Source organism: Nocardiopsis sp. CNR-923 (assembly GCF_001942255.1).
Taxonomy (GTDB): domain Bacteria; phylum Actinomycetota; class Actinomycetes; order Streptosporangiales; family Streptosporangiaceae; genus Nocardiopsis.
In genome coordinates this window covers 1-57,671 of record NZ_MKKC01000072.1, presented here as the reverse complement: position 1 = coordinate 57,671, position 57,671 = coordinate 1, and the positions used below count along the sequence as shown (strand labels likewise).

Genomic DNA, 57,671 nt, shown 5'->3' with positions numbered 1-57,671 from the left:
GTGACGAACTCACGCGCCGCGTCGTCGTCCAATCCGCGCACCGCCGGAGCCAGCCCGACACACACCCGCCTCAGGATCTGTTCGGCGACCGTGCGCAGGCGGCCGTTGTCGGTGCCGCGCACGTCCCCGTACCGGGCCGACCGCGCCAGCGGTGGCAGCGCGTCCATCAGGTGGGTGACGTCGCGGTCGGTGGCCGCCCGGTCCATGAGCAGGGACAGCAGCCTGGGCAGGGCGTCGCCCAGCTCCGCGAACAGGCACTGCTCGGTGAGCGCGGTCAGCGTGGGCAGCGACGCCTCGCGGGCCTGGTGCGCCACCCGGGCCGTCGCCGCCGACGCCACGGTGGTCCCCCACTGGCTGGCCTCGATCAGCGCGACGTCCATGTCCGGCTCCCACCGGATCCGCCATGACTCCCGGAAGGTGCCCTTCTGGCCGCCCTCGGGGGTTCGGGGCACGCCCCAGGTGACCCCGAGCAGGCGCAGCCGGTGCAGCAGCACCCCGCGTTGGCGCTGGCTGTCCTTGCGCAGGTCGAGGTCGAGGTCGCGGTCGAACGGCTCGGGCGTGAGCCGCAGCCGCCTCTGCGCCGCCATGACGTCGCGCTGCAACGGGACCATGGGGGTGGACGGCGGCACCGACCCCATGCGCTCGCCGACCGACATGCGTCCGTGGACGAGCGCCGCGCGGATCGGTTCGCCCTCGCACAGCACGGCGGTGAGCGCCTCGGACACCTCGTCGAGCCCGGCGAGCGGGCGGCCCCGCAGGACCGCGAGGCTCTCGGCCAGCCGCACCCCCTCGATGACGTGCGACGACGACACGTGCTGCCCCTCCTCGCGGAGCATTCGCGCGGCGTCGGTCAGCCACCGCTGCACCGGCCGGTCGGGGGCGGTGAACAGGTGGTGGTACCAGCCGGGCGCCGTCACGCCGGCCCCGTAGCCGCTGGCCGTGGCGAGGCGGCCGTGCGTCCAGGGCACCCAGGTGGCGGTCACCTTGGCCTTCGGCAGGCCCCTGAGCAGGGCGGTGTCGTCCTTGACCGGGTAGTCCGCGATGTCGCGCAGGGCCGGGGCGTGCCAGGCGCCGCACACGACGGCCACCCGGTCGTGGCCCTGTTTCAGGGCGGCGCGCAGGGTCTGGCGCATGTACGCCTCGCGGCGCGCGTCCCGACCGCTCTCCGGCCCGGCCTCGGCCCGGACCGCGGCCATGGCGTCCGCGATGGCGGGGAACGGTGAGGGCTCCCCGTCGCCCCGCTGCTCGACGACGTCGTCCCACCAGCGTTCGGCGTCGTCGTACCCGGCGGCCTCGGCGAGGACCCCGAGCGGGTCGGCACGGACCCGCTCGTCACGCTCCGCCGTCGACGGGCCGTCGGACGGCGACCCGTCGTCCCCGTTCGGCTGGTTCCTCGCGGTCGGCACATCGCCCGTCTCCGGTCGACCCTCCGCGTTCGGCCGGCCGTCCCCCTCGGGACCGCCCTCCGGCGCCGGTTCGCCGTCCGCCTTGGGCGGGTCGGCGGACGCCGGCTCGGCGGGGGTGACGCGCCCGGCGAGCGTGTGCGCCGCCGGCAGGTCGCAGAAACGCACCGGTACGTCACGGGAGACCGCGTAGCGCAGCGCCGCCCACTCCGGTGAGAAGCTCGCGAACGGCCAGAACGCCCACCCGTCGCGCGCCCGGCGTGCGGCGGCGTCCGCCGTCGCACGGCCGCCCTTGGGCGCGTCGTTCACGTAGGCCAGCAGAGCCACCGGGGGCTCCAGCTCCCCCACCAGGTGTGTGAGCGCGTCCGCCTCGGGCGGCCCCTCGATCATCACGACGTCGGGTTCGATCTCCTCCAGGGCCGCCCGGACGGCCCGGGCCGAACCGGGGCCGTGGTGCCGCACGCCCAGGACGTGCAGCCCGCTCGTGTCCAGTCGGGCTCGGGCCATCAGGCGCCCACCTCGCGGCACGCCCGGTAGAACTCGCCCCACCCGTCGCGGGCTCGCGCGACGGTCTCCAGGTACTCCCGCCAGACCACGCCGTCGGACACCCGGTCCTGGACGACCGCGCCCTGGATCCCGGCGGCCACGTCGGCGGGCCGCAGCTGACCGTCGCCGAAGTGCGCGGCCAGCGCGATGCCGTTGGTGATCACCGAGATCGCCTCGGCGGTGCTCAGCGTCCCGCTGGGCGACTTCAGCTTGGTGCCGTTGTCCTCGGTCACCCCCGCGCGCAGTTCGCGGAAGACCGTGACCACGCGCTGGATCTCGGTGAGGCTGGTCGGCACCTCCGGCAGGTCCAGCGCCCGGCCGAGCTGCTCCACCCGCTGGGTGACGATGCGGATCTCGTCCTCCACGCTGTCCGGGACCGGCAGCACGACCGTGTTGAACCGGCGACGCAGCGCGCTGGACAGGTCGTTGACGCCGCGATCGCGGTCGTTGGCGGTCGCGATGATGTTGAACCCGCGCTGCGCCTGCACCTCGATGCCCAGCTCGGCGACGGGCAGCGCCTTCTCCGACAGCACGGTGATCAGGCCGTCCTGCACGTCCGAGGGCATGCGGGTGAGCTCCTCGATCCGTCCGATCGACCCGCGTGCCATCGCGGTCATCACCGGGCTGGGCACCAGCGCCGCCTCGGACGGCCCCTCGGCGAGCAGCCTGGCGTAGTTCCAGCCGTACCGGACGGCCTCCTCCGAGGTTCCGGCGGTGCCCTGCACGAGGAGGGTGGAGTCACCGGCGATCGCCGCCGCGAGGTGCTCCGACAGCCAGGTCTTGGCCGTGCCCGGGACACCGATCAGCAGCAGCGCGCGGTCGGTGGCCAGGGTCGCCACGGCGACCTCCACGACCCGGCGCGAGCCGATGTACTTGGGCGTGATCTCCGTTCCGTCTTCCAGCGCGGCGCCCAGCAGGTACTGGGTGACGGCCCAGGGGGAGAGCTTCCAGCCGGGCGGACGCTGGCGGTCGTCCGTCGTGGCCAGCGCCTCCAGCTCGGCGGCGTAGGTCTGTTCGGCGTGGGGGCGCAGAGCACGGGAGGAACTGGGCCGAAGGCCTCCGTCGAGGGTGGTGGAGGGCGAGGGTCGGGACGCGTCGGTCCTGACGGAGGGGGTGGTGCTGGTCAACTAGAGCTCCTTGTGCATGTCGAGACGGAAGCGGAGGGTTTCCCTCAGACACAGGAAGGCCTCGGCCTCGGACCCGCGTCGCGGCGGATCATGCGGCAGGTCGGCGAGGCGTTCGGGGGGCAGGTGCTCGGCCGCAAGCTCGCAGAGGGCGCGGTAGGCGGACGGAGTGCGGCCGTGCTCGGGGGCCGGACCGCCCAGGCGGTCCAGGAACAGTTCGCACAGTTCCCGGTCCCAGGCCGCGCCGACCGCGCGGGCGAGGTGGGCGAGGTCTGTGTCGCGGGTCTTGGCGCGGTTCCGGTCGCGCGCGGCGGCCAGGACCACGGCGCGGCGCTCCTCCTCGGGGAGCACACCCAGCAGGGCCTCCACGTGGGCGGACTCGCGGCCCCGGGCGGCGTCGGCGAGCCGCCCCACCAGTCCCTCTGCTTCTCCCAGGAGGCGCAGGACGGCACGGGCCCACACCTGATCGCGCTGGAGTCCGATGGCGTTGGCGAACGCGTCCCTCAGACGGGTCTCGCGCGCGGAGCCGGCCGCCGCGAAGACCTCGTCGGGGGTGGCGCCGAACAGGTCGGTCCACACGTCCAGGGGCGCGTGCGTGATCAGGGCCCAGGTCCGTTCGAAGTCGTCGCCGGAACGGGCGGTCGCGGGGGCCACCAGAGCCAGGTCGCGGAGGATGTCGGCACGGGTCGCGGGGATGTCGTCGACCACGAGCTCCCGGCGTTCGCCGAGCCGGGCGTGCTCGCGGACGTAGCCGCGAAGGCGGTGGGCGTGGGCGCTCGCGGGGAGCCTGGTGAGCAGCGACAGCGCCAGTCCGCGCACGTTGGCGGCCTGGTCGTCGAGGACGCCGTCCAGGAACGCCGCGTCACCGGGGACAGGGCGGTCGGAGAGCGTGTCGAGCAGACCGCGGCGCGTCTCGGCCCTGCCCAGGGAGGGCCACTCCGACGCCAGGAGCGCGCGGGCGGCGTCCGGGTCACCGGCGCGCAGGGCGGTGAGGGCACGACGGCGTTCGAGCGGGGTGCCGTCCGTCCACTCCTTCTCGGAGAAGGCGTCGCCGGGCAGGCGCTCGGCGGTCACGTACGCCCACCGCTCGTTGAGTCCGGCCAGCCAGCGCCCCCGGGCTCCGACCGCGGCGGCGATGGCGGGCCGGAGCCGGGTGCCGTGCACGCCGTGTTCGAGCAGGGCCGGGATGTTGGCGTGGTCCACCTCGCGTCCGCCGGCCGCGACCAGGGCCAGCCACTCTGGAAGGACCTCTGAGCGCTGTGCCACGATCAGCGCCAGCCGGTCCGCGGCCGTGCCCGTGATCCGGAGCGGCACGGCCCCGGGGTCCGGGGCGACGGGCTCGGCGGTGCCGGGCGTGTACCCGGCGTTGCGCCGCACGGTGGCGAGGGCGGCGCGGTCGAGCAGGGCCTCGGCCCCCTCCGCGGCGGGGGTGTCGGGCAGGTCGGGGGTGTCGGGGACGGCGCGGCGGGCGGTGCCCATCAGGGCGGTGGAGACCAGCAGGTCCCAGGAGTCGGTCGGGGTGTGCGGGGCGACGGCGTCCGGGGACCGGGGGGCGGGTGTCACAGTGCGATGGCCTTTCCGTCCGCGTCCCACACGGTGAGGGGGACCAGTCCGTTGCGGGGTGACCACTCGGCGGCCACGGTGGCGGGGTGGCCGCCGGTGACGGCGAGCAGCCGCCAGGGATCCCCGGCTTCCAGGGGTAGGGAGGCGCCGACACGGTCGACCAGGTGCCACGCTCCGTCGCGGGCGGGGGCGGCCCCGTCGAGGACGACCGGCCAGGACTCCCGCCAGGGGTCGAGCGCGAGCGCGGCGGCGAAGGCGTCGAGCGCCTCGGCCACGGTCGTGCCTCGGGCGGAAGCGCCGCACGGGTGTCGCCGTCACCCGCGGGAACGACGCGCTGGCCGTCGGGGTAGAAGGCGAGCTCGGTGGTCACCTCGGTCCCGACGCGGAAGACGGCGGCGGGAGCCTGTCCCGGTCGCGCGAAGCTGAGGAAGAGCGCGAGACGCCCGGTGTCCGCTCCGCGCAGCCACACGCGGCGGGCGGTCATGTCGCCCTCGGAAGCGGGTATGTCCCGTCGGCCCAGGACCCGCCAGGTGTCGTGGACGCGCTGGCCGTTCGCCAGGACCTCGTCCGCCTTGGTGGTGATGCCGATCCTGGCCCGGACCACCCCGCGAAGGCGTTCGTCCAGGGCGTCCCCGGCGCGGTGCGCGCTGACCAGCAGGTGGATCATGCTCAACCGCTCCAGGAGGACCTCGGGCCAACTCGGGGCGCGGACGGCCGGGCGGAGTTCGGCGACGGTGGAGGCGGCCCCGCCCGCCTTCGCGTCCACGAGCCGCTTGGCCATCCGGTCCCAGTGGCCGTAGCGGTGCTTGGGCGCCTCGGCCAGACCCGTGTCGATCTGGTCCTTGAGCCAGAGGCACAGCTCGTCCATGCCGTTCGCGACGGCTTTCTCCCTCTCTTTGAGGGTGACCTCGGCCCGTGCTGGGTCGGCGGCCCTCCCCTGTGCCTTCTCCCGTGCCTTGGCCTGGCGTGCGGCGCGTCCGGTCAGCCACGCGGCGACCCACTCGGGGTGTTCGTCGCGCACGTCCACGCCGTCCTGAGCCCACAGGACGAGCAGGGCGAGCACGTGCTTGCAGGGGATCTTGCGGCTGGGGCAGCCGCACTTGTAGGCGGGTCCGCCGGCGCGTCCAGGTGGGCGGCGGCGAGGTAGGGTCTGGCGCCGCTCCCCTCGCACTCGCCCCAGACGGCTGAGGTGGTGCCGGAGGTCCCGGTGATCGCTCCCCGCTGGGGCCAGGAACCCGTCTTGGCGACCTTGAGCGCCGCCTTGCGGGACGAGGGGTCCGGAGCCAGAGCCCAGACGTCGTCGGTACTCCATCGATCGCTCACGAGGACAACGCTAGGGAGCGGCACCGACAGTCCCGGCCCGCGAACGGGGCCGCGGCCACGGCGCGAACACTGACATCACGCGAATGATCGGGCCAACCCCTCAATCGAAGGGCCGTCGATAATACGACAGAAAGGAAACGGACGACCGTAGCACCCGAATTCACTCGCCGTTCCTCCGCGCCCTCCCAGCGCTACCGCACAGCATTTCCGCGGGCTGTTGAGGAATGTCCCGCAACCGCTCTAGAATTTCACGACCAGGGCGGTCATCCCGATTCTCCAACGTGCCGGGACACCCCGCACGGCCGCGTCCCCCGCGCGGACCACGCCCTCCGAACCACGGGACCGCCCGCTCCTCCCCTCCCGTCACCGCAACGACGTGTCTTCTCCTCGAAGGGAGGGAGGCGGCCCCGAGGCCGCGCACCCGATGACGACCACCCGAACCGACGGCGGCGACCCGCCGACCGGCCAGTGCCCGCACCAGCCCGCCCGCCTGCACGGACCCCAGCCGGACGCCGGACTCGACGCGCTCTGGGAGGGGCTGCGGGAGCGCCACGGCGCGGTCGCGCCCGTGGAACTGGAGGACGGCGTCCGCGCGTGGGTCCTACTGGGGTACCACGAGAACCTCACCGTCCTGCGGAACCAGCGCCTGTTCACGCGGGACACACGCCGCTGGCGCGAGGTGGTCGAGGGCCGCGTCGACCTGGCCACGTCCCGACCGACGCTGTCCTGGCGGCCCAACGCCCTGTACTCGGACGGCCCCCAGCACACCCGGCTGCGCACGCCCATCGTGGACGCCCTGGCCAGAGTGGACCTGACCGCCACCGAACGGGTGGTCCGGCGAATCGCCGACGACCTGGTGGACGCCTTCGTCTCCAGGGGGAGCGCCGACCTCGTCTCGGAGTTCGCCGGTCCGCTGCCGGTCCTGGTGGTCAACCGCCTGTACGGCCTGTCCGACAGTTACGGCCACATGCTCGGCGACCTGACGTCGATCGTCTTCGAGGAGGACACCAAACGCGGCTCGGACGCGGTGTCGCGGCTCCAGCAGTACTTCGCGGGACTGGTGGTGCGCAAGAGAGAGCGGCCCGGCGCGGACCTCGTCTCGTGGATGCTGGAGCACCCCGTGGGCCTCAGCGACCACGAGGTCGCCCACCAGGCCGCGCTGATCAACAATGCCAGCCACCAGCCCACCACACACCTCATCGGCAACACCGTCCGCACACTCCTGACCGACCCCGAGATCCGGCAGGCCCAGGCCGACGCACGCGTGTCGATCCAGGACCTCCTCGACCACGTGATGTGGACGGACATGCCGTTCCAGCTGCTCGCCGCCCGGTTCGCCCTCCAGGACGTCCGCATCGGCGGCGCCGACGTGCGCGCGGGGGACGCGCTGCTGATCGGATTCGCGCCCGGACACCGCGACCCCGCGGTGCGGCCCGATCCCGAGCCCGGCGACTCCGGGGTGGCCATCGGCAACCGCGCGCACCTCATGTTCGGCGCGGGACCGCACGCGTGTCCGGCACGGGAGTTGGCCCGGATGATCGCCGCCGTCGCGGTCCGCACGCTCACCGAACGCCTCACCGGACTCCGGTTGGCCGTGCCGACGGAGGACCTGCGCATGGTGCCGTCGGTGTTCGTGCGCGGTCTGCGGGAGCTCCCGGTCGTGTTCGTGCCGGGCGAGCCCCTTCGGCAGGCGGGGCCCGACCCGACTCCGCGCGGGTCCCGCTCCCCGGCGCCGAGCCCGGCGGCGGAGGACCACCGCGAACCGGATCTGCTGGACCGCCTCCTGTCCTGGTGGCGGGGACGGCGCCAGAAGGACTGACGGGCCGCGGAGCCGCTCCCGGGGCCCGCCCCCGGGTACTGCGGCATGCCCGGGACCGGCGCGCGCGCCGCAACTTAACCGGCCGGTAAAGATCACTGGTGATTTCCCGGATTCGCGTCGACGAGAACGACCCCATAGTGGCACCGGGCCGACGCACCGGTCCAGCGGGTTCGCCTTCCGTTGGAAGAACGACCGCACCGTACGCGCCTCCGAAGACGCCATCGGCGGAGGGCGGACCCGCTCCTCGACGACGGACGCCCCACACAAACGCGACCCGACGTGCCCCGCTGACCGACGAAGGACGACGACGTGCGAACGAAGAATCCCCCATCCCCCGCCGTACCGCGAACCTCCTCCGGCCCCCGCTCCCGGGCCTTCCGCCCGTGGTCGAGGCTGGCTCTGGCCCTGACCGTGGCGGTGGGCATCGCCACCGGCACCGCCCCCGCCCACGCCGCCGACAACCCCAACGAACGAGGCCCCGACCCCACGGAGGAGAGCGTGACCGCCGTCCGTGGTCCGTTCGCCACCGACACGGTCAACGTCTCGTCAGCGGTCCCGGGCTTCGGCGGCGGCACGGTCTACTACCCGACCGACACCAGCGAGGGGACCTTCGGCGGCGTGGTGATCGCGCCCGGGTACACGGCGAGCCAGTGGACGATGTCCTGGTACGGGCACCGGATCGCCTCGCAGGGCTTCGTGGTGTTCACCATCGACACCAACACCCGCTACGACTATCCCGAGAGCCGCGGCCGCCAGATCGACGCAGCCCTGGACTACCTGGTGGACGACAGCGACGTCGCCGACCTGGTGGACGGCGACCGCCTCGCCGTGATGGGGCACTCCATGGGCGGCGGAGGAGCGCTGGCCATCGCCGAGGACCGTCCGGAACTGCGGGCGGCCATCCCGCTCACGCCCTGGCACCTCCAGGACGACTGGTCGGACGTGGAGGTGCGACGCTGGTGATCGGCGCGCAACTGGACACCATCGCGCCGGTGGCGCTTCACTCCATCCCCTTCTACAAGAGCCTGGAGCCGGATCTGGACTCGGCCTATCTGGAGTTGCGCGCCGCGAGCCACTTCGCGCCCAACTTCTCCGACGCGACGATCGCCAGGTTCAGCATCTCCTGGTTGAAGCGGTTCGTCGACGACGACCTGCGGTACGAGCAGTTCCTGTGCCCGCCGCCGAGGACCGGTTCCGGCACGGAGTTCTCCGACTACCGGGACTCCTGCCCCCACGGTTCCTGATCCGGACGCCGCCGACACACGACGGCCCGGGATCTTGCGCCCAGCAATTCCGGCGATGATCGCGTGGGTGACGTGAGGATTGATTCGCTCACGAGAAGGCCCGCCACGGGAGAGGGTTCCGTGGCGGGCCTTCTCCATGGGGGCGAACGGGCGAAGGGCTATCCAGCGGCGTAGCCCTTCACTTCCCCGAGGAAGGAACTCCACGCCGAGGGCGTGAAGCTCAGGTGACCGAGGCCCCGGTTCTCGGTGTCGCGCACGAGGACGGCGGGCGCCATCTCCTTGACCTCAACGCAGCTATGCGCCCTCTGGCTACTCTACGTGGATTTGTGCCACTCGTTCACAGCGCGTCCTTCCGATCTTTTGTCTTCTCTAGCGAATCGTCAGGGGACAGAGCCCATGCCTGGAGTTTATTGCACACCGACTCAAGATATCGGACATGGGTGACCTCGTCCGTGACATGTTCGTCGACGGAATGATCGGAACAGATTATGGGACTTCGGTCCTCAAAGTATGCGCAGGCGTTCCCGCCAGGCTTTGCGCGTCTGGACGGCGCGCAGCACGGAGTCGCGGCCGCCCGCCGGGACCGAGTGGGTCGCGATCACCCGGGTGCGGCTCTCGACCTGGAAGAAACCCGGAACCACGAACGGATGGAAGAAGCGGATCTCCGTCGCCTTCTTCTCGTGCTCGTCCGACTGCTCGTACCAGCCGGGGTCGGTCTCGGCCCGCCCCGCGTCAGTTGAGCAGTCGTGCCAGGTCCACGCGGGACCTGATGTTGAGCTTGCGGAAGATGCCGCGCAGATGGTGTTCGACCGTGCGCGGGCTGATGAACATGTGCGCGGCGACCTCACGGTTGGTCGCGCCGTCGGCCACCAGTCGGGCGATCTGCTGCTGTTGGGCGGTCAGGTCGCCGGTGGCGGGCGGGTCGGGGTCGCGTTCCGAGGTCCCGATCGCCCTCAACTCGGCCCGCGCCTGGCGGATCCAGAGCCGTGCTCCGAAGCGCTCGAAGGACTCCAGCGCGTCGTACAGGTGCTCGCGCGCCCGACCGGGCAGGCGGGCGCGGCGCAGGAAGGCCCCGAAGAGCAGGTGGGTACGGGCCTGCTCGACGTCGTCGTCACCGCAGTCCCGGTGCAGGGCCAGCGCGTTCCCGAAGTGGTCGGCGGCCTCGTCGCCCGTCGCCAGCAGGCCGCGGCCGCGTGCCGCGAGGGCCCGTGCGGACGGGCTCCCGACCGCCTCCGCCCAACGTTCGTATCCGGCCAGCGACGTGTGCGCCCACTCGGTCTCGCCCATCCTGATCGCCGCCTCCACGAAGTGCGGCGCGGTGAGCAGGCGCATCGTGGGGTGTCCGTGCCCGGGACCGGCGTGCACCAGGGCGCGCAGCCGGAAGAACGCCTCCGCCGCGTTGCCCCGGGACAGCTCCAGGACGGCCAGCGCCCAGGCCGCCAGGGCGGCGGGCAGCCCCAGGCTCCGCTCACCCGCCTGCGAGGTGACCGCGCGTGCCCGGATCCGGCAGGTCTCCACGTCGCCCTGGATGGCGGCGATCATCGCCAGCGAGGCCAGGTGATGGGTCGCCCAGACCGGCTGGCCGTACTCGCGCGCCGCCTTGAGCCCGCTGAGCGCGTGCCCCGCGGCGGAGGGGAAGCGACCGCTCCAGAACTCGGAGAAGACCTGGAGGGCCAGCGCCGCTGGCAGGGTCGCGTACTCGCCCTGCGCGGTGCCGGCCTCCACGGCGCGCGAGGTGACCGCGCGCACGAACGGGGCGTCGCCCAGACGGAGCCCGCCGACGCTCGCCCAGATCAGCTCGGAGGGCTTGTCCAGGCCCTCGGACAGCCGCACGGCCTCGCGCAGGAGCGGGGTCGAGGTCGTGTACTCGCCGCGAAAGGACAGGGAGCACCCTTCGAGGAAGGCGGCGACCAGCCGCATCGACGCCGAGTCCCCCGCGCGCACCAGCGGAACGGCCAGGTCGGCGGCCCTCCTGTACCGGACGGGGTCGCCCGCCAGGGACGCGGAGTCGGCGGAGCGCACCAGGGCGCGCAGGGCCAGGGCGCGGTCGTGCGCGACGAGTTCCCTGCCGACGGCGTACAGGCGCTCGGCGACCTCGATGACGTTGCCGCCGCGCATGGACGACTGCGCCTCGACGAGGTCGATGATCGCGCGGCGGCGGTCGGAGACGGCGAGCGGGCGGGCCCGGTCGAGCAGGCGCGCCGCCCGTTCGGTGCCGCCGTACACGTAGGCCTGGTAGGCGGCGGAGGCCAGGCGGCAGGCGCGGACGTCGGAGTCCGGGGAGAGGTCGGCGGCGTGCTCATGGGCGAGGGAGGCGGCACGCGGCCCTCCAGCCGGCGAACCCGGCGCGCCGCGGCCTCGACGGCGTCGGCCAGGGCGGCGTCGGGGGCGCTGGCGCCGGCGGCGGTGTGGCGGGCGAACTCAGCCGGGGCGTACTCGGGGTCGACGGCCCCGGCGAGGTCCGCGTGGACCGCGCGCAGGCGCCGACGGGGGCGTCCTGGGCGATCGCCTCGCGCAGCAGGGGGTCGGGGAAGACGACGGTGCCGCCGTCCACGCGGACCAGTCCGAGTTCCTCGGCGGGTTCGAGATCCCCCACGGTCAGGGAGTGGCTGCCGCTGGCCCTGGTCAGCAGGGTCGCGCAGGGGTCGGTGGCGAGCGCGGCGATGAGCAGGAGGTGGCGGACGGGTGCGGGAAGCGCGTGGTAGGCGGTGAGCAGGGCCGAGCGCAGTCGCTCGGGCAGCCGCAGGGGGTCGGGCAGGGGCGCCTCGCCGCGGAGCTGGTCCTGGGAGAGGGAGTGGAGGTGGCTGAGGACCACCGCGGGATTGCCGTGCGCGGACCGGACGAGGACGGCGCGCACGGCGGACGCGGGGACGACGGGGGCGCGGTCGGTGAGGATGTCGTGGATCGCGCGCTCGGTCAGGGGCGGCAGGACGAGTTCGGTGACGCCCGGGACGAGGGGGTCTCCCTCGGGGGTCTGCCTCACCTTGCGTGGTCGTCGCGGGCGACGAACACGGCCGCGATCGGCAGGTCGGACAGTCGGCGGGCGGCGAAGGCCAGCGCCTCCAGGGAGGGCGGGTCGAGGTGGTCGGCGTCGTCGACGCAGAGTACGACCGCCGCCGCTCGGAGGCCAGGCGCAGGAGGTCGAGGACGGCCGTGTAGAAGGCGAAGCGGTCGGCGTCGGCGAGGACGCCGCGGGTGAGGACGGCGCGGAGGAGGGCCCGTCGGCGGTCGGGCAGGCGCTCGGTCTCGGACTCGACGGGGCGCAGGAGCCGGTGGAGTCCGGCGAGGGGGATGTCGGTCTCGGAGGGGACCCCGGCCGCGTGCAGGACGGTGAGATCGGCGGCGCTCGCGCGGACGCCGTCGAGGAGCGCGGTCCTGCCTCCGCCCGGCCCTCCGGTGAGGAGGACGGCGGCGCCGGCGCCGGACCGCGCGCCGTCGAGTGCGTCCGCGAGGATCCGTCGCTCTGCGTCCCGGCCCCGGAGACGCCGTTCCTGGGGGCCCGTGTTCCTGCCAGCCACACGCTGACCTTCGCACACGCGATCCCCGTCACGGCAGGTGCGGGCGGGGATACTGGTCGATCCACCGATGGCTGGGCGGAGTCGCGCGCGACGGAGTCCGGACACGTCCGCACGACCGGGAGAGGGACGTGCGCGCGGGGTCCTCGTGCGTGGAAGGAGGACGGCCACCTGGGATCCAGCACACGTCGAGCGTGGCGTGCGTCACTCGTTCGCGTGCAGGCGACCGCATCGCGACCGCCCCCGCGGTCATCGTGTGGTGATCAGGCCGCGATTCTCCCGCGATCCTGATACGCGATACCGACAATGAGTGCGGAACAGCCCTCGGATACCTCTTTGTCCTCCCAAGGACACTGTCGCGGGCGACCTTCACGGGATATCCAGTGCGAGACGCCCCCGGGGTCGGGGGACGGGACACCAGAAGGGACCGACGTCCATGGAGAACCGCTTCCTGGCCGCGCACGGCACGCGGGATCGCACACCGCTCGGCGCGCGGGCCGAGAACCGGGCGAACCCGCCCACGTTCGGTGTCGAGGAGGAGTTCTTCATCGTCGATCCCCGCAGCCGCCGCATCCTCTCGCGCGCGCCGAGGTGCTGTCCAACGCCCGCCACCTGGGCGGGCGCTGTGCGCCGAGTTCACCCGCGCTCAGGTGGAGACCAACAGCCCGGTGTGCGGCACGTCCGAGGACGCCGGGCGCTTCCTGCGCTCCGCGCGGCGCGAACTGGTACGGGCCGCGGCCGGGGCCGGGCTGACGGTCGTCGCCTCGGGCACCCCGGTGCTGGGCGACCCGGCATCGGCCAGGGTCAGCGACGGGACGCGCTACGCGGACATCGCCACCCACTTCGGAGCGCTGCGCGAGGCCCACGTGGTGTGCGGCTGCCATGTCCACGTCGGCATCCCCGACCGGGAAACCGCCGTCGAGGTCGCCGGTCACCTACGCCGATGGCTGCCGTTCCTGGTCGCGTTGTCGGCCAACTCGCCCTTCCAGGAGGGGCGGGACACCGGATACGCCAGTTGGCGCACCATCACGTGGAACCGGCTGCCGTCGGCCGGACCGCCGCCGCTGTTCCGCTCCTTAGCCGAGCACGAACGCGCCGTCGGGGCGCTCGCCGGGAGCGGGGCGATCCTGGACCGGCACATGGTCTACTGGGACATCCGCCTCTCGGACCACCTGCCCACCCTGGAGATCCGGGTGGGCGACGTCGCGGCCACGGCCGACGAGGCGCTGCTGTTCGCGGCGCTCACACGAGGACTGGTCACCCGGGCGCTGTCCGACGTGCGGCACGCGATGCCCGCTCCGGAGATCGGCGCCCCCGCGCTGCGTGCGGCCATCTGGCGGGCCGCCCGCGACGGACTGGAGGGCCGCGTCCCCGACCCGCTGACCGGGGAGCCGCTGCCGGGCGCGCTCGCGCTGGACCGGATCCTCGGAGCGGCCCTGCCGGGGTTGGAGGCGAACGGGGACGCCGCGCTCGTGGTCGGACTGCTCGACCGGGTACGGGCCGCCGGGTCCGGCGCGGCCCGGCAGCGGGCGTTCCTGAACCGGCGGGGACGCATCACCGACGTCGTGGACCACCTGGCCGCCCAGACCAGGGAGGGACTGCCGTAACCCGGGGCATCGGCCCGAGCCACGGCACGGCCGCCCCGGGACGGTGGCGTCAGCGACGCGACCGACCGGAACCCCGCCGCCCGCCCCCGCCCACCGAGTGGACGGCCTCCTCCCGTTCGCGGACAGCGGCGACACCGGCGGTGACCCGCGGGGGCGGCACCCTCACCCCCGTGTGTCGACGGCGTCCGCCTCCTCCAGCACGGCCGCGAGCTCGTCGGCGGTCGGCGAGTCGGCCCCCTCCCGGGTCACCGTGCACGCGGCGGCCGCGGTGGCGAAGGTCAACAGCTCCCGCAGGGAGTCCTGGCCGAGCGCGGCCAGGCGGGCCCGCGGCCCGCGACCCAGCCGCCCGGCTCGGTCCAGCCAGTGCAGCAGGGCTCCCATGAAGGCGTCCCCCGCACCGACCGTGTCCGCCACCCGCACCCTGGGCGCGCGGACCTCGACCTCCCTCGTGTGGGTCAGGGCGACCGCGCCCTTCGCCCCCAGGGTGACCACCACCAGCGCCGGGCCCAGTGTCGCGATCGCGCGGGCCGCCCGCAGCGGAGGCAGATCCGGACAGAGGAAGGCCAGGTCCTCGTCGCTGGCCTTGACCAGGTGCGCCTGCGCCGCGTGCCGCAGCGCCAGCGCGCGGGCCTCGTCCGGGTCGCCGACGCCGTCGGGCCGGATGTTCGGGTCGAGCGTGACGGTGACCTCGTCGCGCCCGTGCTCGCGCCGCAGCATCGCCTCGATCCTGGCCGACCCCGGTTCCCGGAACAGGGCCAACGACGCGGCGTGCACCGCCCTGACCCGCGAATCCAACGACTCGGGCAGCTCGCCGGGGCGCCAGCGCCAGTCGGCGGCGTCGTCCATCCGGAAGTCGTAGCGCGCGGAACCGTCCCGGCCGACCGTGGCGACGGCCAGCGCGGACGGTTCGTCGGCGGCGACCAGTCCCGACGGGTCCAGTCCCTCTCCGAGGAGGCGGTCCCGGATCCGTGCACCGAAACCGTCGGCGCCGATCCGGGCCAACAGCCTGGTGGGCGTGCCCAGCCGGGCTGCGGCCACCGCGGTGTTCGCGGGCCCGCCTCCGGGCACGGCGCGCAGGACGTCGGGCCCGTGCGCGGTGGGCAACAGATCCATGACGTTCTCCCCGACCACGACCAACCGGGGGCTCGGGGCGCTCACGGCGCTCCCCAGGTCCCGCGCGTCGGGCTGTTTCCCGCGGCGGCCGCCGCGAGCGAGCCCGCCAGGCCGATCTGGGGCAGGACGGTCGCCTGGTAGGCGTGGTAGACGTCGGGCTTGCCAGGCCAGACCGCGCCCGCCGGGCGACCCGCGGGGTCCAGTTCGTGGTGCCAGCTCCCGTGCTCGCGGTCGAGGTGGTGGCGGTCGGCGTAGTCCCACCAGCGGTCGTAGTGGCGGGCGTAGCCGTCGTCACCGGTCAGCGCGCCGAGCGCCCACGCGGCCATCGTGGCCTCGGCGACCACCCAGTGCATGCGTTCCCGCACGACGGGCGCGTCCGCCCAGTCCAGCGTGTAGACGAACCCGTCCGCGCCGTCCGCCGCCCACCCCCGCCGGACGGCGTGGTCGAAGAGCCGCACGGTGTCCGGGCGCAGCCAGTCGGGCACGGCCTCCCCCGCGTCCCTCAGGGCCAGCTCCAGGTGGACCAGCAGCCGCGCCCATTCCAGGAGGTGGCCGGTGGTGCTGCCGAAGGGTCGGAAGGGGTCGTCCGGCCGGTCCCGGTTGTGGTCGGGCAGGGCACGCCAGTCGGAGGTGAAGTGCTCGGGCAGCCTCCAGCCGTGGTCGGCGGCCACGCGGTGCACGAGGCGCTCGGCGACGGCGAGCGCCCGGAGGGTCCAACGACGGTCGCCGGTGGCGTCGGCCGCGGCCAGGAACGCCTCCACGCAGTGCATGTTGCTGTTCGCGCCCCGGTAGTCCTCGGTGCTGGTCCACGCACCGTCCCAGCTCTCCCGCACCGCTCGCGCCGACTCCTCCCAGAAGTGGGCGTCGACCACGCGCAGGGCCTCGTCCAGCAGGTCGCGGGCACCGGGTCGGCCGGCAAGCGCGGCGCTCGCCGCGGCGAGGACCACGAAGGCGTGCGTGTAGGCGGACCTGCGCTGTCCGTCGGCCGCGGCATCGACGGACGCACCCGTCCCGGCGGACCCGTCCGGTCCGTCTGCGGCGTCCTTCCGGAGGCTCCCCTCATCCTGGGAGCGGTTCCCTTGATCTCCGCGGTCCGGGACCTGCTCGTACCACCCGCCCCGCGCGGCGTCCCGCAGTGGCCCCGCGAGCGCGGCGAGCCCGTGGTCGGCCCAACGGTCGGCGCCTTCCTCGCCGCGCAGGTGCGCCAGAGCGAACACGTGCGTCATGCGAGCGGTGATCCAGGTCGCGGTCGGCCGGTCCTCCTCCACCCGGCCACGGGCGTCCAGCCACCCGAAGCCGTCGGCCACCACTGAGCGTGCGGCGAACGCGAGCAGCCGCCGCTCCTCAGCGCGCAGCCAGGCGGGGTGTCCCGGACCGGATCGTTGCGAAGCCGTCAATCCACTGCCTCCTCGGCGTGTCGGTACGCGGTTCACGATAGCCGCGCCGGTCAGCGCACGAGCAGGACGATCCACGGCCCGTGGACGGCGCGGTCCGCCCCTCGGAGCGCTGCCGGGGCGCCCGTGTCCGGCGAGCCCGGCGAGGCCCCTGGTGAACACGGGCAGCCACGTCGATAACCTCCGAGGTGACACCGCCGGAGAGCGACCCTGTCGCACCGCGTCCGGCGGCCGCCCGGGACCGGCGTACCGGGAACCGCGAAGGAGGCGCCTGATGATGCTCGCTGCGGGGGAGACCCCCGTCTACCTCGGCCCGATCGTCGCCCTGCTCGTCGCGGCGGGCCTGATCGGGGCGCTGTTCGTCCGCCTCAGGGTCGTCCCGATCGTGGGCTTCCTCCTCGCGGGCGTGCTCATCGGCCCCCACCAGCTCGGGGTCGTCGCGGACGAGACCCAGGTGGAGGCGGCGGCCGAGATCGGCGTCATGCTGCTGCTCTTCACCATCGGCGTGGAGTTCTCCGTCGAACGGCTCGCGCGGATCAAACGGTTCGTCCTGGGCGGCGGCACCCTCCAGGTGGCGCTGACCACGGCGGCCGTGGCCGGGCTCTGCGTCGTGTTCGGGATGGACTGGCGGATCGGCGTCTTCACCGGCTTCCTGGTCGCGCTGTCCTCCACCGCGATCGTCCTGAAGGTCATCGCCGCCAAGGGCGTCACCCAGCGCCCCGTCGGCCAGGCCTCCGTCGGCACCCTCATCCTCCAGGACCTCGCCATCGTCGTCATGGTCATGCTCATCCCGATCCTGGGCGGCGAGGCGGGCGGCGCCTGGGGGATCTTCCAGGCCCTCGGCACCGCGGCGCTCGTGCTGACCGCCGTGATCGTGGTGGCGCGCAAGGTCATGCCGCCGTTGCTGGAGCGCGTCGCCCGCCTGTGCTCGCCGGAGGTCTTCCTGTTGTCGGTCGTGGCCATCGCCCTCGGCGTGGCCTACCTGACCTCCCTGGCGGGGGTCAGCGACGCCCTGGGCGCCTTCCTCGCGGGCATGGTGCTCAGCGAGTCCCGGCACAGCGCCCACGCCCTGAGCGAGATCATGCCGCTCCAGATGGTGTTCAGCGCCGTCTTCTTCGTCTCGATCGGCATGCTGCTCGACGTCTCCGTCCTGGTCGAACTGTGGTGGATGGTCCTGCTGGCGGCCGTGGCGGTCGTGGCGGTCAAGGTGGTGACGGCCTTCGCGGCGGTCTCGGCGCTTCGCGTGGGCGCCCGAACGGCCGTCGCGTCGGCGTTCCTGCTCGCTCAGATCGGGGAGTTCTCCTTCGTCCTCCAGCAGGCCGGGGCCGAGTACGGTCTGACGCCGGTCGGCATGGGCGCCGAGGGCGGCCAGCTCCTGGTCGCCGTCACCGTCGTCCTCATGACCGCCACGCCCGCGCTGGGGGCGCTCGGCGAGGTGGTCGCCCGCCGCATGCCGGAGGGCGCCGCAGCACCGACAGCCAGCGCGGCGGTGGAGGCCGACGACACGCGCGACCGCGTGCTGATGGTCGGGTGGGGGCCGGTCGCGCGGAACCTGGGGCACTACCTGAGCGTCAACGGCGTCCCGTCGACCGTGACCACCCTCAGCCCCGACCTGGCGGCCGCCGCGGAGAACCTCGGCCACACCGTCGTCCGCGGGGAGGCCACCAAGGCGAGCGTGCTGCACGGGGTCGGCATGGACCGCGTGAAGCTCATCGTCATCGCCGAGAACGAGTCCGAGGAGGCCGTCCACATCGCGCACGTCCTCAACGGGCTCGCGCCGGGGGTGCCGATCGTGGTGCGCCCGAAGGACACCACCGACGTCGTGGGACTGTACGACGCGTCCGTCCGCAGGATCGTGGACACGCACCGGGCGGTGACCGAACCACTGGGCGGAACCGTCCTCGACCTCCTCGGCATCGACCACACCCACCGGGGACATCCCGACCCGACCGTGGTCACCCGGTTCGTCGCCGACCCCGACACCTCCTGCGCCCACATGGAGGAGCTCCCGCCCGTGCTGCCCAAGAGCCCCGGCTGCACCGAGTGTCTGCGCAAGGGACAGCGTGACTGGGTCCACCTGCGGATCTGCGCCCAGTGCGGGTTCGTCGGGTGCTGCGACGACTCACCCGGCCGCCACGCCAGCGGGCACGCGGGCGTGTGCGGCCACCCCGTCCTGTTCTCCGCGGAGCCGGGCGACGACTGGGCATGGTGCGTCCTGGACGAACGGCTGGTCCGCGGCGCGGAGGTCCCCGCCGGGGCCTCCTGACGCGTCCCGGGGGCCCGGCGGTCCTGGGCGCCCCCGCCGGGCCGGCCGCGCGGCACGTCCGCCGGATGTGCTCGGCGACCGTGCGCGGATCCTCGGATCGGCCCTGCGAACACCGGACGCGCCTCAGGTGCGCCGCGGCCCCCGGGTGAGCAGCAGTCCGGCCACCACGGCCAGCAGACCGAGCACGGGCCCCCCACCGGCGCCGAGCCCCACCGCGACCAGGGTGCCCAGTCCGCCGCCGACCAGCGCGGCCGCCGCGAGGGCGCGGATCGGTCCCGGGACCCCGCTCAGCCGTGCCGGAGGCGTCTCGAACCGCACCGCCCAGGACGCGAGCACGGCGGTCAGCGGAAGCAGCGCCGCCGTACCGGCCAGACCCCACACCAGCCAGGGAACCGTCATCGGGTCGGGGGTGTCGACGCCGAGGCCGTAGACCTGGACGGCGGCGACCAGGCTCACCGGGACCATGTGCCACAGGTACACGGTCATCAGGGTCGGGCAGACCGCGTCCAGCACCCGCGCGGGGCCGGGGCGGTCGGCCCAGGCCGCGATCCACCGGCGGAGCAGGACCGCCGCGCCGACCTGCACCGCGCCCAGCGCAGCCAGGACCAACGTCGGCGGACCGGCGTTGGAGGCCTCCATGGCGAAGACACCGGTCATGTTCGGCGAGTACGGACCGGTCAGCATGAGCACGGCGGCCGCGACCGCGCCGCCCGCCGCCAGCACCGCTCCCTGACGCGGGCGCAGCGCCCCGGCCCCGTAGAGCAGACCGAGCTGGTGCACGCCCAGCCACACGAAGACCACGTTCGCGTAGCCGACCGCGTCCACCCCCGTCGCGAAGCGGACGACGTCGACGAGGGCCGCCCCGGCGAACAGCGCCGCCGCCACCCGCCAGCCGAACCGGTCCTGGACCGGGAGGAGGACCGGTGTCGCCACGACCACCAGGACGTACACCGCCAGGAACCACAGCACGATCCCCACCGCGTCCGCCGCCACCGACACCGGCTGTTCCGGAACCCCGCCCAGGGCCAGCAGGTGGGTCGCGGCGATCCAGACGGCGGCGAGCGGGACGACCGGCCAGGCGAGCCTGCGCAACCGGCGCGCCAGCCACGTCGTGGCCGCGACACCGCCCGCCGCGGCCGACCGCAGGCTGATGAGGTTGGCGCGCCGCCGACGAAGAAGATCAGTGGCATGACCTGGGAGACCCACGTCATGGCCGAAGCGCCCGGCACGGTGAGGACGCTGTCCATGGTCAGGCCTCCCGGAGCCGCGGTGAGCACCGGGTACCACCAGTGCTGGAGGACGACCAGCACGATGACGAGGAGGCGGAGGACGTCGAGGAACCGGTCGCGGCCGGGCAGGGGTCGCGTGGCCCCGGTCCGGACGTCGCGTTCGGGTGCGGGACGCGGCGCCGACGGGACGGACGGCCCGTCTGCGCCGCCGGTTCGCGAGATCGTGGTCATCGGTCGCTCCCGGGTCGTCTCCACCGTGGGAGCGCGCGTGCCCCGCGCGGCGGAGGAGGTGTCGTGCCGACCGGGATCAGGGGGCGACGACGTGTGGTCGGACGGGCCCCGGCCTGGGCGGAATGTCCGCGCCCCGCCGGTGCGTCGTCGTTACGACCCTAGGTAGTCGGTGGAGGCCGCCGCGATGGCTCTGATACCACTCTTCGACCCCCGGTCCGCCCACCCGTCGACGGTGGTCGCGGGCACCATCGTGCGGTGGCGACCGGGGGGTCGGCGCGGTCGGGCCCCGGCCGGGCGAGCCCGGGACACCCCGGCCCGCACCGAGGCGACCCGGGCTCAGGCCGAGGGGGGAGCCGTGGGCAGGGCGCGTTTGTGCGCGGTGGCGCGGTAGCGGTCGACCAGGGCCGCTTCGACGTGTTCGGGGATGGGCAGACCCTCCAGGAAGTCGTCGATCTGCTCGTAGGTGAGGCCGAGCGCCTCCTCGTCGGGCCTGCCCGGCGACAGGGTCTCCAGGTCGGCCGTGGGCACCTTGTGCACCAGGTCGTCGGGGGCGCCGAGCGCGGCGGCCACGGCGCGCACCCGGCGCTTGGTCAGGCCGGTCAGCGGGACGAGGTCGACCCCGCCGTCACCGTACTTGGTGAAGAATCCGGTGACCGCCTCGGCCGCGTGGTCGGTGCCGACGACGAGGCCGCCGAGACCGCCCGCCACCGCGTACTGGGCGATCATCCGCTGACGGGCCTTGACGTTGCCGACCACGAAGTCCTCGGAGACCGCGCTCGCGTAGGTCATCCCGGCGGCGGTGAGGGAGTCGGCCACGGCGTCGCTGGCCGGCCCGACGTCGACGGTGAGGCAGCGGTCGGGGGCGGTGAACTCGACCGAGCGGGCGGCGTCGTCCTCGTCCTTCTGCACCTTGTAGGGCAGGCGCATCGCGACGTACTCGGCGGCGTGCCCGGCGGCGCGGGCGCGGTCCACGGCGAGGCGGCACAGGCGTCCGGTGGTGAGCGAGTCGACGCCGCCGCTGATCCCCAGTACGAGCGCGGTCGCGCCCGTGGTGGTCAGGCGCTCGGCGAGGAAGGCGACGCGTCGTTCGATCTCGGCCCGGACGTCGAAGTTACCGGGGACGTCGAGGTCGCGAATGATCTCGCGTCTGGCCCGGCTCAGCTCGGTGTCGGTCACTGCGGTTCCCTGTGGGTGAGGTGGGTGTGCCCGCCGATTATCGCCGTTCGGGAGCCGCGGAGGCACTCCGGGGTGCGGAAGGGCCGCTCAGCCGTCGGGGCCGAGTCGGCGGGCGAAGCGCTCGTAGTCCACGACCAGGCCGTCGGCGTCCACGGACAGCCGGTACTCCCCGCGCAGGGGGTCGCGGTAGGTGTAGCGCTCCAGACCGCCCTCGGAGGGGTGGCGTGTGTACCGCTGGCGGACGCGGCGGACCCGCAGGGAGGGGATGTCGATCCAGGCCACCGCGATGTCGCGGTACTCCCCCGGGTTCAGGCCCAGGCGCGGATCGGGAGGGTGTTGGTGAGGGGGGTCGCGGCGACGTCCACGTCCAGGCAGCCCCTGAGCTCGGGTCTGGGTCTGCCCTGGCCGTCGGTCCAGTTGCCCCCGTGCGCGGTCAGCGTGACCGACTCCGTACCCCGTGCGGAGACGACCTCGACTCGCGCCTCCCGTGTCGCCCAGGCCAGGTCGGTAAGGACCGTGAAGCGGGTCAGGAACCGCTCGTCGCCCTCCACGACGACCTCTCCGGCCTCCAACCGGTACCCGTCGGGCTCGGGCAGGAGGGCGCCGAGGCCGAGTCCCTCGGGTACGTCGGTCCGGGACCACGCGGCGGGGTGTTGTGCCAGTGACGACATGTCACCGTTCTACCGTTCCGTACGGTTGCTACGCCAGAGCGGCACGGGCCCGTGCCGACGCGGTACGGGCCCGTGCCACGGGTGGCGCGGGGCTTGCGCCCCGGACGCCGTGGCGGGTGCGCTCAGGCGCCCTTGACCTCGGCCTCCATGCGTTCGAAGTCCCGTGCCATGGCTCCGGTGACCCGACCGAGGCCGTTGAAGAGGAAGATCGCGCCGAAGCCGAGCGCGACCGCCGGAACCATCGCGTACAGCCCGGTGTTCAGGTACGCCGAGTCGACGACGTCCCAGACGATCGCGGTGGCGCCGCCGACGACCATGCCGCCGAGCGCGCCCGCCCAGGTCATGCGTCGCCAGAACACCGCGAGCAGCAGGACCGGCCCGAACCCGGCGCCGAAGCCCGCCCAGGCGTAGCGACCAGGTCCATGACCGAGCTGTCGCCCCAGAGGGCGATGCCCGCCGCGGCGAGTGCGACGGCGACGACGGTGCCGCGGCTGATCCACAGCAGGAGGCGCGGGTCGGCGTCGCGGGAGACGAAGCCCCGGTAGACGTCCTCGGTGAGGGCGGAGGCCGCGACCAGGAGTTGGGAGTCGGCGGTGCTCATGACGGCGGCGAGGATCGCCGCGAGGAGGACGCCCGCGACGAGCGGGTGGGTCAGCGCTTCGATGAGCTGCGGGAAGACCTGCTCGGGGTTCTCCAGCGGGGTCTCGAAGTAGGCGATGCCGACGAAGCCGACCACGAGGGCGAGCGCCATGGCGGTGACGGCCCAGCTGACGCTGACGATCCCGGCGTGGCGGATGTCCTTGACGGAGCGGATGCCCATGAAGCGGGCGAGGATGTGCGGCTGGCCGAAGTAGCCGAGGCCCCAGGCCAGGCCGGAGACGATGACGACCCAGCCGAGGGTGTCGGTGCTCTCCCAGACGAGCGTCTCCGCGTTGAACGAGGTGCCGCCGACGATCGACATCAGGCCGTCGCTCTGCTCGGCCACGCCGGAGGTGAGGCCGCCGAATCCGCCGAGGGCCACGACCGCCATGATCGGCACGACGAGGAGGGCGAGCCACATCATGACGGCCTGCACGACGTCGGTGTAGGAGACCGCGAGGAATCCGCCCAGCACGGTGTACAGGACGACGATGCCGACGCCGATGGCGATGGCGGGCGCGGGGTCGAGACCGAAGACCTGGTCGAACAGGGCCGACATGGCGACCAGGCCGGAGGCGACGTAGAAGAAGTAGAAGACCACGATCAGCACCGCCGACACGCCCCGCAGGAGTCGGGTCGGGTCGTTGAAGCGGTTCTCCAGGAAGGAGGACAGGGTCAGCGAGTCGGACTCGCCGCCGGTCCGGGCGTCGGTGACGCGCTCGGTGTACACGCGCAGGCGGGGCGCGAGCAGGATCCAGCTGCCCGCGAAACCGCAGGCCAGGCCGACCGCGATCCAGGCCTCGCCCAGGCCCGAGATGTAGATGGCTCCGGGTAGGCCGAGCAGCAGCCAGCCGCTGAAGTCGCTCGCGTTGGCGCTGAGGCCCGCGACCCAGCTGTTGAGCTGCCGACCACCGAGCACGAAGTCGGACTGCGAGACAGTACGCCGGTAGACCCAGAGACCGATGCCCACCATCACGGCGAGATACACCGCGAAGGTCAAGACCGAACCGAGCATGGAGCCGTCCATGACCGTCCCCTCCTTTCTCTGATGCGCGCGGTCGTGACCCTTACGCGCTTATTACGAACTATGTGGGTGATCATGACCCCGTGTTCGCCGAGTCACAACATTTGTGCGTGGAACATCACCTCTTTGATATCTGGCCGAGTCTTCGACCAGGCATGATTGTTCCGGCGGCCACGCGCGCGACCTGTCGTTTGTCCGATCGGACATAACCGACAGCCCGTGATGGGATCTTTGGCGTTCACCCGACCCCCCGCACGGTGGCGCGCCCCCGCTCCGAGCGCTCTCCCACGCCTCCCCCGCACACCTCGGCCACGGCGGTTCGCGCCAGTCCGAGGGGGAACTGTCTTGGGCACGACGGATGCGAGAGAGGTTCCGGGATCGTGCCCACCCCCCACCCCCCGAGCGGTCTGCAACCCAACGAACCGCGTGGCAGATGCGGATGCTCGACCACGCCGACGGTGTCGTCGGGGGCGCCGTCCTCGTGTCGCCCAGCCTGCTGGTGACGTGCGCGCACGTCGTCAACGCCGCCCTCGGCCGTCCCGGTGATCCGGAGGAGCACCCCGGGCAGGGGACCGCGGTCCGGCTGATGTCGTTCGACGACCGGGTATGGGACGCCGACGTCCTCCCGGATCTGTGGGCCGCCGGCCACGGCAGCCGCGACCTGGCCGTGCTCCGGCTGTGGGGCCCGGGCCTGCCCGACACCGACTTCCCCAAGATGAGCGGGTGCGCGAACGTCTCCTTGGGGCAGGTGCTGTACGTGGTCGGGTACCCCGTGGGCATGCGGTCGCTCCAGGCCTCGGTGGTCTACCGGGGCAGGGGCGGCCCCACCGGCGCCACCCACCAGGTCGAGGTGCCCGGGTCGCGGCCGACCCAGATCACCGGCGGGTTCAGCGGCTGCGCGGTGCGCACGGACACCGGCGAACTCGTGGGGATCATGCAGAAGAACCACCACTACCTGTGGAACGACCCCGACCAGCCCTCGGGCATCGCCTTCCTGCTGCCGGTCGAGGAGTTCGTCGGCGACCGGGACGGCCAAGGGGGCGTGTCCGTGCGGCGCCTGGCGGACGAGTCGCTCTGCGGCAGGGAGGCCTACGCCCGCCTGCACGACCTGCTGGACTCCGTGTCCGTGGCGGAGGTCCCGCCCGAGTCCCTGCTCAACCCCGACGAACTGCGCAAGGTCCGACGACGGGCGTCGGGCACGACGGCCTGGCAGGTGCTCACAGCGCTGTGGGATCTGGTCCCTCCGGTCGGCGAACCACCGCCCCGGGTCGCCTGGGTGCACCACGTCTACCGAGAGATCGGGGTCCGGCGACCGCTCCCCCCGACGGTCTGGCCGTGGATCAGGCAGGAGGCCCACCCCCTGGGCAGCGACTGGGACAATGTCCTCACCCGGCACCGCGACCATCGGCTGCTCCGCCAGAGGAAGCCGGACGCGCTCGTGGGCGCGGCGGAACCGGACACGGTGGTGCTCTTCGATCTGGAGCCCGTGACCGGGGGCTACCGGCTGTCCCACCGGACCGCCCACATGGACAAGGAGGGTTACCGGCTCCTGCTCCAGGGCACGAAGGTCGTCCGCGAGGCCGACATCCTCGACGAGATCGGCGACCTCATGGGCGACGCGGCCATGAGAGGGCTGGTCACGCCGGACGAGGAGTCGTTGCGGCTACGCGTGTTGCTCCCCAAGGAACTCCTGCACCTGAACCTGGGGCAGGCCACCACGCACCGCGCGCTGCTGGAGTACCCGCCGCGGCTCGGCGCGACGTACGAGATCGTGTACCACGTCAGGGAGCGGGTCCAGTCCGCGTCCTACATGGAGGCGCTTCCCGGCAAGTGGCGTCGCAACTGCGAACAGCAGAGGTCGGACACGTTGGTGAGAGATCGAAACACCCTCCTCACATGGGACTTTCCGATGAGCGAGGTGGTGCACCTGCTGAACGACGGGGACGTCACCCTCTGCATGGCCGAATCGGACAACGAAGACATCCGACACATCTACGACTCCGCGCTCCACCAGGGGATCCCGACCGTCATCCGCGGCCCGCGACAGGCGATCCGCGAGCTGGCCAAGGAGCTGCTCGACCGCGACCCCGGTTCACGCGTCCCGATCTCCGGCCTCGCCAGACACCTGCGCGACCGCGCCAAGGGGGACGCGGAGAACCGGAGCATCGTCCTCGTCCACGACGTCTACGGGGACAACCTCCCGCGCCAGGCCCTCCAGGAGCACGATCATCCCACTTCATCGGACAAAAAGGACGGAGGCCTATAAAGAATAACAAAACTCATCCAAGTCAACATACCTCACAGTCTTCACTTTTTAGGCCATGCACAAAGACAGCCCGGTGTGGCACGGAGCTGCTGTTATCCACGGAACGAGGCCAAACGAGGCTCCGCGTATCGCGGAAGGCGAACCGTCGTGGCAGGATTGTGGGAGGAGACTTCCAGGAGGAGTTCGACGTTGTCGAACACATTTCACAGCGCACTCGAAAATCTGACGGGCGGGCCCTCCCGCCTGGTCGTCCTCATCGACTCCTCCCCCCTCATGGCCCTGCACCGGGACAACGTCGCCACACTGGTCGAACACGCCGCGCGGGCCGGATCGCCGGTCGTGCGGTTCGACGCCGGACACGCCAGAGGCGGGCACGGCCCTCCGTGGCCGCTCGCCGACCCGCTCCCCGACGGAGTCGACGCCGCCGTCATCGTCACCGACGCGCAGGACCGGGGATGGCGGCAGCGGCGGTTCCGTGCCTGGGTGGCCTCGGTCGCCACCCGGCAGCCGACCGCCCTCCTCCACCTCCTCGACCGCTCCGTCTGGTCCCGGGGGCCGCTCGCGCCCCAGCCGTTGCGCCTGACCGGGGCGTCCCCCTCAGCGCCCGGCGCCCGGACCCCCATGACCACCGCGGACGACGCCGAGGACACCGCCGTCCCGGAGGGCGCCGCCCTACTGCCGGTGCTGGCGTTCGGTCCCGACTCCCTGGCCGAGTGGATCACCGTGGCGAACGGGACCGGAGGGATCTGGCGGGCGGACGCAGCCGTCCTCCCACCAGACGGCGCGCGTCCCCCGGAGACGGTCCCCTGGGACCCCGACCCCGTGTCGCGGTTCCTCGCGCAGGCCTCGCGCGGCGCGCGCGAACTCGCCGTGCGCCTCACCCAGGCACCCGTCAACCTGCCGGTCGCCGAACTGCTCCAACGGAACCTTCCGCACGCGCCGCGCGACGCACGCGCGGCCGTCACCGAGATCGCCGAGGTGTTCGGCGGCGACCTGGTGGACCCCTCCCATCCGCTGGGCGACCTGGACGACCCGGCCGCCCCCGCCCTGGAATTCCTTCCCGGCGTGCGCAGGGACCTCCTCGGCAGGTTCGGCGACCTCAGCGTGATGCGCTCGGTGTTGTCCTCGATGGCCATCGAGTTCAAGGACTGCGCCCGCGTCTTTCAATGGCTGTCCAGGATCGAGACCGGTGCCCCCCGGGTCACCGACCTCGACGGCGAGGAGGGCCTGGCCAGGGCCCTCCTGCCCGCTCTGTCCGAGATGCCCGGCGAGTACCGGCGGCTCGCCGAGCACCTGCGCACCGCCCTCGGCGAAACCTCCGCAGACGGGGCCGAGCACAGTACGCCGCCCGAGACCGTCCGAGAGGAACCGACGCGACCGTGACCGACACCCACATCTTCGACACGGAACCCACTCCGTCGGAGCCCCTGGACCCGCGGCGGACCCACGCGAGGCGGCCCAGGGCGCGACGGCTCGCCAAACTCGGCGGCGTGCCCCCGCACAACCTCAACTTCACCGGCCGTACGGAGATCCTCGGGCGGATCCACGACCTGCTGTCGGAAGCCTCGGGCAGCGTGTACCTGTTGGCGGGCGGCGGCGGTATCGGCAAGACCCAGATCGCGATCGAGTACGCGCACCGCTACCGGGACGACTACGACCTCATCTGGTGGATCCCGGCCGGCGGCGTGACCGACATCCACCAGTCCTACGTCAACCTCGCCAGACACCTCGGTCTGGCCGAGGAGGGCGGCAACCTGGAGATGACGGCGCAACGGGTCCGCGACGCGCTCGAAACCGCCCCCGAGATCGGCCACTGGCTGCTCGTCCTCGACGACGTGGGAGACCTGAACTCCCTCGACACGGCCGAGCTGCCCGCCAACGGGCCCGGCGACATCATCATCACCTCCCGGGACCAGAGCTGGATCCCGAGCGGCCGCAGTGAGGGTTCGGTCGTCCCCACCCTCAAGCCGGAGGAGAGTGTGGCGCTCCTCCGCAAGATCTGCCCCCACGGTCTGGATGACGACGGGGACGCCCGTCGCATCGCCGATCGTCTGGAGCACGTGCCCCTCGCGCTGGCGCAGGTCGGCGCCTACCTGCGCGACTCGTTGATGAGCGTCGAGGACTTCCTCCTCCTCATCCAGGACAAGTTCGACGAACTCGTCACGCACGTGGAGTCGGAGGACCTGTACCCGCTCCCGCTCGCCGCGGCCTGGAACATGCAGCTCGACGACCTACGGCGCGGCACCGGCTCGGATCGGGCCGTCAAGCAGATGGTCCGCGAGTTCATCCAACTGTGCTCCTTCTTCGGGCCCCGCCCGTTGGCGCGCACGCTGTTCCACAGGGCCCGGGGACTCAGCTCCAACCCCCAGTTGGCGCAGATCCTGGGCAACGAGATGGCGCTGTCCAAGGTGCTGCGCTACGTGAGCAGGCACAGTCTGGCCGAGTTCGACCGGACCAACCACACCTTCCAGATGCACGTCACCTTCCAGACGGTCGTCCAGCGCACGGTGAGCGACGAGGAGAGCGTGCGCTACCGTGACCTGGCCCACCGGCTCCTGGCCCAGAGTGACCCGCTCGGCCCCGAACTCCCGCAGAACTGGTCCGAGTACCAGCTGCTGTACACGCACGTGCGGGCGTCGGAGGCCTGGCGCAGCCACGACCCCCAGGTCCGGGGGCTCGTCCACAACGTGATCACCTACCTGGTGGAGACTGGGGACGAGCGGGCCGCGCTGAACCTGGCGGACCGAGCCATCGAGTCCTGGTACGACGACACGGGACAGCGCTTCCAGGTTCAGCTTCAGCGCACGATGATCCTTCGCATCCAGGGTGAGAATCGGACCGCGCTCGCCGAGGCGGACCGGATGTACGCCGAGCAGGCGGAACTGGAGGGCCCGGAGAGCGAGGAGGCGCTCGACGCCCATCGAGCCCGCGCCATCGCCCTCAGCAACCTCGGCCACTACGACCAGGCCCTGGGCATGTTCGAGGACATCCACCGCGTCAGAACGGCCCGGTTCACCGAGGACGACGAGAAGACCCTGGTCATCGCACACGACATCGGCGTGAACCTGCGCCGTCTGGGACGCTTCCAGGATGCCTGGACCTGGACCGGCGAACCCTCGACCAACGGGAGTACCTGTTCGGCGAGAACGGCATCCCGTCCCTGCGCACCCGCCTGTCCACCGGTCTCAGCCTCATGGCCCTCGGCTACCTGGAGGAGGCCCGGGAGATCCTGGAGGACTGCCAGAGACGGTTCGAGGCCGCCGTCGCGGACGCCAGCACCCACACCGCGGACATCCCGACCTCGCTCTCGGTGCTCCACCGCAGGCTCGGCAACCACGAGGCGGCCCTGGAGTTGTCCGCCAAGGAACGCGAGGCCACCATTCCGCGTTACCAGCCGCACAGCCGCCCAGCGCTGCACATCAACAGCATCCACATGGTGAATCTGGCCTTCGCCGGCCAGGTGGAGGCGGGGACCACGCTGGCCGAGGATCTCCTCGCACACGTGGACGACGAGTTCCCCGAGCACCACCTCTTCCCCTGGGCCTCCCGGGCCAACGCCGCGATCGTGTTCCGTGTCGCGGGAGAGTACGAGCGAGCGCACGGACTCGACACGACCGCCAGGGAGAGGATCCGGCAGCACTTTCCGGACGCGCGGATCACCCTGGCCGCGGTCGAGGTCAACCTGGGCAACGACCTGTTCGCGTTGGGGCGGCTCAAGGAGGCGCGGGCGCAGGACGCGTCGAGCGTCGACCTGTGCCGGGACGCCCTGGGCGAACACCATCTCTTCCTCACCACAGCCCGGCGCAACCTGCTGATCAGTCGCCGGGCACTGGGTGAGGACGTTCATGAGGAGTGGGAGGCGCTACGCGACCAGTACGCCGCGCGGTTCGGACTGGACCACCGTTTCGTGACCACGATGGCGGACTTCACCCGGCTGGACACCGACATCCTGTCGATGAGGGACTGAGCCGCGATCGCGCCCGGTGGCGGTCAGGGCCGCCCCGGGAACGGCGAGGACAGCGACGAGAGCAGGAACAGCCACTCCCGGGAGGGAAACCGCAGGACGTGCCCGTCCGGCCGGAACGAGTCGCGCAGCAGCACGTGGCCACGTCGTTCCCAGGAGGCCTCACAGCATCGGTCACTGCCGCCGGACCACGACGACTTACGCCAATCGGTGCCGTCCCGCCAGGTGGCACGCTCGCTGTCTCGCCCGGTCCTCACTGGATCGTCCCACCGTTTCCTCCGCTCGGACGGCCGCGGAATCTCGCCTATTCCGGACATGTCCCATGATTTTACTTTCCGCCCCGGCTCACCGGAATACCACTGCCCCCTCGAAGAATGCGTGAGGTCAGCGTGAACAGAGTGATCGATTTCGTCGCCGACGACGGCACCGTGATCAGCGTCGAATCCGCCCCCGTCCGACGCGAGGGCGCGTCCAACGTCGCACGGGACGCCACGAAGATGCTCGGGGAGAAACAGCTCGACTCGGTCCTGCTGCGCATCAGGAAAGTCGGCGAGGCCGTGTCCACGCAGTTGACCGAACTCGCCTCGTCCCAGTTCGCGCCGACGGAAACGGAGGTGCAATTCGGTGTGAACGTGAGCGCCGAGGCCGACGCCGTGGTCGTCAAGGGCAGCGGCGAGGCCACCTTCAACGTCAGGATGACCTGGTCCAACACCGGATGATCCCCGCGACTCCCCGAAATCCAGGGTGTCGCGGGGATCGCCGGAACCCGCCGAAACGGGGGCGCCTTCGTGCCCGCCCGAGGGGCGTCGGGAGCTCCGGGACGGTTCCCGGAGACCTCCCGACGCGGCCCCCGCGATCCTCCGCCGACGGATCACGGGGGCCGGGTCCGCGCGGGTCAGTCCCAGTCCAGACCGCCGCCGGTCTGGTACTCGATGACCCGGGTCTCGAAGAAGTTCTTCTCCTTCTGGAGGTCCATCATCTCCGACATCCACGGGAACGGGTTCTCCGTCTCACCGAAGATCGGCGCCAGGCCGATCTGCTCGGCGCGGCGGTCGGTGATGAAATGCATGTACTTCTCGCACAGCTCGGCGTTGAGGCCCAGCACGCCGCGCGGCATGGTCTCGCGACCGTAGGCGACCTCCAACTCACAGGCCTCGGTGAGCATCGTGCGCACCTCGGCCTGGAACTCCTCGGTCCACAGGTGCGGGTTCTCGATCTTGATCTGGTTGATCACGTCGATACCGAAGTTCAGGTGGATCGACTCGTCGCGCAGGATGTACTGGTACTGCTCGGCGATGCCGACCATCTTGTTGCGGCGGCCCAGCGACAGGATCTGCGCGAAGCCCGTGTAGAACCACATGCCCTCGAAGATCACGTAGAACGCGACCAGGTCGCGCAGGAACGCCTGGTCCGCCTCGGGCGTGCCGGTGCGGAAGTCCGGGTCCTCCAGGTTCTGCGTGTACCTGAGCGCCCACGCGTCCTTGGCCGTGATCGACGGGATCTCCCGGTACATGTTGAAGAGCTCGCCCTCGTCCAGGCCCAGGCTCTCGCAGATGTACTGGAAGGTGTGCGTGTGCACGGCCTCCTCGAAGGCCTGGCGCAGCAGGTACTGGCGGCACTCCGGGTTGGTCAGCTGGCGGTACACGGCCAGGACGATGTTGTTGGCGACCAGCGACTCGGCGGTGGCGAAGAAGCCGAGGTTGCGCTTGAGCATCAGGCGCTCGTCCTCGGTCAGCCCGTCCTTGGACTTCCACAGCGCGATGTCCGCCTGCATCGCGACCTCGGTGGGCATCCAGTGGTTGTTGCAGCCCGCCAGGTACTTGTCCCACGCCCACGTGTACTTGAGCGGGAGCAGCTGGTTGACGTCGGCGCGGGCGTGATCATCGCCTTGTCGTCGACGTTGACGCGCGCGGCGTCACGCTCGATCTCCCCGAGGCCGCTGGCGGCGCTGGCGCTGTGGTCGGGTGCTGTGGTCATACTGCGGTCGCTTTCCGTTCTCCGGCGGGGCCGGACGTGGTGATGCGTGATGTGCGGGGGCCGGGCGGCCCGGCGCGGGGCCGACCGCGACGTACGCGGACGGCCCCGCGGCTCGGAGTTCCCGGACGGGCGGACCTACTGGCAGGCCTCGCACTCGGGGTCCTCGATGGAGCACGCCTGGCCCTCCACGATCTCGAACTCCTCCGCGCCGGCGGGCGCGGCGGGCGCGGGGCTCGGGGCCGCGGCCGCCGGAGCCGAGCCGGAGGACACGGCGTTGAGGCGGCCGTCCGTACCCTTCAGGGTGCTCTTCTCCACGTGGGTGGCGCTCTGCGAACGCAGGTAGTACGTGGTCTTCAGTCCGGAGCGCCAGGCACGGCGGTACAGCGCGTCGAGCTTGCGACCGCTGGGAGCGGCCATGTACAGGTTCAGCGACTGGGCCTGGTCGATCCACTTCTGTCGGCGCGAACCAGCATCGACGAGCCAGTTCGGGTCGAGCTCGAACGCCGTCGCGTACAGCGCCTTCAGGTCGTCGGGAACCCGGTCGATGTCGCCCAGGCTGCCGTCGTGCAGCTTCAGGGCGGAGACCATGTCGTCGTCCCACAGGCCGCGCTCCTTGAGGTCGCGCACCAGGTACGGGTTGACGACGGTGAAGTCGCCGGACATGTTCGACTTGACGAACAGGTTCCGGTACACGGGCTCGATCGACTGGCTCACGCCGGTGATGTTGGCGATGGTCGCGGTCGGGGCGATCGCCATCACGTTCGAGTTACGCATACCGGTGGTGCGCACGCGCTCGCGCAGCGAGTCCCAGTCCAGGGTCTCGCCCCGGTCCACGTCGAGGTCGCCGCCGCGCGCCTCGGCGAGCAGCCGCAGCGAGTCGATCGGCAGGACGCCCCTGCTCCACAGCGAGCCGTCGAAGGTCTCGTAGGAACCGCGCTCGACCGCCAGCTCCATGGACGCCTCGATGGCGTAGTAGCTGATCAGCTCCATGCTCTCGTCAGCGAAGTCGACCGCGCCCTCGGAGGCGAACGGGGTGCGCAGCTTGAACAGCGCGTCCTGGAAACCCATGAGGCCCAGACCCACGGGGCGGTGGCGCATGTTCGCGCGGCGCGCCTCGGGGATCGTGTAGAAGTTCACGTCGATGACGTTGTCGAGCATCCGCACGGCGGTGCGCACGGTGCGGCGCAGGCGCTCGGCGTCCAGACCGCCGGGGCCGGTGTGCTGGGCCAGGTTGACCGAGCCCAGGTTGCAGACGGCGACCTCGTCGGCACTGGTGTTCAGCGTGATCTCGGTGCACAGGTTGGAGGAGTGCACGACGCCCGAGTGATGCTGCGGCGAGCGCAGGTTGCACGGGTCCTTGAACGTGATCCACGGGTGACCGGTCTCGAACAGCATGGTGAGCATGCGGCGCCACAGGTCCACGGCCTGGACCCGCTTAGAGACCTTGATCCGGCCCGCGGCGGCCTCGGCCTCGTAGTGGGCATAGGTCCTGGCGAACTCGGACCCGTACTTGTCGTGCAGGTCGGGCACCTCGTCCGGGGAGAAGAGCGTCCAGGTGCCGCCCTGCTCCACCCGCTGCATGAACAGGTCCGGGACCCAGTTCGCGGTGTTCATGTCGTGCGTGCGGCGGCGCTCGTCACCGGTGTTCTTGCGCAGGTCGAGGAACTCCTCGATGTCGATGTGCCAGGTCTCCAGGTACGCGCAGACCGCGCCCTTGCGCTTGCCGCCCTGGTTCACCGCGACCGCGGTGTCGTTGGCGATCTTCAGGAACGGGACGACGCCCTGGCTCTTGCCGTTGGTGCCGCGGATGTGCGAGCCCAGGCCGCGCACCGGCGTCCAGTCGTTGCCCAGTCCGCCCGAGTACTTCGAGAGCATCGCGTTGTTGCTGATGCCGTGGAAGATCGACTGGAGGTCGTCGCCCACGGTGGTCAGGAAGCAGGAGGACAGCTGCGCCCGCACCGTGCCCGAGTTGAACAGGGTGGGGGTGGAGGCCATGAAGTCGAACGAGGACAGCAGCTCGTAGAACTCGATCGCGCGGGCGTCCCGATCGTCCTCGTTGAGGGCCAGGCCCATGGCCACCCGCATGAAGAACGCCTGCGGCAGCTCGTAGCGGACCTCGTCGCTGTGCAGGAAGTAGCGGTCGTAGAGGGTCTGGATGCCGAGGAAGGTGAAGTCCTCGTCCCGCTCGGGGCGCAGTGCGGCGCCCAGGCGTTCCAGGTCGAACGTGGCCAGCGCCGGGTCGAGCTGGCCGAGGTCGATACCGCGCCCGACGTAGGCGGCCAGGTAGGAGGGGTAGCGGTCGGCCATCTCGGACTGGCTGGCGGTCTGGGGGATGCCGGCGATGAAGGTGAGGGCCTCGCGGCGGAGCGTGTCCAGCAGCAGGCGGGCGGCCACGTAGGAGTAGTCGGGGTCGACCTCCACGAAGCTGCGGGCGGCCATGACCAGGGCCAGTTCCACCTCGCGTCCGAGATTGCGGGGTAGAAGCCGCGGCGCGCCTCGGTGAGGACCTTGTCCGCCGAAACACCGGTGAGCCGCCCGCAGGCCTCGGTCACGACGTGCGCGATCCGGTCGGCGGCGGCGGGGGGCGCACCGTCGTGGGTCGGCTCGGGCCGAACGGATGCGGGCACGGCCTCGACGTCAAGGGTCATACAGCGGCTCCAACCTCGGTAGAAGAGTCCCGGCGGGGAGGGACACGAGAAACACGGCCACGGCACACCGGTGGGCCGACACGCTCAGCGCGCGTGGTCATCGTGACCGGTGGGTCGCGGTGGCCCGCTCTCGAAGCCCCGTCGTCGGCGCACGGTCCGGTGCGCGCCGGTGGCAGGTCCCCGGGCGTGCGGTCGGTCTCCTGAGCGTCGCTCCCCGGGGGTCTCTCGGGGGATTCCAGTACGTGTGCGGAGTCCGATCCCACTCGCCGTGGCGGGCAGTCCCGGATGCGCGCCGGGTTCCCTCTTGCCTCACCCCGTCGGGGTGAACCACCAGCGGGACAGATACTACATCTTGGGGATGGGGCGTTGGAACACCGCAAGATGATGGCGTGTCTTGGATTTTACCCAGCAGAGGGCCGCGGCGGTGGACGCACCGGCGGCGTGGTATGGGGTGCGCGAACATGCCCGTTTCGCGGGGTTTCGACCGTCGATTCGAAGGTGGGCGCGACCGCGACCCGACACAGCCTAGGGGCCCGGGGGCGGTGTGACGCACCAGGCGCGTCAGAAAGCTCACGACACGCTTCGACAGTCACGTCCGCGGGCGGCCGGAGGGCCGCCCGGCCGGCACGGCGCGGCTGACCGGCGCGGGGGTCAGTCGATGTCCAGTAGGCCGTCCAGGTCGTCCTCGCCCAGTCCGAGGTCGGTGCGGACGCGGAACCGCATCCGCAGCAGCTCGTCGAGAAGGTCGCGCACGTACGGCGAGGCCATGGTGCCCATGTGGGCACGGATCCCGACGGTCGCCCAGCGCTCGGCGCCCGCCAGGTCGTCGTGCGCCTGAAGCACCTCGGCGACGTGGACGTAGGTGGGCAGGCCGAGCACCCGCTCGCCCTCCAGCCGCTTGAGCTGCGTGTAGGCCCGATCGATCTCGTCCAGTTGCAGCAGGGCGCCCGCGCTCAGGGCACGCGGGTCGATCACCGTCGGACCGCCGTCGTCGATCGCCCGTTGGTAGGCCGCGCACGCGTGCTCGTACTCCTGGGCGATCTCCCACTGCTCCCCCGCGCGCACGAACAGCTCCGCGCGGGTGATCTCGCTCCCGGAGTCGACCCGGTTGGCCAGGTCCTGCAACTGGGCGGCGACGGAGCCGTGCTCACCCGACCGGACGGCGTGGAACTCCATACGGTCGAGATCGGCCGCCGTCACGTGGGTCAACCGCATCGCCCCCATCCCCTAACTCGCGCTCCCGCGCGCCAGTCAGGGTCTGGCGCGCTCCAGTGCCTGCCAGAACCCCTGGCGCAGTCCGTCCCGGACCTCGTCCCTCAGCAGGTGGTCGATCGGCAGCGCAGAGCCCTGAAGCAGACGCGCCTCCAGGTCGGAGGGCATCCGGGGCCTCCGGGCGAGGACCGCCTCGACCCACAGGGCGGGCGCCTCACGCGCGATCGACTCCGCGAAGTCGTTCCCTTCTCTGTGTGCGACATGCACCGCATCGTCCACGGTATGCGCGACGACGTGTGTCTGCTGGGGATATCCAGGACTGGGACTGGATTCCTGGAGTCCCCGTCGGCCGAAGGGGCCGTCAAGCTCGGGACCAGTACGCGGCGAACCCCCGTATCCGGGAGCCGCCTCGCCGCGGCCAGCGGCGTCAGTTTCCGTACTGGTCCCATAGGTAGGGTTTGCGTCGTTCGCACCCCCAAAACCCGGCGTGTCGCCCGGCCCGAAACGCGGGTCCGTCTGGGGTGGCGGCCCGCTTCTCTGCGGAGGCGGGTGCCTTGGTGGGTGTCGGAGGCGAACGAACGCTGGGGGCCGGTCCCCGAGCGAAGGACCGCTGCGGTCCCGTGCCCGAGGCGAACGAACGCTGGGGCCGGTGCCCGAGGCGAAGGACCGCTGCGGTCCCGTGCCGTTGGTGAACGCGGACTGGGGTCCGGTCGCCGGGTGCTGGTGGGCGCCTGGCCCGACCTGCCCCGGCACCGCTCTGCCGGGCAGGCCGTACCCGTTCTGCTCGGTGCCGTGCGCGGCCTGGTCTCCCCCGGAGTAGAGAGCCTGGCCGTTCTGCCCGCCCCGCGCGTGTCCGCCCGCGGCCGTCTGCGTCGTGCTCGGGAAGGCGCCGCTGCCGCCCATCGGCGCCTGGGCGCCGGAGGGGAACCCGTTGGCGTCGATGGGACCGGCGCCGGGCTGTCCGCGGAGGGTCCGGCGAGGTGGTCGCCGCGCTGTTGGGCGAGCGAGCGCCGCATCGCGCGCAGCTGGTCCATGGCGCTGCCCTGCGGAACGGACTGGGGGCCCGTGCTGGCGAAGATCGCGTCGAGACCGCCGCCCGCGCCCCCGACCGGCTCGACCCTGCCGCCGCCGGGCTGGACCTCGACCGGCTGGCGGGGTGTGTCAGGCGCGGAGCGGGCACGGCCGTTGGAGAACGGCGTCGTGGTCTTGGCCGCGGTCTCCTGCGTGGCACCACCGCTGGTGAGCAGGTTGACGTACGGGCGCAGGTGGCCGGCGCCGATCTCGATGAGGTCGTCGCACTCCCGGCGCAGGGTTCGGGAGATGGTCCAGTTGCCCTCGACCGAGACGTGCACGACGGTGACGCGCACGCCCAGGTCCTGGACGTCCGCGACGACCGAGGCCATGTCCTCGTCACCGCTGACCAGGACCGCGTCGCACAGGACACCGGTTCGCGCGAGGGTGGTGAGGTCGCGCTGGACGTAGCTCTCCACACCCTCGCGGCGACCGGGCCGTATCCGGGCCGCGCGGAACTTGATGCCGGGGATGTCGGCGATGCCGTCCTGTTCCTGGGTGCGCCGGTCGTCGGCGACGGCCTCGTACCAGTAGCAGCGCAGGAGCGGCAGGCCGGTGCGGTCCCGCGCGACCTCGTTGAGGAACTGGACGAGACCGGAGTAGTCCCAGGAGACGGAGTCCCGGTTGCGGGTTCCGTGTACGGCCATCGCGCCGTCCGCGAGAAGGTATCCCGCGTCGACGAACAACGCGCAGCGGTCCACGTGACACCGCCCCCTTCCCTGTTGACTCTGGGGCCATATCCATGACCGGGCCACAGCCTAGCCAAGTCTGTCTTGTTTTGCGTGCCACCCGCGAACACTCACGGTTATGGTCACGCTACGCACAGGCGGAGTTCCGGGGTGACTCGCCCCTTTCACCACCCACACAGCGTGATCGGGAAGTCATACCGAGTCGGGAGTTCAGGTGCGCATGGGTGCGGTCAGAGCAATGGTTCCCGCCACCACGGCGTCCTGATGTGACCTGATTCGGATGTCCGATTCACGTCCCAGTACTGCGTCGAATCGGACCACGTCCGTCCCGAACGTGGCGGGATCCCCGACGGCGCCGCGCGCGGAACCGACGAAGCAGTTGGCCTCGCCCGCGTCGTCGCCCCGCGGCGTGCGAACGGTTCCGTCCACCGCCACCGAGTCACCGTCCAGGCCCGCGTCGCCCTCCCAGACCACGACGTCGAGCGTGGAGGGCACGGCGGCCGGCAGCAGCCCGGACACGGCATAGCCGACCGAGCCGCCCTGGAAGACCAGGTCGGTGTGGTCGAGCACCATCGCCTGGTTGTACGAGCCCACTCGGGGATCCTCCACCACCACCACCAGGCTCCACCCGGCGTAGCGGCCCCGGCCCTCGGCCGCGGGGACGTCGGCGACCCACCACTCGCCGCCGCCCTGGGCGCGCACCAGGTCGGTGACGTCGGCGAACGCGTGGTAGACGGGGTAGCCGGGCAGTTCCACGACACGGGTCTCGTCCGCCTCGACGGTTCGGTACCCGTCCACTGCGGGACCCTTGATCCTGGCGGTGGGGGCGTTGTGGCGGCCCCCCGCCGAGAAGTACAGGCCCGCCCAGCGCACCACGCCGCCCTCGGGCAGTTCCCAGATCGCGGAACTGGAGGAGACGGTGTCGGGGTTCCAGTCCCGATCGAGCGGCGCCATCTCCCAGTGGTCGTTGTCGAGCAGGTATCCCTCCCGTGCGCGCGCCTGGGCGCAGAGCCCCTCCTCCGCGCGGCCGTCCTCCTCGGGAATGGACGTGGGTTCCGGACCTACCGAAAACTCGGAGGCGTCCTGAACTTCGGGCTCCTCAGGGCCCGAGGGGCCCACCCGCGGTTCGGACGCGCCGGAGGCCGGCGGCGAGCCGGCTCCCTCCGGGTGACCGGGCGCCTCCGACGGAGCCGGGCCCTCGGTGTCGGCTCCGACGCCCGCCAGTCCGACCTCACCCTCGGTCACGGCCGAATCCTCCGAGTTCCCTGCGCTCTCACCGGCACCATCGGCGTCTGGGTTCTCGGTCGACTCCTCCAGTCCCAGACCGGATCGGCCGCCCGTCGGCACCCGCCGGGTGTCGGCGTCGGTCGTCGGCTCGGGGACCGCCCACTGCCGCGTGCCCGAAGACATGCCCAGACCCCCGTCCCAATGCCCGTGCGCGTGGCCGTGCCAAGGTGTGTGCGGATGCCCGTGCACGTGGCCGTGCCAGGGTGTGTGCGGATGCACGGGCCAGGGCCACGGCCACGGTACCTCCGGGGGTTCGGGGAGATCCGGCTCGACACACGTCATCAGAGCGTTGCCCACGGTCTCGGTACGGACGCGCCCCGCCGTCGCGTAGCGCGCGGCCACGCCCTCGGTGGTCACGCCGCGCTCACCCGCCGCGGTGACGGAGACGCCACCCGTCGACAGGGAGACCGCGGCGGGGATCCCGGTGCCGGCGTCCCCGGCCACCCGTACGTCGAAGAACTGGGTGCCGTTCTGGCCCGTGTCCATGCCCGGGTGCACGCACCGGCCGCCGCCGCTGCCCGCCGCGCAACTCCAGTCCCCGTGGCCGGACGCGCCGGAGACCGCGTTGCCCGCTCCGCCGGAGGCGACCATCTCGACCCCGGGCGGCAGCGTGATGCGGGCGACCACCTCGTCCACGGTGGCCGCGCCGATGTTGCGCACGTCCATGACCATGATTCCGTCGCTGCCCGGAACCAGCGCCCCGACCGGTCGATGCCCGCCGCGAACAGCGGTTCGCGAGCGTCCTGCGCGGGGACCTCGGCCTCCGGCACGTCCGCGGGCGGCACGACCACGGGTTCGGGTTCGGGCTCAGGCTCAGGCTCAGGCTCGGGCTCAGGGTCGGGCTCGGGCTCGGTTTCCTCGGACGGCACCGGTTCGGTGACCGGCGCGACCGGGTGCCGCGGGGGATCCTGCACGGGAGGATCGTCCGCGGGAACGGGCCGCGCGGGTGGAACGGAAGGCGCGGCGCCCGGCGGATCCGGCAGCGGGTCCCCGCCGCCCACCAGCGCGAGGGCGACCGCGACCGCGACGGCCGTCGTCGCGGCGGCTCCGGCCGTCGCCTGCTGCTGACCGCGCGACATCCGACCCCACCAGGCGCCGGTGGCGGCTCCGCCCGGGACGGAGGCGAGGTAGCCAGCGGCGCCGGCCCCCGCGACCAGCGGCAGAACGGTCCCGCGCAGTCCGACGTTGACGTCCATGAGCTCCGCGCACACCTCGCGGCAGTCCGCGCAACCGTCCAGATGCGCACCGACCTTGGCGGTGTCCCGCTTTGCCAGGCCGCCCCGGACGTAGGCGCCGAGCAGGCCGAGGGTCGGACGGCACGGCTCGGCGGCGCCCCCGCCCGCCAGGTGCATCTGGAGGTAGGCCTGCCGCAGGCCCTCGCGGGCGCGGTAGGCGAGGGCGGCGACGCCGTTGGCGTTCATCCCGAGGACGGGTGCGGCCTCGGAGGGTTTGACCCCCTCGATCTCCGTGTGCCACAGCACCGCCTGCCAGCGCTCGGGGAGGGAGAGGAAGGCTCGGGCGATCAGTGAGCGTTCGAGGCCCGCGAGCGCCGGGTCGACGAAGGGCTCGCCCGCATCGAGGCTCTCGATGTCTCCCGTGACGACCTGGCGCTTCTCCCCGCGTCCGCGGTCGTAGGCGGCGTTGCGAACGGCGGTCAGCAGGTAGGGGCGGAAGGAGTCCGTCGGTCCCTGGCCGCGCTGGATGGCGCTGAGCACCTTGGTGAAGGCCTCGGCGACGGCATCCTCCGCCTCGGCCTCCCCGCGCAGGAGTTGGCGGGCCAGACCGCGCGCGGCGCGGCCGTGGCGTTCGTAGAGGACGCCGTAGGCCGCGGTGTCACCGCCGCGCACCCGCTTGATGCACTGGTCGTCACCAGTAAGCACCTCTGTGTGATGGCCGTCGGCGTCGGTCACCCGGCGTCCTTTCTCAACAGTCCCCGCCAGCTGGGAGGAACGCCGGATCGGCGTCGTTTTCGCAGGTCCCCGAAAAAATATCCCGCATCGGCGTCATAGCCGCCACCGATCTCCGTAATCCGAGGCAGAGGCGGACGGACGGGCCCGGGTGCGCGGGCCGCGACCGGCGCCGGGGGAACGGACGACAGGGGGGAGCGGTGCCATGGGTGACGACGCGGCGGGAGCCGGGGCATGCGACCACAGGGTCCGTGCCCGGGAGCTGCGCGCCTGTGGGCGACGCGGAGCCGGGAAACGGGGTGGGACACGGGGGCCGGCTGGTGGACTCCGGCGGTCGACGCGGTGTGCGAGTCCTTCGCGACCGGGTCCGGTCTGGCGAACGCCTCCGGTCGTCTGGGAGCGGCGCGGGCACGGGCGGGCGTCGGGGTCGGGCAGAGCCTGGCGGACCTGGCGGCGTTCACCGAGGCGGTCGGGTGGGGTGATCCACCGCTGCGGCTGGTCAGAGCGATGGCTGAGGGGTGGGCGGACGGATGCCGGTCGGAGGACGCCTGCCGGGACGCGCTGACCGGCCTGGCGACCCTGCCCTACCTGAGGGCCCGCTTGGGCGAGCTGTACCCGATCGGCCACGACGCCCCTCCCGCCGTGGAGCACCGGTTGGTCGTGGTGACGCTGGACCCGGCGATGGATCCGTGGCGGCGCGCCGCCCGGCTGATCGTGCTCGGCTACGAGTTGCGCCGGTTCTTCACCCGCGGGGAATCGGTGTGCCTGCTCGGCCGGGTCCGGATCGCGGTGGTCGCGCAGGAGTCGAAGGACCTCGACGCACGGCTGGCCGAGTTGCGCCGAGAGTCAGGCTGGGGTCACGGGGCCGGCGTGTGGGCGGTTCCGCTCCCCCCGACCCTTGTGGAGGCGGTCACCCTGGTCGACGGCCTGGCGAGGTCGGGGCCATGACCGCATGACGCCGCCCCGCGCCGCGCGGTCCGCCATGAGGGAGGCGCGACCCGGCGCGGGGCGGTGGGCCGACCTCCGCGCCCCACTGAGGGGAGGGGCGTGGTGCGTCGGCCCGCCGGACGGGACACGGGTCCTCTGGCCCCTTCGGGGCGGCCCGGAGACGCGTCCGGCGTGGGGGTGTCGAGACCCGACGCCCCCGGAGGCGCGTCCGCACGGGGAGGCGGGCGCGCCTCCCCGTGCGTCACCCGATCACGGGATCAACCGAGGTTGACCCGGCCGCCGGTCACCGCGAAGACGGCCCGCCGCGTCCACGCGACCGGAACGGGCCGGATCGCGGCGATGCGCGCCTCATACCCACCGGGTGTCGGCGTGTGTGCGCCGTCGAGGAACCCGGTCGCGGAGGGTTCCGGAACGGGCAGGACGCCCGAGACGGACCGGGCGGTGGGCGGTGCCGCCTCCTCGGGAGCACGCGCCCACGGAGACGCTGAGGTCGCGGCCTCCGTGGACACGGTGGCCTCGGGCGGCGCGGAGGGCGCGGCCTCGGGGGCTACCTGAACCTTCTTCCCGCGAGCCCTTCGCTCGGAGCCGTGGACGAGGAAGACGTCGGTCTCCCCCGTGTCGGAGTTCGGGTGGACCCCCACAACTGGCATGTCGGCGGCCGGGGGTCGCGCGGCGCCCCCCTGAGGGGGCTCGCCCGTGGTCGGCGCGGCGCGCTGATCCGGGGCCGACGGCGTCGTTCGGGGCACGTCCGAGGGCGCCGTCGTGCCGAACCACGCCGGAGTGGGGGACGCGGAGCCGCCTGACCTCCCGACGCCTGGGCCAGGCGGCGCATCCCACGGCCCCGGCCTCCGCGGGGAGGCACTGCCCCGCTCGGTCCCGGGCCCAGGTGGCCCCAGGATCGGAGGACCCGATGGCGGAGCCCCCGTGCTCGACGCTCCGAGCCCAGGCGACTCTGGAACGAACCCTCCGGCCACGGGCGTTCCGGTTCCGGGTTGAGCCGGAGGGAGGACATCCGACGCCCCGGGCGGCTGCCCGTACGCCCCTGGGAACACCTCCCGCGAAGGCGCACCGCCCTGCCCGAGGCCAGGCGCGGGCCCCCCGGGAACGGGCGTCACCGGCCCCGCCTGGAAACCGCTTCCCCGTTCGCTTCGGGGATCGGGCGTCCCGGACGCGGCTGGCCCCCGCCAGTGGGCCCCGGGCGCGGATCCCGACCGCGACCCGTCGGTCGGGGGCGCCCAGGGCGACGCCGGGGCCGCACCGTGCGGGGGCCGCGGAGCAGGGCCGGGAGGTTCGGCGGGCGGCGGCTCGGGCTTGGGCGCACCCGTCAGGAAGGCCTCGGCCACCGAGTCCTGCGCGACGACGCGCGACGACGGCGCCCCGCCGGGGGGCGCCGCAGGGCGCTGCGACCCCGAGTGCCCCGACCACGGAGCCTGGTGCGGCCCGGAGTCGGCGAACCACGCCGACTGGTGCGGGCCGGAGGGTGCTTCCCAGGGCGTCTGGTTGGGGCCGGTCGGCTCGTGCGGCGCCGGCCGTTCGATCGCGTAAGGGCTCGGCGGGATGTACGGCTGCCCGTGCGGGTGCGGGTCCGCCTCGGGCACGTCAGGGCGTTTCGGGTCCTCGGGATGCCGCGGGTTCCGATGGTTCACAACGTCTGTCCCCTCCGCGCGCCCGGGCGGTCGCCGTCGACCGCGCGGTTCAGCGCCTCAGCCGCCACGTCCAGGATCGTTCGGTGCGTCGCCGCGGCGATGTCGCGGGCCCGAACCCCCCTCCCCCGAGCCAGGTGCCGATCATGCGCCATCCGCACCACACCCGCACCGCTGTCGGCCACGACCCGTGCCGTGCGCGCCGCGTCGAGGCCCGGATCCTCGCCGCGCCGCTCGTCGAACAGGACCACGACCGTCCGCCGCGCCTCGAACTCCCGACCGCCCTGGACGAACGCGTCGAGGGCACGGCCCACGCGTGTCACGGCCGCGCGCGTGGCCCGCACGACCCACACGCGAGCGTGCGCCGCCTCGGCCGCGGCGTCCACGAACGCCGCGTCCCCCGCGCCGGCGACCAACGTCACCCCGAAGAAGCGGGACAGCGGCAGCAGGCGGGACGCGTAGGCCGCCGCGTCGTCCCGTGCCGTCGCGACCGTCCACAACCCCTCGCCCGCCTGCGACAACACCTCGCGTGCCGTCTCGAAGGCGGCCTCGTCCACACCCGAATCCAGGTGGGCCGTTCCGTCCGCGCCCAGCCGCACCGCGAGTGACGGCGACCGCCCGGTCGCGTCGACGGCGAGCACGCGGTCGTGCCGGTAATGGGCGAACGCGCGGGCGAGCAGAGCGGTCACCACCGCGGTGTCCGCACCCGTCCCGAGGTCGTCCACGACGATCCGCCGCCCCGTGGCGGTGGACCGCTGCAACCGCCGACCGACCTCGACCGCCCAGGCCACCTCGTCCACCGACCGGAACGGGCGCAACGTGGCGCGCCCGACTCGGCGCACCAGGGTGTCACCCGCTACCGCGCGATCGCCGGACACGGTGGTCGTCTGCGAAACGCTCATCGTCCCTCCAGGTCAGAACGTTGCGAGGAGCCGTTCGTAGGTGCCGAAGGCGCCGATCGCCAACGGGATGAGGACGACGACCGCGATCGCCTCGAACCGGCTGGTGACTCCCCGCAGTCGAGCTCGAACGTGCTCGGGCTGTTCGACGGACAGGACCACCGCGGGAATCGCCGCGACCGCGACCGCCACGCCCAACGCGGACCACACCCCCCATGGCCAGGCCTCGGCCACCGCGAACAGGGCGCTCACCAGGACGACCAGGCTCGCCACGATGAGCACGGACTTCTGGGCGATCAGGGGGAACAACCGCGCCCGGCTGGCGACCACCACGGCGAGGACCGCCGACAGGCCCACCGTCCAGGGGTTGGACTCCGAGGCCAACCCCAGCCCCGCGGTGGCGGCCGCGACCGCGACCGCCACGGTCGCGATCACCAGGCTCCGGTGCGCGCCGGCGACGGAGGTGAGCACGTCGGCCCGGGTCACCGCGTCGCCCGAACTGCGGTTGTCGTCCAGCACCGCCAGTCCCGAGAACACCAGCGCCAACCGCAGCAGCGTGCTCAGCAGCACCACGCAGGCCACGGCCATGACCACGGCGACCTGGTGGTTCGGCAAACCGAGCGCGGCCCCCACCGACCACACCGCCGCCAGCGCCAGGCCGACCCCGCCACCGGTCAGCCCTCCCCGGCCGAGCCCGGAGGTCAAGCCGAGCAGCAGCACCGCCCCGGCCGCCAGGGCGGCGATCCCGCCCCAGCGCACCCAGTGCGGCCAGCCGAACAGGTCACTGGCCAACCACAGGCCCAGCGCGCCCATCGCCGTGCCGCTCATCGCAAGTGCGGTGCCCAGGGGCTCGCGCCACGTCGGCCCGATCGCGGCCCCCACCGCCAGAAGCAGCACGGCGCCCGCGACGATGCCGCCGATCGCCGCCCCTCCCGTCGCGAAGCCCCACACGATCCACCCCGTGCTCAGGGTCAGAACGACCAACGCGAGCGTGGACGTCCACCGTGCCGCGGTCGGGTTCCACCGGCCCTGGTGGCCGTCCAGGGCCATGGACACCGCCTCGGGCACCTCGTGCACCACGGGTGCCGGTACCGGCTCCTGCGCACTGACCAGCCGCAGCACCGCTCCGTCGGTGATCCGCCGGTCCGCGAGGGTGGTGTCGCCCGCCAGGACCATGCCCGAGGCGGTGACCAGGTGCCGCGACCGGGCGGGGTGGCCCACCTCGTCGCCGAGGAGGTCGAGCACCTCGGGCATGAGCGCGCCGATGGGCTCCGACGCGGGCAGGACGGCGTCGACCCGGCGCTCCTCACCGACGAGCGTCACCCGGCTCCAAGCGGTCATGGCCTTCCAATCGTGCTGCGTGGCTGGCGGGGGTCCCGCCAGGTTCGGATCCGCACCCGTGCGGTCCTCAGGCGGGAACGTCGCTCACGGCGACGCGTTCAAGGTAGCCATGGCCGATCAGCCAGCGCACGGTGGGTACCGGCGGGACCTCCGCGAACCCGGCCGTGTCGAGGCTGAAGCGGACGGCGCCACCCGGGCTGGCTCCGTCGGGGGCCGCGGTGCTGGCGCCCACCTGGAAGGGGTGGATGACCCGGTAGCGGTGGTACAGGTCCTGCCCGTCCGGAGACCTGCGCGCGTGCTCGGGCAGACCGCGGTTGGGGAAGGGAGTGCCGTCGGGAAAGAGGAAACGGCCGCTCTCCTGGCCGAAGGCGTCGACGACGTCGCCGACCTCCAGGGTGTGCCGGTAGGAGTCGCCGCTGCGGTCCGCGAGGTTGTCCCGTACCTGCGAGGTCAGCTCCGCCGCGGCCCCGGCGACGGCCTCCTCCTGGGCGGCGGTCAGGGGCGCGGGTTCCGCCTCAGTGGTGGCCAGCTCCTGGAACAGCCAGCGGGCCGCCTCGTCCTCGGTGGTGAACCGCGTCCCGGTCCGCCCCTGGTCGAAGGCGATGACCGAGGAGTCGAAGTACCCCTCCGCGTCCTCGGTGACCAGGTAGTAGCTGTCGACGGTCCCCGGCACGGGCCGCTCGTCGCCGGGGAGGACGTACAGGGTGTCGGGGACGCCCGCCGCGACCAGCTCCTCGCGGGCGTTCTCCAGGGTGATCCGCGCTCCGACCCAGTCCCCCGGAAACGGCGGGACGGCGTTGCCCGCCGGACCGGAGGAGGCCTGCTCCTGTTCGATCCGCTGGTCGCTCAGGGTGGCGGTGACGAACGACCATCCGACCGTGGCCCCGCAGACCACGGCGGCGAGACAGGCGCTGATCACCAGCTTGCCCAGGTTCTCGTCGAGGCGGCGTCTGGTGCGCTGGCCGCCGAACAGAACCGCCTCGCGCAGGCGTTGCCGACGGACCGCGATGGACTCAAGAAGTTGGCTGTCGTAGTCGCGGGCCAACAGCACTCCTCGGTTCTGGTCACGGGCGCCCCGGGCGGGGGACGACCTGGTCGCTGCCTGTCTCGCCGGGGTCGATCAGATGTTGGCGACCGCGGCTCCGGCGCGGCTCAGCGTCTCCTGGGCCGTGGCGTCGTTGGACTCCAGGGTCTCGCGCACGAGGCGAATGATCTCACGGACCTCGTTCGCCGCCGCGTCCCACTTCTGTTCCTTGCCGTGGTACTCGTCGGAGACGCCGTCGGCCTCGAAGTCGCTCATCGCCGTGGCGACGTCGCTCTCGTGCTGGCCGATGATCGCCTCCAGGCGGTTCATGATGCCGTTGATATTGCCCTGGACCTCCGAGGAGGCATCCGTGTTGTAGGCGTTGCGTCCGGACATCTGAGGTTCTCCTCCAGGTGGGGGTGGGCGCGGTCTACCTGAACTTCGCGGCGTCGAAGTTGGCCGCGGCCATGTTCTGGTTGGCGTCGTCGGTCATGGTCTGGGTACCGGTCTGGAAGGCCGCCTGCATGCCCGCCTGCCCCTCCTGGATGGAGCCGAGCCCGGCGCGCAGATCGGCGGCGATGGCGTCGGCCCGGTTCTTGAAGGAGTCGAACGCGGCCTTGCCGGGTCCGTCGAACTTGCCGTAGAGGGGCTCGGCCGCCTGGACGAGCTGACCGATCAGCGTGGAGAGTTCGTCACCGCTGCCCGCGGTGTTCTGTCCCAGGGTGACCAGCGTCGTATCGCCTTGGTCCCAGCGTGGCATCCTTCACCTTTCCTCGGGGGCCTCGCGAGGCGGTCGCCTCCGGGAGGGAGACGCGCGTGGAGTCGCCGTGGTTCCGACTTCACGGAACCGCCGCCCCGGTTGGCGGGGGACTTCGAATAATACAAGTGGCCGCCGACGGAGAATAGCGAGGAGGGCCACCTGTGGACAACATCGAAATGGCTTCCGAAGCTGTCCTCGACGCGGAGCGGGAGGTCCGCGCACACCGCGCGGACGCGGGAGCCGGAGCGCCCGCCCCACAGTGCCTCCGGTGGCACGGAAAACCCCATCCGAAACACCGTCCCCATCCGGAGGTCGACGAACTCGAAGTCCTGGCCGATGGGAACAGTCGGCGGCACGGCGTGATCCCACGGAAGCGCCGTCGAATACGATCGGGACCGGTCGCACCGAATTGCACCGGTCGGATAAGAACGGCGCGCACCGGGAAAGACGATCCCGCCCCCGTCACCCCCACGGCCACCGCCGCGGTCCCCACCGCACGGAGACCGCCCGCCCGGCGCCGCCCCGCACGTGAGGAGACTCCTTGAGCCACGACGTGGTCGCCCTGCTGTCCCAGCCGCCCGACCGGCGGTCCCTGACCAGGGCCATGGTCGAGGCCGGACCCGCCCTGAGGGTCCGGCTCGTGGCCGAGGGCGCGCTGGTGGAGCTGCGCGACGACGACGGCCGGATCGTGGCCGCCCTCCAGGCCGCCCAGCGGCTGGAGACGTCCGCCGAGGCCGACCGCCTGCTGGCCGACGGAGTCAGCGACGACCTGCCCTCCTCCCCGTACTGGGTGGAGGCGCACGGGACCGATGTCCCGGACGTCGACACCGCGGGCGTGGTCCGCCGGTTCGCCCGGTACCTGGCCGACGAGCACGACGGTGTGCTGTGGGAGCCCGAACGCCGCCTCGACCGGAGCCACGCACACCTCAACGGCGCCGCCGACCACCCCGCGGTCGCCGCCGTCCCGGGCGAGTGCTTCGTCGTGCTCCAGGACCGCCCCCTGGTGCCGCTCTCCCCCTGGCTCCTGGACGCCGTGGCCCAATACGGACGGGAGGGACGCCGCCTCCAGCTCGTCACGCCCTCCGCCAGCCGACTGACGTACGCGCTTCGCTCCCTGGTCGCACGTCCCGGTTGCCGGTGGGTCGTCCAGCGCCGGACGCGGCCCACTACGACGGGTTCTCCGGGGTCCCACTGGTCTGGGCCGCCGACTCCGGGTTCGTCGTGGACCCGAACGCCTCCGCCGAGGACGGACCGCACGAGGCGTTCCGGGGGTCCGCGCGGGATCTGGGCGCACAGCTGCTCGTCGATGTCAACGTGGAGCACCCGGCCACCGACGACCTCCTCCTGGGCGGGGCCGCGGAACTCCTCGCCGAGACCCTGGGCGGCGCCCTCCCCTCCCTGTGGGGGACCGGCGAACCGCTGGCGCACGCCTGGGACCGCGACGCCGTGACCGCGACGTGCCGCAGACGCGTGCCCGCCCAGACGCTCATCGCGTTCTCCGGGCCGCCGGAGAGCGTGCGGGGGGAGGGAGTCCGTCCGTTCGCCGGCACCCAACGGGTGGGGCGGACCGCCAACGGCGTGCGGGAGAACATCACGTTCGCGGTGGGGCACGAGCCCGGGGAGGAGCCCGACACGGCGGCCCTGACCACGGTCGTCAAGGAGCTCGCCGCACGCGACGTGCTCCAGAACGCGACGGTGCGCCGGATGGGCGGCCGGTCCGACCTGACCTATCCGGCCCGGTGGTCGGGGGCGCCGATTCCCGTGGGCATGGCCCTCGGAGCGGAGGCGGTCTCGACGATCGGGACTGACCGCGCCCTGTCCGCCCCGGTGCGCTCGGTCCCGTTCGGCCCGCCCATGACCCCCGCCGTCTGGTACCTGATCGGGAACGGCACGGAGGCGAACGCCTGGGACCGCTTCCGCAGCCTCATGGGGCACCTGCGCCCCGAGGGGTCGCCGGACTCCTCCGGAACGTCCTGACAGAACCGACTTCGATAGGGTTCTGCGCATCCCGCGGGCCCGCCGCGGCATCCCCCGCGAACTCCGCTCCCCCACGTCAGGGCACGTCTCCGTCCGGCCAGACCCGCCCATCCCCGCAGCCCGAGCCGAGAGGAACGCCGATGAGCCTGCGCGTCGTGCACCGGCCGACACGGACCGTCCACCCCACTCCGGTTCAGGAACCCCACGAGGTGGAGGCGCCGCCCACGCTGCCCGACGGGAAGACGCAGGGCAACCCCCTCATGTCCATCCTGCCGATGGTGGGCATGATGGCGTCACTGACGATCATGATGGTCATGCGCAACCCGGCGTTCATGGCGCTCGGCGCCGTGCTCCTGTGCGTGGCCCTCCTCGGCGCGCTCGCCATGCTGTTCTCCCGACGGGGCCAGGTCGGCCGACAGCGCCGCAACCAGCGCGAACTCTACCTCCAGTACCTGGAGGAGCTGCGCGAGGAACTGAGCGGCTGGGAGCAGCGCACCCGAGCCCACGCCAGGTTGCTCGACCCCCCGCCCGAGGCGCTCTACGACGTCGTCCGCGACCCGACGCGCCTGTGGGAGCGCCGTCGGCGCCACCGCGACTTCCTGCGGGTGCGGATCGGCACCGGTCTGACCGAGGGCCGCCGCCTGCGGCTGGCCGAGCAGGGCACCGCCCTCACCCCCACGGACCCGTTCATGCTCTCCGAGGCCCAGGCCGCGATCCGCCGGTTCGAGACGATCCCGGAGATGCCGCTCACCCTGCCCCTGGACATGGCCGGGAACGTCAGCGTCATCGGCGAGCGCGAGGACGTGATGCGCCTCGTCCGCGCCCTGGCCGCCCAGTTCGGCGCCTTCCACGCCCCCGAGGACGCGGGGCTGGCCGTCGCCTATCCCGCCGGGCGCGCCGACGACTGGACCTGGCTACCGTGGCTGCCGCAGGTCCTGGACCAGCGGCGACGCGAGAACGGGGCCGCGGTCCGCCTCATCGCGCCCGACCCCGGCCGGTTGGGCGGGCTCCTCGCCGACGAACTGCGCTCGCGCACCGACTTCGCGTCGGAGGTCCGCCGCGGGATGGGCAAGCGCGAGGCGTACCGGATGCTCCGCCGCCTGATCGTCGTCCACGACACCCACGGCGGGGTCGCCGCCGAACTGGTGCGGCCCGACCACACGATGGACCCGGCCGACCTGGGTGTGACCGTGCTGCACCTGGTGTCGCGGCAGATCGACGAGCCCGGCGACGTCAACGTCCGCGTCACCGTGACCGGCGACCAGGTGCGGATCGAGGAGCTGCGCGGCGCCGACCCCCTGGTCATGTCCGGCACCGTGGACGACGTCCCGGCCGCCACGCTCTCCGGCCTCGTCCGCATGCTCGCACCGCTGCGGCTCTCCCCGGAGTCCATCGAGGAGAGCGCGCAGGAAGGCGGCAACATCGACTTCCCCGCCCTGATGGGGGTGCGGGACCCGGCCGCGATGGACGTACGGCGCGTGTGGTCGCCGCGCAGCGAACGCGCGTTCCTTCGGGTGCCGATCGGTGTGGACGACATGGGGCAACCGGTCGTGCTCGACCTCAAGGAGTCGGCCCAGCTGGGCATGGGCCCGCACGGACTGTGCGTCGGCGCGACCGGTTCCGGCAAGAGCGAGATGCTGCGCACCCTCGTCCTGGCCCTGGCCGCCTCCCATCCGCCCGAGCGGGTGAGCATGGTGCTGGTCGACTACAAGGGCGGGGCCACCTTCGCCCCCTTCGAGGACATGCCGCACGTCGCCGGGGTGATCACCAACCTGGAGGACGACGCCGCGCTGATCGAGCGCGTCCACGCGAGCCTGTCGGGTGAGGTGCAGCGCCGCCAGCAGGTCCTGCGCGACGCCGGGAACGTGGCCAGCATCGGCGACTACCAGTTCAGGCGCCAGCACGATCCCGGCCTTGCGCCGCTGCCGCACCTGCTCGTCATCATCGACGAGTTCGGCGAACTCCTCACCGCCCGACCCGACTTCATCGAGCTGTTCCTGTCGATCGGCCGGATCGGCCGCAGCATCGGCGTGCACCTGCTGCTGTCCAGCCAGCGCATCGAGGGCGGCAAGCTGCGCGGCCTGGACACCTACCTGTCCTACCGCCTGGGCCTGCGGACCTTCTCCGAGGAGGAGAGCCGCACCGTGCTCAACACGCCCGACGCCTTCCACCTGCCGTCCCTGCCCGGTTTCGGCTACCTCAAGGTGGACACCAGCGTCTACCAGCGGTTCAAGGCGGGCTACGTGTCGGGGCCCTACCGCGGGCCGGTGGCCGAGGAGGACACCGAGGCGGCCCCGTCGGTGCGCCGGTACACCGCCTTCAACGAGCGGGACGACGCGTCCGCGGTGCGGGCGGACGCACCGGCCGCGGAGGAGTCGCCGATGCCCTCCCGCACGGTCGGCCCGACGCTGTTGGACGTGATGGTCGGCCAGTTCGCGCGGCACGGGGAGCGCACACGCGAGATCTGGCTGCCGCCGCTGCCGTCCGTGACCACCCTGGACACGGTGGTCGGCGCGCCGGAGGAGACCGAGGACGGGCTGCGGCTTCCCGGGGAGCGGACTCAGCTGTCCATCCCGGTCGGGCTGTTGGACGACGCGACCAAGCAGTGGCAGGGCGTGTGGGAGCTGGACCTGACCGCCTCCGGAGGGCACGCGGCGATCATCGGGGGTCCGCAGAGCGGCAAGACCACCCTGTTGCGCACGATGGTGCTGTCGCTGGCCCTGACGCACACACCGCAGCAGGTCGCCGTGTACGGGCTGGACCTGGTCGGCGGCGGGTTGCAATCCCTGGCCGGACTGCCGCACGTGGGCGGTGTGGCCGTGCGGACCGACGCCGAGCGGGTGCGGCGCACGGTGGAGGAGCTACGCGGGATGCTGGACCACCGGCAGGAGGTGTTCCGGAAGCGGGGCATCGACTCGGTGCGGCAGCTGCGACGGAAGCACGCCCGAGGCGAGGTGCCCGAGCTGGCCAGTGCCGACGTGGTGCTGTGCGTGGACGGCTTCGGAGCTGTCCGCAAGGACTTCGAGGACATCGACCCGATGGTCAACGACCTGTTGCAGCGCGGCGGCGGGTACGGCGTCCACGTGGTGGCGGGGATGCTGCGCTGGAACGACGTGCGCATCGCCGCGCAGTCGAACTTCGGCCAGAAGGTGGAACTGCGCCTGAACGACCCGTCGGAGTCGACGATCGACCGCAAACTGGCGGAGACGATCGGCCCCAGGGCGCCGGCCGGGCCCTGACGGACACCGAGTTGTTCGGACAGGTGGCGCTGCCGAGGTTCGACGGCGTCACCGGCGACGAGGGGCTCGGTGAGATCGTGCAGGCCGCCGTGCGCTCGGTGAACCGGGCCTGGCGCGGCAAGCGCGCTCCGGAGGTGCGCGTCCTGCCGCACGAACTGCCCGCGCGCACGCTGCCCACCCGGGACTCCGAGCCGAAGAAGGTGCCGATCGGGGTGGACGAGCGGGCCTTGGAGCCGGTGTTGCTCGACCTGTTCGACGCAGACCAGAACCTGCTGGTCCTCGGGGACGGCGGGTGCGGCAAGACCAACCTGCTGCGTCTGGTGGCCGAGGGACTGGTCGAGCGGTACAGCTCCGACGAGGTGGTGTTCGCGGTGATGGACCCGAGGCGCACCCTGCGGGACGTGGTCCCGGAGGAGTACACGGGCGGGTACGCGAGCAGTCCGCGGGTGTGCGCGGGGTTGGCGGGCGGCGTCGCCAGGGAACTGGAGGGCCGTCTGCCCGAGGACGGGGACCTCGACGCGCTGGAACCGGGTGCGATCAGGGGTCCGAGGATCGTGGTGCTCGCGGACGACTACGACGTGCTGACGACGGCGGGTCAGAAGCCGCTGGCGCCGTTCGTGCCGTTCGTGTCGAACGGGCGCGACATCGGGCTGCACTTCGTGGTGGCGCGCCGCGTGGCCGGTGCCGGGCGCGGACTGTTCGACCCGCTGGTGCAGGCGATGCGGGAGATCGGCACCGGCGCTCTGGTGATGTCGGGCGACCGCAGCGAGGGGCAGCTCCTACCCAGGCTGTACGCGTCGCCACAGCCGCCCGGTCGCGGCACGTGGGTGGCGCGGGGCGGTTCGGCGCGGCTGGTGCAGACCGCGCTGAGAGCCCCGGGCGGCTCCCACCGGGGGTGATCCCGGCCCGGCCCCGGTCGTGCCCCTCTCCCGGGCGGGGGCGAGGGGCCGGGGACGGCGCCCAGGCGGAACCGCTCAGCCGGTGCCCCGCAGTTCCACCAGCAGCTCCCGCAGGGCGTCCGCCGCCTCCCCGGGCACGGTCTCACGCACCGTCCAGCCGCGCATCCGGGCGAGGCGGGCAGCGTGCGCGCGGTCCGGGCCGGTGAGCAGGTAGCCGCACGGGGCGTCCGGCCAGTCGGCGACCATCGGCAGGTGCTCGGACCGGTATCCGGGCGGCTCGTCGTCCCGGGAACCGGTGTCCGCAGCATCCCCCACGCCCCCCTCCGGGCTCTGCGCCCGTTCCAGTTCGGCCCGGGTGGGACCGCCGGGCTGGGGCAGGAAGGCGTCCACGAGAACGTATCCGAACACCGGCCGGTGCGCCGCGCGCTGGGCCGCGCCCACCGCGCCGACGAGCGGGCCCGCGTCCCCCTCGGCGACCAGCGCGACCGGGCTCGCCGTGCCCGCCAGTCGGTGGATTTCCAGGCTGGCGCGGGCGACGTAGCGGCCCGCGTGCGGCGGGATCCGGTCGTCTCCGATCCGGGGCTGGACGGGTGTGACGCCGCGGGCCGCCAGCGCCCGCCAGAGCGGGGAGCCGCGACGGGCGGCCGAGCGGCGGGGGGAGGAGGACGGCGATCACGCGGTGCCGCCGCTCCGCGTCTCCTCGACCACCCACTCCAAGTACGCGGTGTTGCCCCCGATGACCGGCACGGCGACGACCTCGGGGACGTCATAGGGGTGGATCCGCGCGACGTGCGCGACGAGCGCGTCCACCCGGTCGGCGGACGTCGTGGCGACGACCAGCCACTCCTCGTCGACGTGGGCCTCGCCCTCCCACCGGTAGAAGCTCGTGATCGGCCCGCTCACCTGCGTGCACGCGGCCAGGCGGTGCTCGATCAGCGACCGCGCCACGCGTTCCGCCCTCTCCCGTCCGTCGACGGTGGTCTCCACCCGGACGGTGCCCTCGGGTCCCGGCACGGTCACCCCTCCCGACCTGGGCGGGCGCGTCCGCGCGGCCCCGCCCGGTGTTCTAGGCTCACTGATCATGAGCGAACGTGATGAACTCCTGCGTAAGATCAACGATAAGGCGGTCGTCCGCGGGAAGGTGACCCTGTCCTCCGGGATGGAGGCCGACTACTACGTCGACCTGCGTCGGGTGACCCTGGACGCGGAGGCCGCGCCCCTGGTCGGCTCGGTCATGTTGGACAACGTCGCGGACCTGGAGTTCGACGCCGTGGGCGGACTGACCCTGGGCGCTGACCCGGTGGCCACCGCGATGCTGCACGCCGCGCACGCGCGCGGGCGCGGGCTGGACGCTTCGTGGTGCGCAAGGCGGGCAAGGCGCACGGTCTACAGCGCCGGATCGAGGGACCCGACGTGAGGGGTCGGCGCGTGCTCGCCCTGGAGGACACCTCGACCACGGGCGGCTCCGTGCTGACGGCGGTGGAGGCGCTCCGTGAGGCGGGCGCGAGGTGGTCGCGGTCGCGTTGATCGTGGACCGCGGCGCGCGTGAGCGGGTGACGGGGGAGGGCCTGGAGTACCGGGCGGTGTTCGAGGCGTCCGACCTGGACGTCTGAGTGCGCGTGCGGCATCGGAGCGGCGGGGTCGACGGCCCCGCCGTCGGTGCGTCCGGGGTGTGTGATCCGGCGCGGGTCTACTCGCCGATGGTGAAGCTGTAGTCCTCGTCGCGGTCGGAGATGTCGCGCTGGCTGCCGTTGACGAAGACCTCGACCGCCGCGGGGTCGCTGATGGTGACCTCCAGCGGCGGCTGGGCGAAGGTGATCGATCCGCCCTGCCTTATCACCTGGTCGTGCAGGACGTCACCGCCCGGGACCCGGACGAAGACGTTGCTGGACTCGCCGATAACGCGCACGTAGAGCACGCCCATGTTCTCCGGCTCCTCCACGTCGGCGGAGGCTCCTGACGCGTTGGCGCTCACGCTGGAGCCGTCGCTCGGCAGCGACCGGTAGAGGAAGTAGCCGCCGAGGGCCACCAGAGCGGCTAAGAGCAGGACGGCCCCGACGATGGCCATCACCTGGCCAACGCCGCGCGGATCGTTCCTGTGCCTTCCCACGGCGTTGAATGTAGCGTGTATCACGACAAAAAGCGACAGCAGGGGCCCGACGACCTCACGAGACCACCAACCCGGGCACGCGTCGCGTGACCTCCCGCGACCCTGGCTGCCCGGTTCGCGACTCCCCCGGCGGCCGCACACCCAGGACCTGCGCATACGAGCTCAACCCTGGCCAATTTGGTCTAGACCTTTTCAAGCGCCGCACGTGTTCGGGATACTTGGACCACACCTGGTGGACACACCCGGACGCGGCCCTCCCCTTGGGCCGACCCCCCGACGGCCGGCCTCCACCGGGGCAACGCACGTGGGGGTGCCGCCGGGCGAAGGACCGGCGGCCGCTCGCTCCAGGCCGATTCCAGGGAGAGTTAGCATGCCCATCGCCAGCCCCGAGGTCTACACCGAGATGCTGAGCCGCGCGAAGTCCCAGGGCTTCGCCTACCCGGCGATCAACGTGACCTCAAGCCAGACGCTCCACGCCGCCCTGCGGGGCTTCGCCGAGGCCGAGACCGACGGCATCGTCCAGATCTCCACGGGCGGCGCCGAGTTCCTGTCCGGGGCCACGGTCAAGGACATGGTCACCGGCTCGGTCGCCTTCGCCGAGTTCGCCCGCGTGGTCGCCGACAAGTACCCGGTGAACGTCGCCCTGCACACCGACCACTGCCCCGAGAACAAGCTCGACGGCTTCGTCCGCCCGCTGCTGGAGATCTCCAGGGAGCGCGTCGCCAACGGCCGGGAGCCGCTGTTCCAGTCCCACATGTGGGACGGCTCGGCCGTCGACCTGGAGGAGAACCTCCGGATCGCCGAGGAGCTGCTGGCCGCCTCCAAGGCCGCTCGCACCGTCCTGGAGATCGAGGTCGGCGTGGTCGGCGGCGAGGAGGACGGCATCGTCGGCGAGATCAACGAGAAGCTGTACACGACCCCCGACGACGCTCTGCGAACCGCCGAGGCCCTGGGGCTGGGCGAGAAGGGCTACTACATGACCGCCCTGACCTTCGGCAACGTGCACGGCTCCTACAAGCCGGGTTTCGTGAAGCTGCGCCCGGAGGTCCTCAAGGAGGCCCAGGAGGCGGTGGGTCGCAAGTACGGCAAGGTCAAGCCGTTCGACTTCGTGTTCCACGGCGGATCCGGCTCCACCCTGGAGGAGATCCACGAGGCGATCGAGTACGGCGTGGTGAAGATGAACATCGACACCGACACCCAGTACGCGTACACCCGTCCCGTGGTCGATCACGTCATGCGCAACTACGACGGCGTGCTCAAGATCGACGGCGAGATCGGTAGCAAGAAGGCCTACGACCCGCGCGCCTACGGCAAGGCGGCCGAGGCGGGCATGGCCGCACGCGTCGTCGAGGGGGCCCAGCAGCTGAAGTCCGCGGGCAACAAGATGAGGTAGTGGCGGAGGGCGAGGGCGCCCGCGCGGAGCGGGCGCGGTTCGCGACGGGGGTGTCCGGGTGCGGGAACGCACCCGGACACCCCTTCTGGTTTTCCACAGGTTATCCACAGACCCGCACCCTGAATTAGCGCAGAATCGGCTCCACATTACCTATCAAACCGTGATTAATCACCCAGCGAAAATAAAGGTTATCCACACCCCCGTTTCAGCGGAGCAGGTCCGGGAATTCTCCTCAACGCCTCGACCCCTCGGCGAAGAATGAGGAAAAGTGAAGACCAGGAACAGCATCGCGCGTACCGTGGCAGTCGGCGTTCTGGCGGCGGGGACCGTGCTCGTCGGCGCGGCGGCGTGGGCCGGGACCGACACCGCGATCGGTCGTGCCGCCGCCCCCTGCGGACTCGGCGCCAACATTCCCAGCCAGTACGGGAACTCACTGGCTGGAACCGGATCACGCACCGAGTGCGGCGGGAAGGTGACGCTCACCGTCCAGGTCCGCAAGCACCGGCCAGCGTGGCCCGATCTGGCCGTGG

Annotated in this window: 28 protein-coding genes, 16 pseudogenes and 1 riboswitch (1 of these 45 running past the window's edge); of the genes and pseudogenes, 14 read left to right on the top strand and 30 right to left on the bottom strand. The window is 72.4% G+C overall.

Features of this window, described 5'->3' with window-relative positions; translation table 11 throughout:
• The 4 genes and pseudogenes from BJF83_RS09585 to BJF83_RS09570 all read right to left on the bottom strand — a co-directional run.
• On the bottom strand, nt 1–1,910 hold the 5' portion of the coding sequence (locus BJF83_RS09585) for a DUF5682 family protein (protein ID WP_075926005.1). It extends 535 nt beyond the left edge of the window; the window shows 1,910 of its 2,445 coding nt (coding positions 1–1,910); its start codon is at nt 1,908–1,910; its stop codon lies beyond the left edge, outside the window.
• On the bottom strand, nt 1,910–3,076 hold the full coding sequence (locus BJF83_RS09580) for an AAA family ATPase (RefSeq protein WP_394329320.1): 1,167 nt from the start codon (nt 3,074–3,076) through the stop codon (nt 1,910–1,912). Before BJF83_RS09580 ends, BJF83_RS09585 begins: the two co-directional genes overlap by 1 nt.
• Nucleotides 3,077–4,636: a DUF5691 domain-containing protein gene (locus BJF83_RS09575; protein ID WP_262391442.1), complete on the bottom strand. Its 1,560-nt coding sequence runs from the start codon at nt 4,634–4,636 to the stop codon at nt 3,077–3,079.
• Nucleotides 4,633–5,848, bottom strand: a pseudogene (locus BJF83_RS09570) (SWIM zinc finger family protein). Before BJF83_RS09570 ends, BJF83_RS09575 begins: the two are co-directional and overlap by 4 nt.
• A gap of 535 nt (nt 5,849–6,383) precedes the next feature.
• Between BJF83_RS09570 and BJF83_RS09565 the strand changes: the two are divergent.
• Both BJF83_RS09565 and BJF83_RS09560 read left to right on the top strand, forming a co-directional pair.
• Nucleotides 6,384–7,778, top strand: coding sequence for a cytochrome P450 (locus tag BJF83_RS09565; RefSeq protein WP_075926004.1), 1,395 nt, complete (start codon nt 6,384–6,386; stop codon nt 7,776–7,778).
• Nucleotides 7,779–8,177: 399 nt separating this feature from the next.
• Nucleotides 8,178–9,022: pseudogene (locus BJF83_RS09560) on the top strand (alpha/beta fold hydrolase).
• Nucleotides 9,023–9,180: 158 nt separating this feature from the next.
• Here BJF83_RS09560 and BJF83_RS09555 read toward each other — a convergent pair.
• From BJF83_RS09555 to BJF83_RS30980, 4 genes and pseudogenes are all read right to left on the bottom strand, one after another.
• Nucleotides 9,181–9,318, bottom strand: a pseudogene (locus BJF83_RS09555) (DUF397 domain-containing protein); the annotation flags it as partial.
• Nucleotides 9,319–9,525: 207 nt separating this feature from the next.
• Nucleotides 9,526–9,870 (bottom strand): Scr1 family TA system antitoxin-like transcriptional regulator, encoded by a 345-nt coding sequence (locus BJF83_RS28850; RefSeq protein ID WP_262391441.1) that lies wholly within the window; start codon nt 9,868–9,870, stop codon nt 9,526–9,528.
• Nucleotides 9,755–11,248 (bottom strand): LuxR C-terminal-related transcriptional regulator, encoded by a 1,494-nt coding sequence (locus BJF83_RS30985; RefSeq protein ID WP_394329319.1) that lies wholly within the window; start codon nt 11,246–11,248, stop codon nt 9,755–9,757. Before BJF83_RS30985 ends, BJF83_RS28850 begins: the two co-directional genes overlap by 116 nt.
• 73 nt (nt 11,249–11,321) lie before the next feature.
• Nucleotides 11,322–12,005, bottom strand: coding sequence for a hypothetical protein (locus BJF83_RS30980; RefSeq protein ID WP_394329318.1), 684 nt, complete (start codon nt 12,003–12,005; stop codon nt 11,322–11,324).
• 5 nt (nt 12,006–12,010) lie between these two features.
• On the opposite strand from BJF83_RS30980, the gene BJF83_RS30975 reads away from it, so the two are divergent.
• Nucleotides 12,011–12,181, top strand: a complete 171-nt coding sequence (locus tag BJF83_RS30975) for a hypothetical protein (RefSeq protein ID WP_394329317.1) — start codon at nt 12,011–12,013, stop codon at nt 12,179–12,181.
• Nucleotides 12,182–12,198: 17 nt separating this feature from the next.
• Here the strand turns inward: BJF83_RS30975 and BJF83_RS30970 are convergent.
• A pseudogene (locus BJF83_RS30970) lies at nt 12,199–12,540 on the bottom strand (AAA family ATPase); the annotation flags it as partial.
• A gap of 380 nt (nt 12,541–12,920) precedes the next feature.
• On the opposite strand from BJF83_RS30970, the gene BJF83_RS09545 reads away from it, so the two are divergent.
• Nucleotides 12,921–14,144: a glutamate--cysteine ligase gene (locus BJF83_RS09545; protein WP_316042240.1), complete on the top strand. Its 1,224-nt coding sequence runs from the start codon at nt 12,921–12,923 to the stop codon at nt 14,142–14,144.
• Between the two features lie 162 nt (nt 14,145–14,306).
• Here the strand turns inward: BJF83_RS09545 and BJF83_RS09540 are convergent, their stop codons facing one another.
• The gene (locus tag BJF83_RS09540) at nt 14,307–15,302 is read right to left on the bottom strand and encodes a carbohydrate kinase (protein ID WP_075926003.1); all 996 of its coding nucleotides are present in this window, start codon (nt 15,300–15,302) and stop codon (nt 14,307–14,309) included.
• On the bottom strand, nt 15,299–16,654 hold the full coding sequence (locus tag BJF83_RS09535; RefSeq protein ID WP_075926002.1) for an AGE family epimerase/isomerase: 1,356 nt from the start codon (nt 16,652–16,654) through the stop codon (nt 15,299–15,301). Before BJF83_RS09535 ends, BJF83_RS09540 begins: the two co-directional genes overlap by 4 nt.
• A gap of 271 nt (nt 16,655–16,925) precedes the next feature.
• Here BJF83_RS09535 and BJF83_RS09530 point away from each other — a divergent pair, with 271 nt between their 5' ends.
• The gene (locus tag BJF83_RS09530; protein WP_075926001.1) at nt 16,926–18,917 is read left to right on the top strand and encodes a cation:proton antiporter; all 1,992 of its coding nucleotides are present in this window, start codon (nt 16,926–16,928) and stop codon (nt 18,915–18,917) included.
• Nucleotides 18,918–19,040: 123 nt separating this feature from the next.
• On the opposite strand, the pseudogene BJF83_RS09525 reads toward BJF83_RS09530, so the two are convergent.
• The 4 genes and pseudogenes from BJF83_RS09525 to putP form a co-directional block, all read right to left on the bottom strand.
• A pseudogene (locus BJF83_RS09525) lies at nt 19,041–20,377 on the bottom strand (acyltransferase family protein).
• A gap of 336 nt (nt 20,378–20,713) precedes the next feature.
• The gene (nadE, locus tag BJF83_RS09520; protein WP_075926000.1) at nt 20,714–21,553 is read right to left on the bottom strand and encodes an ammonia-dependent NAD(+) synthetase; all 840 of its coding nucleotides are present in this window, start codon (nt 21,551–21,553) and stop codon (nt 20,714–20,716) included.
• A gap of 87 nt (nt 21,554–21,640) precedes the next feature.
• Nucleotides 21,641–22,224 (bottom strand): annotated as a pseudogene (locus BJF83_RS09515) (putative glycolipid-binding domain-containing protein).
• A 122-nt stretch (nt 22,225–22,346) separates the two neighbouring features.
• Nucleotides 22,347–23,890: pseudogene (putP, locus tag BJF83_RS09510) on the bottom strand (sodium/proline symporter PutP).
• Between the two features lie 430 nt (nt 23,891–24,320).
• On the opposite strand from putP, the gene BJF83_RS09505 reads away from it, so the two are divergent.
• Complete coding sequence (locus BJF83_RS09505; RefSeq protein WP_075925999.1) at nt 24,321–26,153, top strand: serine protease; 1,833 nt, start codon at nt 24,321–24,323, stop codon at nt 26,151–26,153.
• 273 nt (nt 26,154–26,426) lie between these two features.
• A pseudogene (gene fxsT, locus BJF83_RS30965) lies at nt 26,427–30,120 on the top strand (FxSxx-COOH system tetratricopeptide repeat protein).
• A gap of 23 nt (nt 30,121–30,143) precedes the next feature.
• Here fxsT and BJF83_RS09495 read toward each other — a convergent pair.
• On the bottom strand, nt 30,144–30,434 hold the full coding sequence (locus BJF83_RS09495; protein ID WP_083678469.1) for a DUF397 domain-containing protein: 291 nt from the start codon (nt 30,432–30,434) through the stop codon (nt 30,144–30,146).
• A 72-nt stretch (nt 30,435–30,506) separates the two neighbouring features.
• Here BJF83_RS09495 and BJF83_RS09490 point away from each other — a divergent pair, with 72 nt between their 5' ends.
• Nucleotides 30,507–30,836: a CU044_2847 family protein gene (locus tag BJF83_RS09490; RefSeq protein WP_075926013.1), complete on the top strand. Its 330-nt coding sequence runs from the start codon at nt 30,507–30,509 to the stop codon at nt 30,834–30,836.
• Nucleotides 30,837–31,012: 176 nt separating this feature from the next.
• Here the strand turns inward: BJF83_RS09490 and BJF83_RS09485 are convergent.
• From BJF83_RS09485 to BJF83_RS28830, 5 genes and pseudogenes are all read right to left on the bottom strand, one after another.
• Nucleotides 31,013–32,094: pseudogene (locus BJF83_RS09485) on the bottom strand (ribonucleotide-diphosphate reductase subunit beta).
• A 135-nt stretch (nt 32,095–32,229) separates the two neighbouring features.
• A pseudogene (locus tag BJF83_RS09480) lies at nt 32,230–34,742 on the bottom strand (ribonucleoside-diphosphate reductase subunit alpha).
• A 153-nt stretch (nt 34,743–34,895) separates the two neighbouring features.
• Nucleotides 34,896–35,089: riboswitch (cobalamin riboswitch) on the bottom strand.
• 304 nt (nt 35,090–35,393) lie between these two features.
• A complete protein-coding gene (locus BJF83_RS09475; RefSeq protein ID WP_075925997.1) occupies nt 35,394–35,966 on the bottom strand; it encodes a hypothetical protein in 573 nt (190 codons plus the stop codon).
• 27 nt (nt 35,967–35,993) lie between these two features.
• Nucleotides 35,994–37,726: pseudogene (locus BJF83_RS09470) on the bottom strand (NYN domain-containing protein).
• A gap of 1,628 nt (nt 37,727–39,354) precedes the next feature.
• Nucleotides 39,355–40,911 (bottom strand): sigma-70 family RNA polymerase sigma factor, encoded by a 1,557-nt coding sequence (locus BJF83_RS28830; RefSeq protein ID WP_262391437.1) that lies wholly within the window; start codon nt 40,909–40,911, stop codon nt 39,355–39,357.
• Nucleotides 40,912–41,250: 339 nt separating this feature from the next.
• Between BJF83_RS28830 and BJF83_RS09460 the strand changes: the two genes are divergently transcribed.
• Nucleotides 41,251–41,856, top strand: a complete 606-nt coding sequence (locus BJF83_RS09460) for a hypothetical protein (RefSeq protein WP_316042238.1) — start codon at nt 41,251–41,253, stop codon at nt 41,854–41,856.
• A 257-nt stretch (nt 41,857–42,113) separates the two neighbouring features.
• Here the strand turns inward: BJF83_RS09460 and BJF83_RS27420 are convergent, their stop codons facing one another.
• The 6 genes from BJF83_RS27420 to BJF83_RS09425 form a co-directional block, all read right to left on the bottom strand.
• Nucleotides 42,114–42,497 carry a hypothetical protein gene (locus BJF83_RS27420; protein ID WP_075925996.1) on the bottom strand — a complete coding sequence of 128 codons (384 nt, stop codon included), beginning with the start codon at nt 42,495–42,497 and terminating at the stop codon, nt 42,114–42,116.
• Between the two features lie 1,001 nt (nt 42,498–43,498).
• A complete protein-coding gene (locus BJF83_RS09445) occupies nt 43,499–44,401 on the bottom strand; it encodes an ATPase (RefSeq protein WP_075925994.1) in 903 nt (300 codons plus the stop codon).
• A 12-nt stretch (nt 44,402–44,413) separates the two neighbouring features.
• A complete protein-coding gene (gene eccD / locus BJF83_RS09440; RefSeq protein WP_075925993.1) occupies nt 44,414–45,739 on the bottom strand; it encodes a type VII secretion integral membrane protein EccD in 1,326 nt (441 codons plus the stop codon).
• Nucleotides 45,740–45,806: 67 nt separating this feature from the next.
• The gene (locus BJF83_RS09435) at nt 45,807–46,784 is read right to left on the bottom strand and encodes a TNT domain-containing protein (protein ID WP_075926012.1); all 978 of its coding nucleotides are present in this window, start codon (nt 46,782–46,784) and stop codon (nt 45,807–45,809) included.
• A gap of 75 nt (nt 46,785–46,859) precedes the next feature.
• Complete coding sequence (locus BJF83_RS09430; RefSeq protein WP_075925992.1) at nt 46,860–47,159, bottom strand: pore-forming ESAT-6 family protein; 300 nt, start codon at nt 47,157–47,159, stop codon at nt 46,860–46,862.
• A gap of 34 nt (nt 47,160–47,193) precedes the next feature.
• Nucleotides 47,194–47,523: a hypothetical protein gene (locus BJF83_RS09425; protein WP_075925991.1), complete on the bottom strand. Its 330-nt coding sequence runs from the start codon at nt 47,521–47,523 to the stop codon at nt 47,194–47,196.
• 604 nt (nt 47,524–48,127) lie between these two features.
• Between BJF83_RS09425 and BJF83_RS30960 the strand changes: the two are divergent.
• Nucleotides 48,128–49,500 (top strand): annotated as a pseudogene (locus BJF83_RS30960) (DUF6177 family protein).
• Between the two features lie 140 nt (nt 49,501–49,640).
• Nucleotides 49,641–53,638 (top strand): annotated as a pseudogene (gene eccCa, locus BJF83_RS09415) (type VII secretion protein EccCa).
• A gap of 75 nt (nt 53,639–53,713) precedes the next feature.
• Here eccCa and BJF83_RS09410 read toward each other — a convergent pair.
• Together BJF83_RS09410 and cutA are read right to left on the bottom strand one after the other, a co-directional pair.
• A pseudogene (locus BJF83_RS09410) lies at nt 53,714–54,314 on the bottom strand (hypothetical protein).
• Nucleotides 54,311–54,658, bottom strand: coding sequence for a divalent-cation tolerance protein CutA (gene cutA, locus BJF83_RS09405; protein ID WP_262391436.1), 348 nt, complete (start codon nt 54,656–54,658; stop codon nt 54,311–54,313). Before cutA ends, BJF83_RS09410 begins: the two are co-directional and overlap by 4 nt.
• A 61-nt stretch (nt 54,659–54,719) precedes the next feature.
• Between cutA and pyrE the strand changes: the two are divergent.
• A pseudogene (gene pyrE / locus BJF83_RS09400) lies at nt 54,720–55,251 on the top strand (orotate phosphoribosyltransferase).
• Nucleotides 55,252–55,328: 77 nt separating this feature from the next.
• Here the strand turns inward: pyrE and BJF83_RS09395 are convergent.
• Nucleotides 55,329–55,706 carry a RodZ domain-containing protein gene (locus BJF83_RS09395; protein WP_075925989.1) on the bottom strand — a complete coding sequence of 126 codons (378 nt, stop codon included), beginning with the start codon at nt 55,704–55,706 and terminating at the stop codon, nt 55,329–55,331.
• A 412-nt stretch (nt 55,707–56,118) separates the two neighbouring features.
• Between BJF83_RS09395 and fbaA the strand changes: the two genes are divergently transcribed.
• Nucleotides 56,119–57,141: a class II fructose-bisphosphate aldolase gene (fbaA, locus tag BJF83_RS09390; RefSeq protein ID WP_075925988.1), complete on the top strand. Its 1,023-nt coding sequence runs from the start codon at nt 56,119–56,121 to the stop codon at nt 57,139–57,141.
• A gap of 298 nt (nt 57,142–57,439) precedes the next feature.
• Nucleotides 57,440–57,671, top strand: a pseudogene (locus BJF83_RS09385) (hypothetical protein); the annotation flags it as partial.

What these genes read in the sequence shown, in the direction of transcription:
- fbaA (WP_075925988.1), top strand. Translation starts at nt 56,119, where the DNA reads ATGCCCATCGCCAGCCCCGAGGTCTACACCGAGATGCTGAGCCGCGCG.
- BJF83_RS09505 (WP_075925999.1), top strand. Translation starts at nt 24,321, where the DNA reads ATGCGGATGCTCGACCACGCCGACGGTGTCGTCGGGGGCGCCGTCCTC.
- BJF83_RS09445 (WP_075925994.1), bottom strand. Translation starts at nt 44,401, where the DNA reads ATGAGCGTTTCGCAGACGACCACCGTGTCCGGCGATCGCGCGGTAGCG.
- BJF83_RS09565 (WP_075926004.1), top strand. Translation starts at nt 6,384, where the DNA reads ATGACGACCACCCGAACCGACGGCGGCGACCCGCCGACCGGCCAGTGC.
- eccD (WP_075925993.1), bottom strand. Translation starts at nt 45,739, where the DNA reads ATGACCGCTTGGAGCCGGGTGACGCTCGTCGGTGAGGAGCGCCGGGTC.
- BJF83_RS09395 (WP_075925989.1), bottom strand. Translation starts at nt 55,706, where the DNA reads ATGGCCATCGTCGGGGCCGTCCTGCTCTTAGCCGCTCTGGTGGCCCTC.
- BJF83_RS09495 (WP_083678469.1), bottom strand. Translation starts at nt 30,434, where the DNA reads ATGTCCGGAATAGGCGAGATTCCGCGGCCGTCCGAGCGGAGGAAACGG.
- BJF83_RS09430 (WP_075925992.1), bottom strand. Translation starts at nt 47,159, where the DNA reads ATGTCCGGACGCAACGCCTACAACACGGATGCCTCCTCGGAGGTCCAG.
- BJF83_RS09530 (WP_075926001.1), top strand. Translation starts at nt 16,926, where the DNA reads ATGATGCTCGCTGCGGGGGAGACCCCCGTCTACCTCGGCCCGATCGTC.
- BJF83_RS09475 (WP_075925997.1), bottom strand. Translation starts at nt 35,966, where the DNA reads ATGGGGGCGATGCGGTTGACCCACGTGACGGCGGCCGATCTCGACCGT.
- BJF83_RS09425 (WP_075925991.1), bottom strand. Translation starts at nt 47,523, where the DNA reads ATGCCACGCTGGGACCAAGGCGATACGACGCTGGTCACCCTGGGACAG.